Here is a 56410-nt window from a genome sequence, read left to right as displayed (position 1 = left end):
GAGTTCGCCGTGAACCGCGTCGTCGCCCGGGTCAACGATCCCCGCAACGAGTGGCTGTTCGACGAGGACTGGGGTGTGGACACCGCGGTGTCCACACCGCGGATGTTGGCCTCACTCGTCGAGGAGGCAGTCAGCGTCGGCGACCTGGTGCGGTTGATGACCTTCCGTCAGGGACAGGCCAACCTCGTCGAGATGACGCTGCCCGACAACACGCCGTTGGCGGGGCGGCCGGTGCGCAAACTCGCACTCCCCCGCGATGTCGCGCTGGTGGCCATTTTGCGCGGCAACCGGGTGATCGCGCCGCAGAGCGACGATTCGGTGGAGGGCGGCGACGAACTCGTCTTTGTCGCGCCCGAAGAGGTCGAACCCGATCTCAAGGACGCGATGCACCTGGGTTGAGCCCGTCGTCGACGCGGGTCTCCCCGTCCGTCGCCGGCCGCTCGGCCTTCTCGGCTTGCTCTTCGGCCCGACCGGCCCGGCGGACCAACAGCACCGTCGCGCCGACGGCGGCGATCGTCAGCGGCCACCCCATCGCGATCCGCGCGGTGGCGAGAAAACCGGTCTGACCGCTGTCGTAGAAGTGGTGCTGCACGGCGTAGCGGGCGATGAAGACCGCGGCCCACACCGCGGTGGCCAAGTCGTAGGCGAGCAGGGTCGCCCGGTGGGCGCGCCACTGCATCCCGGCGCCGTTGACGAGGTTCCACACGACCCCGACCAGCGGCCAGCGCACAACGATCGACACGACGAGGAGCGCCGAGTACGCCAGCATCGTCCAGATCCCGAACAGGAAGTAGCCCTTGGCGTCGCCGGTCCGATGGGCGATGAAGGCGCAGATCGCCACGCCGATGAAGCCCGACACCGCCGGGGTGACGTCTTCGCGGCGGATCAAGCGGAAGACCAGGATTGCCGCGGCGACCGCGACCGCCGCGGCAATGGCCCCGCGCAGGCCGAACCACGCGTTTGCCGGCACGAAGACCAAGATCGGCAGCGTCGAATAGATCAGGCCGGAGACCCCGCCCATCTGCTCGAGCAGTGTGCGATCGGGTTCAGTCACCGGCGAGGTCGTAGTACGGGTTGAAAATCACCTTGGTGCCGTCGTGCTCGCCGACGCGGCCGGTGACCCACAGCTTGCGGCCCGGTTCGATCCCGGGGATCCGGTTGCGACCCAACCACTTGAGGGTGACGGTGTCGGTGCCGTCGAAGAACTCCGCGACCACGCCGGCCTTGGCCGACTTCGAACAGGTCTGGACCGAGCGGAGTTCGCCGAAAATCCGGACCTCCTCGCCGCGGGAGCACTCGGACGCGCACTGCGCCCCTTGGGCTCGCGACTCGTCGGCGATCTCCGCCGCATCCGAGACCTCGAGATCCTCCACGAGCCTGCGCGTCATCCGGCGCAGATAGCCCGCTGTGGCCATCACACCCTCCTGGGCGAGAGAATTCTTACGTTGCGCTACCCAGCGTAGACCGCTCGGAAGGAAACCTCATGCCCAGTCCTCTGGTCGCCATGCCCGGCACCGGATCCGACGCCGATTACGTGCTCCGGGCGTTCGGCCCGGCGGCCGCCGCAACAGGCCGCCAACTGCTGGCACTCGACCCCGGCGACGACCTCGTCGCCGGTTATGAGCGTGCGCTCGACGCGGCGGCCGACGAATACGGTCCGATCGTGGCGGGCGGCGTGTCCATCGGCGCGAGTATCGCGACGCGGTGGGCCGCGCGGGTGGGACCGCGGCGCTGTGCCGGCGTGTGGGCGGCACTGCCGCCGTGGACCGGGTCGCCGACGGGCAGCCCCGCGGCCGCCTCGGCCGTGGCAACCGCCGACGCGCTGGAGCGTGACGGGTTGCCGCGCACGGTGGCAGCCATGGCGGCGGGCAGCCCGGCCTGGTTGGCCGACGAACTCACCCGGTCGTGGACGGCGCTCTACCCCGGGCTCATCGGACAGTTGCGCAGTGCGGCCGCGCTCGTCGGCCCCGGCCCGGCCGAGCTGGGCGCGCTGGCGGTGCCACTCGTCGTCGTGGTCGGTGACGGTGACCCCATCCATCCCGCGGCAGTCGGCGAGGCGTGGGCGTCGTCGGCTCCCCGGTCGGCACTGCGCCGCACCGAACTGGCGGTGTGGGGGAACTCACCGGCCGTGCTGGGCGACCTGGCCGCCCAGGCGTGGGCCGAACTCGGCGGCAGTTGACCGGTCAGCTGCCGCCGCGCTGGCGCCGCAGCCGTTGCATCGCGGTACCGCGCGAGATGCGGTCGGTGGTTCGCTCCGCCGATGGTTCGGGTTGCTCGGCCACCAGCGGATCGGCGGTCGGTGCGGGCGCCGCGGATTCGTCGAAACCCGCCGGCAGGTCGTCGAGTGTCAGCTGACCGTCGTCGACCATCTGCTGCTGGGCCATCCGCACCTGCTGCGCCAGGACGTCGGGCAGGATCAGCGGCAACGGTTCGCGCGGCGGAAAGGGGTTGTTGCCCCGTCGGACCACCGATTCGGCGAGCACCGCCCGGGCCAGCGGTGCCAACTGCGCGGCGAATTCCGGTGGGCCGCTGGCGACGCACCGGACCATCCATCGAGGTCCGTCGACGCCGAGGAACAGGTGGCTTTCGTCGCCGGCGACGTCGGCGACGATCTCACGGCCCCAGTGCCCGTCCTGCAACCGCACCACCGCTCCTTCGGCGCGGACCGAGTCGGCCAGCTCGCGGACCACCTCGCGCCATTGGCCGGGGCTCTTCGGTGCGGCATAGGCGGCCACGGTGATTCGTCCGAACGGGGTCAACAGGTAGACCGACTCCGGTTCATGGTCCACCGACATCTCGACGCTCACCTGACCGCCCTCGACGACCGGGACGAGCACCGACCCGAGGTCGAGGTGCGAGTTCGCCAGTTCCTCGGCCGTCGTCGCCAAGTCGGCAATGTCGTAGGGCCCGGCGGCCTCCCCGACTCGCGCCTGTCCTGCCATTGTCCCAACCTCCGTTACAGCGCCGCGTGGCCGCCGCTCGACCCATAGCCGCCGGCGCCGCGACTGGTGTCGTCGAGCTCGTCGACCTCCTCGAGCGACGGCAGCTCGACCCGCTGAACCAGCAGCTGGGCGATCCGGTCGCCGCGCTTGATGAGTATCGGTTCCTCCGGGTCGAGATTAATCAAGCAAACCTTGATCTCCCCGCGATATCCGGCATCGATGGTGCCCGGCGTGTTGACGATGGACAGACCGGCCCGCGCCGCCAGTCCCGACCGCGGGTGGATCAGGCCGACCGTGCCGTGCGGCAGGGCGATCGCGACACCGGTGCCGACGAGTTGACGGCGCCCGGGGCGCAGTTGGGCGTCGGTGGTCGAGTAGAGGTCGACGCCGGCGTCGCCGGGGTGCGCCCGGGCGGGTAGCGGCAAGTCCTTGTCGAGCCGGACGATGCGCAGGGCCAATGGGTTCTCGGATGACGGAATTCGGTCGGTCACACCCGCAGACTACGCTGAGCCACGTGAGTGACGACGCCCGGACGGATCGGTACAACGAGCGCCTGTGGGTGCCCATCTGGTGGTGGGTGGCCGCTGCGGTGCTCACCCTGGTGCTCGGCTACGAGATCCGGCTGGGCGTCCATCGCGCCAGCTGGGCATGGGTGGCCTATCCCATCATCGGGGTCCTGCTGGCCGCGGTCCTGGTCTCGGTGGGCCGCCGTCGGGTGCGGGTCACCGCGGACGGAGAACTGCACGCCGGCGGCGCGCGGCTGCCGCGCGACGTCGTGAGTCGGGGCGCGGTTGTGCCGCCGAGCGCGAAGAGCGCCGCCATGGGCCGCCAGCTCGACCCGGCCGCCTTCCTGGTGCACCACAGCTGGGCGCATTCGATGGTTCTGCTGGTCCTCGACGACCCCGACGACCCCACCCCCTACTGGCTGGTCTCCACGCGCCACCCCGAGAAGGTGCTCGCGGCCATGGGCATCGCCGACGCCCGGCTCGCCGGCACCCCGGAGTCCCCGGTCGCGGTGGAGCCGGACCGGCCTCGCATCGCCACTGCCCTGAACGCGGTGTTCTACGCCCCCCTGCTGTGGCTGATGTTCCGCCTTCCCGCCGAAACCGTCCACGGGCTCGTCTCCCGCGTCATCCGCGTCGTCGGTGCCGTGCCGGGATTGGGGCGTCTGGTGGGTGGCGTGCTCGTCGCCGACGACCCGATCCTGCGCCAGGACGTCCTGGGCACGACGTTCCCGGCCCCGATGGGGCTGGCCGCCGGCTTCGACAAGAGCGCCGCGGCGGCCCGATCCTGGGGTCCGCTCGGATTCGGCTATGCCGAGGTCGGGACGATTACCGGACAGGCGCAGCCCGGCAATCCGAAGCCCCGACTGTTCCGCCTGCCCGCCGACCACGCGCTCATCAACCGGATGGGCTTCAACAACCCCGGCGCCCAGGCCGCCGCGAAGCGACTGGGGCGCGCCCGGCGGCGATCCCGCGCCTATCCGGTGCCGATCGGCGCGAACATCGGCAAGACCAAAGTGGTCGAATTGTCGGTGGCGGCGGGTGACTACACCCACAGCGCGCAACTGCTCGGCCCGCTGGCCGATTTCGTCGTCGTCAATGTGAGCTCGCCCAACACCCCGGGGCTGCGCGATCTGCAGAGCGTCGAAGCCCTGCGACCGATTCTCACCGCGGTCCGCGGCGCCACCGACCGGCCGGTGCTGGTGAAGATTGCGCCGGACCTCGCCGACGAGGATGTCGACATCGTCGCCGACCTGGCCGTCGAAGCCGGGCTGGCCGGGATCGTCGCCACCAACACGACGATCGCGCGCGACGGACTGCGGTCGTCGGGGGCCGACGTCTCCCGCGCCGGGGACGGCGGCCTCTCCGGTCCGCCCGTCGCCGCCCGCTCCCTCGAGGTGCTGCGCCGGCTCTACGCCCGGGTCGGCGACCGCCTCGTGCTGGTCAGCGCCGGTGGGATCGAGGACGCCGACGACGCGTGGGAGCGGATCTGCGCCGGCGCGACGCTGCTGCAGGGCTACACCGGGTTCATCTACGGCGGGCCGCTCTACGCCAACCGGATCCACGCCGGGTTGGCCGCACGGGTCCGCGGCTCCGGTTTTGCGTCACTCGGCGAGGCGGTCGGCTCGGCGCACCGGACGAACGCGGCCTCCGACTAGCGCCGACTGGGCCCTCATTTCCGCCGACTGGGCCCGACTTCTCATCGACTGGGCCCCACTTTTCATCGACTGGGCCCTCCTTTTCATCGACTGGGCCCTCGTCGGCCACAGCTGCGAGCGGCGCCTTTGCGGGCTGACGAGATCGAGGGCCCACTCGACACGATTCAGGGCCCACTCGACACGATTCAGGGCCCACTCGACAGGATTCAGGGCCCAGTCGGCGAATCGGGGCGACCGTCAGGCGGTCTCCTCGTAGGTACCGGTGAGCACCGCGCGGCCGATCGCGTGGAAGAACAAATTGAAGCCGAGGTAAGCCGGCGTGGCACCGTCGGGCAACTCCAGCGATTCGACGTCGACGGCGTGCACGACGACGAAGTAGCGGTGCGGTCCATGACCGGCCGGCGGCGCCGCCCCGACGAACCGCTTGCTGGAGGCGTCATTGGCCAGCGTCACCGCGCCGGCGGGCAGCGAGCCCGGCTCACCGTCGCCCGCGCCGGAGTCGAGGGAGGTCACCGAAGCCGGGATGTCCGCGACGGCCCAGTGCCAGAACCCCGACCCCGTCGGCGCATCGGGGTCGTAGACGGTCACCGCGAAGCTGCGCGTCTCCGCCGGGAATCCCGACCAGGACAGTTGCGGAGAAACGTCGTCGCCGCCGGCCCCCATGATCCCGCTCACCTGCGCCTTGGCCAGGGGTGCGCCGTTGGTGATATCGGTCGAGGTGAGCTCGAATCCGGGCAACTGCGGCAGCGCGGCATACGGGTCGTAGGAGTGGTCTGGCATGGAATCACCTCTCGTTCGGGCTGGCATCGGAGTCCGGTGCCGGCGCACTGTGCAACAGGAAATGCTCGAAAACCTTGGTACCGAACAACACTGAGTCCACCGGTACGCGTTCGTCAACCCCGTGGAAAAGGGCGGCGAAGTCCAACTCCGGTGGCAGCTGCAGCGGCGCGAACCCGAAGCAGCGGATGCCCAGCTTGGCGAAGGCCTTCGCATCGGTGCCGCCGGAGAGCATGTAGGGCACGGTCCGCCCCTGGGGGTCGTGGGCCAGGATGGCCGCGTTCATGGCGTCGACGAGATGCCCGTCGAAGGTGGTCTCGTACGGGTCGAGATGGGTGATCCACTCCCGCTCGACATTCGGCCCCAGCAGCTCGTCGATCTCGGCCTCGAAGGCGGCCTGCCGTCCCGGCAGGACACGGCAGTCGATGACGGCCTCGGCGGTCTGCGGGATCACGTTGGCCTTGTAGCCGGCGCTCAGCATGGTCGGATTGGCCGTGTCGCGCAGGGTGGCGCCGATGATCCGGGCCAGTCCGCCGAGTTTGAAGAGAGCCGTCTCCAGGTCGGGGGTGTCGGCACCCAACGACAGGCCGGTCTCCTCCTCGGCGACGCCGAGGAACTCCGCGACCGCGTCGGTCAGCACCAGCGGGAACGTGTGCGCACCGATGCGGGCCACCGCCGCGGCTACCTCGGTCACCGCGTTGTCCTCGTGCAGGAACGAGCCGTGACCGGCCTTGCCGGTGGCACGCAGCCGCATCCAGGACAGCCCCTTCTCCGCTGTCTCCACCAGGTAGAGGCGTCGCTGCTCCCCGTCGGGACGGTCGACGGTGAGCGAGAACCCGCCGACCTCGCCGACCGCCTCGGTGATGCCGGCGAACAGGTCCGGCCGGTTTTCGACGAGCCACTGGGAGCCCCAGGTGCCGCCGGCCTCCTCGTCGGCGAGGAAGGCGAAGACGAGGTCGCGCGGCGGCACCGTCCCCTCCCTCGCGAACTGGCGGGCCAACGCCAGAGCCATCCCGGCCATGTCCTTCATGTCGACGGCCCCGCGCCCCCAGATGTAGCCGTCGGCGACCGAACCTGAGAACGGGTGGACCGACCAGTCCGCCGCCTCGGCCGGGACGACGTCAAGGTGGCTGTGCACCAACAGGGCGCCCGCACTGCTCGCCGGGTCCCCGGGCAGCCGCGCGAAGACGTTGCCGCGCCCCGGTCGGCCGGACTCGACGTAGGTGGTCTCATAGCCCGCCTCGGCCAGGCGATCGGCCACCCATTTGGCGCAATCCTCCTCGCCCTTGGTGGTCTCCGGTTCACCGGTGTTGGAGGTGTCGAAGCGGATCAGTTCGGCGATCAGATCGACGACTTCGTCGAGGGCGCGTGGTGTGCTCACCCCTCCATTATGGGGATTTGGGTATTGGCGCCATCCTCGGTTAGGGTTATCCGGCACTGAGTCCGAGTGGCGGAATGGCAGACGCGCTAGCTTGAGGTGCTAGTGCCCTATTAACGGGCGTGGGGGTTCAAGTCCCCCCTCGGACACAACGGTTTCGGGCCGCGACCCCCAACGGGGGCCGTGGCCCGATTCGTTTCCGCGGGTGGGCGCGGTAGGGTCCATCCGTGCTGCCGACGCCACTGTTCCTCGACTGCGATACCGGCATCGACGACTCGCTCGCGCTGCTCTACCTGCTCACCCGACCCGACGTCGAGATCACCGGGATCGCGAGCACGGCGGGCAACGTCGCGACCGACACGGTGGTGGAAAACAACCTGGCCTGGTTGGAACTCTGCGGCCGCACCGACATCCCGGTGCATCCGGGCTCCCCGGTCCCTCTCGTCACGCCGCTGCGCACCGCCGAGGACACCCACGGCCCCCACGGCACCGGCTATGCCCGGTTGGCCACCGCCGTCACCGCGCCCTCCCCCGTCGACGCGGCGCACGCCTGGTGTCGGGCGGCGTCGACCCACGCCGACAGGCTCGTCGGCCTGGCGATCGGCCCGCTGACCAATCTGGCGCTGGCGCTGCGACTCGACCCCGACCTGCCGACCAGACTGGACCGGCTGGTGATCATGGGCGGGGCCTTCGGGGTTCCCGGGAACACCACCCCGGTCGCCGAGTGGAACATGGTCGTCGACCCGGAGGCCGCCGCGGAGGTGTTCGCCGCTTTCGACCGGCCCGATGCGCCCGACCCACTGGTATGCGGCCTCGATGTCACCGAGCAAATGTCCTTCACCCCGGCACACGCGCAGAGGTTGGCTGACGCCGCACCGGGTACCCGGGTGGCCGGGTACCTGACCGACGCCTTGCGCTTCTATTTCGAGTTCCACGACGCCCAGGGCGAGGGCTACCAGGCATTCGTCCACGACCCGTTGGCCGCGATGGTGGCGCTGGACCCCGACCGGGCCTCGACGACACCCGCCCACCTCGCCGTGGAGTTGGAGGGGGCACTCACCCGGGCGATGACGGTGGCCGATCGGCGCGGCATGCTCGGAGCGCCCAACGTCCGGCTGGTGACCGGCGCCGACGTCGACGCCATGCTCGACGAGTTGGTCGACGCGCTCGCGCGGCTCGGCGTCGCGATCGGCTGAGTCAGGCCCGGTCGAAGGCCGCCAGGATCTCGGCGGCGCCCAGCGCCGGGGTGAGCTCGCCCGCGCCGATCCGTTGCTCGACGGCGGCGCGGACCTCCCTCACCCCGGTGTCGGCGCCGAGGCGGGCCAACAGTTCGTCGTGCACCATCGTCCACATCCAGTCGACCTGCTGGCGACTGCGGTGCGCCTCGAAACGGCCGTCGTCGATCATCGCCTGCCGGTGCCGCCCCACGGCCGCCCAGAACTCGTCCACCCCGGTGTTCTCCAGGGCGCTCATGGTCAACACCGGCGGCGTCCAGAACGCGTCGTGCGGGTAGATGAGGCTCAATGCGCCCCGCAACTCGCGCGCCGCGGCCCGCGCCTCGTTGACGTGCTTCCCGTCGGCCTTGTTCACGACGACGACGTCGGCGAGTTCGAGCACCCCCTTCTTGATCCCCTGCAGGGAGTCGCCGGTGCGCGCCAGCGTGAGGAAGGTGAACGTGTCGACCATGTTGGCCACGGTCACCTCGGACTGGCCCACGCCCACCGTCTCCACCAGCACCACGTCGTAGCCCGCCGCCTCGACGAGCACGATCGTCTCGCGGGTGGCCTTGGCGACGCCGCCGAGGGTGCCCGCGGTGGGTGAGGGTCGGATGTAGGCGTCAGGGTGGGCGGCGAGGCGGCCCATCCGGGTCTTGTCGCCGAGGATCGAACCGCCGGTGCGCGTCGACGACGGGTCGACGGCGAGCACGGCCACCCGGTGGCCCTGGTCGATCAGGTGCATGCCGAGGGTTTCGATCGTCGTCGACTTGCCCACGCCCGGCACACCGGTGATCCCCACCCGGAACGACTTGCCGGCGTGGGGGGTCAGCGCCAGCAGCATCTCCTGCGCCCGCGCCCGGTGCTCGGGATGGGTGGATTCGACGAGGGTGATCGCACGGGCCAGGTCCGCGCGCCGCCCGGCGAGCACGCCGTCGCCGAGCCGCGCCGGATCGGTGCGGTCCGAAACTCCCGACACCCCTATCCCGCGCCCGACAGTTCCAGACCGAGGTTGTCGGCCAGCTTGGTGATGAGTTCGACGGCCGAATCCGCGATGACGGTGCCCGGCGGGAAGATCGCCGCCGCTCCCGCCTGGTACAGCTCGTCGAAGTCGCCGGGCGGGATGACACCGCCGACGACGATCATGATGTCGGACCGCCCCACCTCGGCGAGGGCGTCGCGCAGCGCCGGCACCAGGGTGAGGTGCCCGGCGGCCAGCGACGACACGCCGACGACGTGGACGTCGTTGTCGGCGGCCTGGGCGGCCACCTCCTCCGGCGTCGAGAACAGCGGGCCCACGTCGACATCGAAGCCGAGGTCGGCGAACGCGGTCGCGATCACCTTCTGGCCGCGGTCGTGCCCGTCCTGGCCCATCTTGGCGACCAGGACGCGGGGCCGACGACCCTCGGCCGCGGCGAACTGTTCCACGAGCGCCGTCGCGGCGTCGATGTTGCCCGATTGGCCCGCCTCGTGCCGATACACACCGCTGATCGTACGGATCTCGGCCTGGTGGCGTCCGAAGACCTTCTCCATCGCATCGGAGATCTCGCCCCCCGTGGCACCGTGGCGCGCCGCGTCGATGGCCAAGGCCATCAGGTTGGTGTCCATCGAACCGCCGGGCTGGCCGGAGGCGCGGGTGAGCGCAGCCAGGGCCGCCTCGACCTCGCCCGAATCGCGTTCGGCGCGCAGCTTCTCGAGTTTGGCGAGCTGCTCGGCGCGCACCTTGGAGTTCTCGACCTTGAGGACTTCGATCTCCTCGTCGTCGTCGACGCGGTACTTGTTCACGCCGATCACCGGCTGGTGGCCGGAGTCGATGCGCGCCTGGGTCCGCGCCGCGGACTCTTCGATGCGCAACTTGGGCAGCCCCTCGTTGATCGCCTTCGCCATGCCGCCGGCCTCCTCGACCTCGGCGATGTGGGCGCGGGCGCGGGCGGCCAACTGCGCGGTGAGCCATTCGACGTAATTCGAACCGGCCCACGGATCGATCGGCCGCGTGGTGCCCGACTCCTGCTGCAGCAGCAGCTGGGTGTTGCGGGCGATGCGGGCAGAGAAATCGGTCGGCAGGGCCAATGCCTCATCGAGCGCGTTGGTGTGCAGCGACTGGGTGTGGCCCTGCGTGGCGGCCATGGCCTCCACCGCGGTGCGGGCGACGTTGTTGTAGACGTCCTGGGCCGTCAGCGACCAGCCCGACGTCTGGGAGTGGGTGCGCAGCGACAGAGACTTGGCGCTGCGGGGGTTGAACTGGGCGACCAGTTCACTCCACAGCAGTCGGGCGGCGCGCAGTTTGGCGACCTCCATGAAGAAGTTCATCCCGATGCCCCAGAAGAACGACAGGCGCGGGGCGAACTTGTCGATGTCGAGCCCGGCGTCGAGCCCGGCCCGGATGTACTCCACGCCGTCGGCCAGGGTGTAGGCCAGCTCCAAGTCGGCCGTCGCACCCGCCTCTTGGATGTGGTAGCCGGAAATCGAGATGGAGTTGAACTTCGGCATCTTGGCGCTGGTGTAGCCGAAGATGTCGGAGATGATCCGCATCGACGGCGCCGGCGGATAGATGTAGGTGTTGCGGACCATGAACTCTTTGAGGATGTCGTTCTGGATGGTCCCGGCCAGCTTCTCCGGCGGCACCCCCTGCTCCTCGGCCGCGACGACGTAGAGCGCGAGGATCGGGAGCACGGCTCCGTTCATCGTCATCGACACCGACACGTTGCCCAGGTCGATGCCGTCGAACAGCTGGCGCATGTCGAGGATGGAGTCGATCGCCACACCGGCCATGCCGACGTCGCCGGCCACCCGCGGGTGGTCGGAGTCGTAGCCGCGGTGGGTGGCGAGGTCGAACGCCACCGACAACCCCTTCTGTCCCGACGCGAGGTTGCGGCGGTAGAAGGCGTTGGACTCCGCCGCCGTCGAGAAGCCCGCGTACTGGCGGATCGTCCACGGCTGGTTGACATACATCGTCGGGTACGGGCCGCGGATGAACGGCGCGGCGCCGGGGACGGTGTCGAGGGGATAGTCCGGGGCCACCGCGTCGCGGTCGGCGCGGGTGTAGATCGGCTTGACGTCGATCTGTTCCGGCGTCTGCCAGACCACCTGTTCGGTGGTGTAGCCGTGGGTCTTCGCCGCGGCTTCGATGCGTTCGGTCGCGTGTGCGACGGTCACCGGCGGCTCCGGTGAATCGGAGCGCAGGGGCACCCCGGCGAAGGGCGGTACGGCGGTCATGCGTGGGCTCCCGTGGTCGGGGCTGACCCGGCGATCAGGTCCAGCAGGTCGGTCAGGACGGCGACGGCGTCGAGGCCGGCGCGCAAGGATCCGTCCGGCGCCGCGTCGGCCGCCGGCCACTCCTTGTCGGGGCCGGCCAGCAGCACCCGCTCGATTCCGGCGGCACGGGCCGCGGCGAGCACGGCCGGCCCCTCGTCGGCGTAGCGCGCCTTGGTGCCGCACAGCACCGCCACCGTCGGCGAATGCTCCGCGACGAGTCCGGCCACCTGTTCGGCCGTCGTCGGTCCCGGGTTGACCGCGGCGATGCCGCCGGCGGCCAGCAGGTTGGCGATGAAGGTGGTCCGCCCGTTGTGCTCGGCGATCGGCCCGAGCGGGATCAGCAGCGCACTGGGCCGCTCGCCGGCCGCCGCTGCCGCGTCGGCGCGGTCGCGCAGCGCCTCGAAGTGCCGGGCGACGCGGGCGAGGTTCGGCGCCGCCGTCGGCAGGTCGGTATCGGTGGCCGACCCGGCCGTCAGGGCCGGCTCGCCGAGATTGGGGAACTCGCTGACCCCGGTGACCGGGGTCTTCCGGGTCGCGACGTCGGCGTCTCGCTGCTCGAGCGACTCGGCCACCCGCCGCGCGATGGAACCGTCGGCGAGTGCGGCGCCGTAGCCGCCGGCCTCCTCGATCTCGGTGAACACCGCCCAGGCGGCCTCGGCGAGATCGTCGGTGAGCGACTCGATGAACCAGGACCCGCCGCCGGGATCCAACACCCGCCCGACGTTGGACTCCTCGAGGAGCAACAGCTGGGTGTTGCGGGCGATGCGCCGGGTGAAGGCGGGTTTGGCGGTGCGCTCATCGGTCGGAATCGCCGCGTCGAAGGCGTGCACGGTGACCTGGTCGGCGCCGCCGACTCCCGCGCCGAAGGCAGCGACGGTGCTGCGCAGCATGTTCACCCACGGGTCGCGCTGGGAGAACATCGCCAAGTCGGTGACCGCGTGGGTCACCGCCGCCCCCGCATCGGGCACACCGAGGACTTCGGCCACCCGGGCCCACATCAGCCGCAACGCCCGCAGTTTCGCGATCGCACCGAACTGGTCGTCGGTGACGCTGACCCCAAAGGTCAGCTGGCGCAGCGCCTGCGCCGGGGACAGTCCCGCCGCGACGAGCTCGCGCACGTGCGCGACGCCGGCCGCGACGATGAGCCCGAGTTCGGTGACCGGGTCGGCACCGCCGCCGGCGAAATCCAACCCGTCGACGCGCAGGGTGCGCACCTTGTCGGCGTGGGCGCCGCCGGCGATCTCGACGGCCAGCGCCGTCGCCTCGGCGGCGTCGACACTCGGACGCCCGGAGAACGCCGCGGTGAGCGGTGATAGACCGACCGACGCGACGGTGGCCGCGGTGGGCGCCACCTCCTGCGGCGGGGCGGGCGCATCGTCGAGTAGGCGCAGCAGGGCTCGTCCGGCGGTGATCCCGTCGGCCCCCGCATCCAGCGTCAGCGGCAACAGGTCGAGATAGACACCGGCCAGCGCGGTGGTCAGGTCGTCCGTCCCGAGACCGGCCCCCACCCGCAGCCACAGCCCGCTCGTGCCGTTTTGGCAGGCGTCGAGGATCTGCTCGTTCAGGGCCGCCGCAGCGGTGTCGTCGTCGCCGAACCGCTCGGTGACCCGCCACCCCATCACGGCGTCGCGGACCCGGTCGGCGCCGCGGACGAAGGGGAATTCGCCGGGCAGCCCGGGTTCGGCCGTTTCGTCGAGTCGGGTGTAGAGCGGGCGGACCGTCAGCCCGCCGGGAATCGGTGTGGAGAGCAGTTCGGTCGGACTCGCCGGGAGGTCGGCCACTTCCACGCGCCGGGACTTGGCCAAGACCGCCGCCGCGGATTCCGACCACTCCTCATAGGTCTCCGAGAGAGACATCACACCGCCTTCCATCGTGTAGCACTGACCATAGACGATCGCTCGGTCGCTTCCGTCGCGGAGTCCGGCCCGCCGAAGCCAGTAGAGTCGCGCAGGTGAGCGATCACCCAGAACACCCGCACACCGGGGACGAACTCCTCGACGCGGATATCCGCGGCACGGTGATCCGGCGGATCGTCGTGGTAGGGCTCGTCGTCGCGGTGATCATGATCACGTCGTACGTGGTGCCGACCAAGGGCATCGTCGAGGCCATCGAGTCGTGGCGGGCGGGGCTGGGACCGGGTTTCCCGATCGCCTTCTTCGTCAGCTATGCGGTGATCACGATGTTCCCCATCCCGCGCTCGGCGTTCACCTTCTCCTCCGGCGTGCTGTTTCCCGCCGCACTGGGCCTGTCCGGAGCGATGGCGGCGACCATGTTCGCGGCCGTGGTGTCCTTCGTGGCGATCCGAGTCATCGGTCGGGACAAGGTCCGGCCCTATCTGAAGCAGCCGGTGGTGCGCGCCATCGACGCCCGGCTCGAGCGACGCGGGTGGTTGGCCGTCGGGTCGTTGCGGCTCATCGCCGCTTGCCCGTTCTCCTTGGCCAACTACTGCTCGGCGCTCTCCTCGGTGCGCACGCTCCCCTATTCGATCGCGACCCTCGTCGGGGTGTTCCCCGGCACCGCCGCGGTGGTCCTGCTGGGCCATTCGGTCACCAGCGGACCCAATCCCTGGTTGATCGCCAGCACGGTGTTCTTCTTCGGGTTGGGCATCTTCGGCCTGGTCTTCGACGCGAAGCTCCCCGTCGACTGACGCCGACTGGGCCCTGTTTCCCGCCGACTGGGCCCCGCAGACTCAAGCGATCGCCGCAACGGCCGACGAGTTTGCGGAGGTCAGCATGGGTGATGGTGGTTCGAGACGACGGTTGGGGAAGTTGGGGGTCGCTGATCGACCGCCGTTAACCCAGCGGCGTGAGTTGTTTTGGCAGGGCCTGTCTACGGGGATGACGATCAAGGCTGCGGCGCGCGCTGCTGGTGTGTCGCGCAACTCCGGGGCCCTGTGGTTGGCCCAGGCTGGCGGAATGAAACCAACAGCAACGGCACTGGAAAGCCGGATCAGCGCCGGCACGGGCCGGTTGACCTTCGCTGATCGGTGCTGCATCGAGGAACTGGTGGGCAAAGGGTCGCAGCCGGCGCGGATCGCGCGTCTGTTGGGTCGTTCCCGCTCGACCATCAGCCGGGAACTGGTGCGGGGCCGGCCCGCCGGTGACGGTGAATACCGGTATCGGGCGATCGTGGCGCAGACGACGGTCGACCAAGGCCGGCGGCGACCCAAACCGCGCAAACTCCAACCCGACACCGCGCTTTACGCTGAAGTCGTCGACATGCTGGGGAAACGGCTCAGTCCTGAGCAGATCGCCCACCGGTTACGGCACGACTATCCCGACGATCCGGAGATGCGGGTGTCCCACGAAACGATCTACCAGTCGATGTATGTTCAAGCCCGCGGTGGTTTGCGCGCCGAGGTTGCCAAAGCACTACGCACCGGGCGGATACGACGCAAACCCGCAGGCCGAGACACATCCGGTCGAGGCCGGATCAAAGACATGGTGATGATCAGCGATCGTCCCGCCGAAGTCGAGGACCGCTCGGTCCCCGGCCACTGGGAGGGTGACTTGATCATGGGAGCCGGTAACCGCTCGGCGATCGGCACCCTGGTCGAACGCACCACCGGCTTTCTGATGCTGGTGCACCTGCCCGGCGATCACACCGCCGCCACCGTTGCCGCGGCCATGACCCGAACCATCCCGACCATCCCCGAAATCCTGCGTCGATCGTTGACCTGGGATCAAGGAGTGGAAATGGCCCACCACACCGCCATCACCAACGCCACCGGCCTACCGATCTACTTCTGCGATCCCCACAGCCCCTGGCAGCGCGCCACCAACGAAAACACCAACGGCCTACTCCGCCAGTACTTCCCCAAAGGGGCCGACCTATCGTTCTTCGGCCCCGGCATGCTCGACCAAGTCGCCGCCGAACTCAACGACCGACCCCGAAAACGCCTCAACTGGATGACCCCCGCCGAAAAGCTCGAAGAACTCCTACAATCCAAACCGACAGATTCCGTTGCACCGACCACTTGAATCCGCCCCCTGTTTCCCGCCGAGTGGGCCCTAGTCGCTCGGCTCTGTGACGAAATCGATGAGTTCCTCGACGGCCCGCAACAGCGGCACCTCGATATCGCGATAGTCCCGGACGCCCGACAGCACCCGGCGCCACCCGTCGGTCGGCGCCCCCCAGCCCAGTTCCGCGCAGACGCCGGTCTTCCAATCGGTGCCCCGCGGAATCCGGGGCCACCCGACAATCCCGACCGACGCCGGTTTCACCGCCTCCCAGACATCGATGTACGGGTGTCCGCAGACCAACACGTGCTGCCCGACCGATTCGGTGAGGCGCGCCTCTTTCGAGCCGGCGACGAGGTGGTCGACGAGGACCCCGGCTCGACGACCCGGGCCGGGTTCGAAGTCATCCAGCGCCGCGTCGAGGTGGTCCAACCCGTTCAGACTCTCCACCACCACGCCCTCGGCGCGCAGATCGTCGCCCCACACGCGCTCGACGAGTGTCGCGTCATGGATTCCCTCGACGAACAGCCGGCTCGCCCGCGCCACCCGGGCCCGCTGCTGCGCCGCTTTGCGCGAACCAGAGGCCGTGCGCTGGGCGGTTGGCGCCGGTGCCGCGGCCCGCGGGCGGACCAGCGTGACCGTTTTACCGTCGATGAGGAAGGCCGACGGCCGCATCGCAAAGATCCTGGTCGCACCGTGACGGTCTTCGAGCCGGACGAACAACCCGTCATACGACTTCTCGAAACCGACGACAGCGCCGCAATAGCCACTCGCCGCGTCTTCGACGACGAGCCCCTTCGCGGCCTCGACCTCGGGGACTTGCGGCCCGCGCCGCCGGGGTGCCGCAAGAATGTCGCGGCCGTAAGGATCATCCGTCACGATCGCCCAGGGTAGGACAGTCCCGCCCGGCGTTTGGCGACCGACGCGCGGATGGCCACGACGACCACCGCGACGAGGCCCAACGCGATCCCACCGCCGACCAGCAGGAACAGGTATCCCACTCCCCAGAGTCCGGTCGAGTCGTGGGTACCGGCGTCGACGGCCCACACCGTCGAGAACCCGAGCACCACCCCTATCGCCGCAACGAGCGGCCCGGAGAGCCGCCACCGGGTGAACCACCCGAGGATCCCAGTGACCGCGCCGACGCTGAGCGCGCACGCCACCACCTGCCACGGACGATACGGCCCTTGCGTTTGACCGCTCGCATCGGTGTAGTAGCCACCCCAGGTCAACCAGGCGAACCACAGCGCCACGCCGGCCAGGACCGACACCGCGGCGGCCGTCCACGTCCCCAACCCGCGTTCGGGCGCCACCGCCGGCGACGACCGCTCCACCGACCGCAGCCAGTACACGACGCCAGCCGCCACGAGAGCGGGGATACCGCCGAACAGTGCGACGACGACGATGATTCCGATGCCCGCGCCCCCAAGACCCATGGGGTTCACGTTAGCGCCCCGGCGCGAACTAGGCTGGTCCGATCATGCCCGCCGTCCTCCGACCAGATGGTCCGCCACCGCAACAGGTCCACGTGTTGACCACCGTCGCCCCGTGGGCGGCGGCCTTCGGCGTCGGCCGCAGCGCCGGCGACGACCTCCTCGACGAACTGCGTGCGCTGAACATGCCGGCGACGATCACCGACTCGGCGGGCGGCGCCCCGATGACCTGGCTCGAGTTGGCCCGAACCGCCGACGACTGGTCGCTTCGCCTGCCCGCGGCCGGCGATCCGGACGGGTTGGGTCCGGGCGCGGCCGGCCGCGCCGCCACCGAGGCGGGCGAGGCGCTGGTCGTCGTCGCGGATGAGACCCGGGTGATCGTGCCCTCACGCGACCCCGACCGGGCGCCGACCTGGACGGCCCACCGCGTCGACGGGCCGATTGGGGCGACCCGCACTCTCGGACTCGGCGAGGCGCGTCTGATCCTGCTCGACGCGATCGGCGATGCCACGGCGGCCCTGACCGGTTTGGCCGGTACCTCCGCGGGTGCGGCCGACACGTTGCGAGCCGACTTGGCCGAGCACGTCAGCCGCTTCGCCCCGGTCTTTCCACCCGGTGCCGACGGGCGCGCCACCGAGGTCGCCGGACTGTCCGCCCAGGTGTTGGGCACCTTGTCGTTGGCCGCCGACCGGCGCGTCGGGTTCGGGGTCGCGCTGGCCCATGCCGACGAGGGAGACCGCCGTCTCGGCGAGGTCGCGGCTGCGGCCCGCACGGCATTGGCAGCGGCGGTCAACCACGTGATCGGGGACTTCGCCCACCGGTGAGCGCCGCTCGACGGGGCGTCACGCGTCGCCGCAGCACCCCGCCCGGCACCCGGCGCCGTTGTCGCCGCATCCCGGCGCGTCCAGGTCACCACCGCCGTCGGCATAGCGCTGCACGAGGTCGGCTATGAGTCCGGTGAAGCGGGGGTCGGTGCCGACGGTGGCGGCCCGCGAGTAACCCAGGTCCAGTTCACCGGCCAGCTCGGCCAGTTCGCTGTCCAGGTCCCAGATCACCTCGAGGTGGTCGGAGACGAATCCGATCGGCGCGACGACGACCTGCTCGACGCCGTCGTCGGCGAGCGCCCTCAGATGGTCGGCGATGTCGGGTTCGAGCCACGGAACCTCGGGCGGACCCGACCGCGACTGCCAGACCTGGTCATAGTCGCGCCCGGCACCAAGGGTCCCGTCGGCGGTCAACCGCTGTGCAACCTGGGCGCAGGCGGCGTCGACCTGGCGCGAATAGAGGCCGTCGCCGATGGCCCGGTCGGCGCGCACCGGGATGGAATGCGCGGTGAACACGAGTCGGAACGGCCCGGTCGGGTCGGGCAGGGCCGCGACGGCACGCCGCACCGCATCGGCCTGCGACTCGAGGAAGGCCGCTTCCGCCCAGTACTGCGGCAGTTTGCGCAACAACACCGGGTCCGCAGTGCTCTCGGGCACCCGCTCGGCGAGCGCGGCGACCGCGCGTGCGATGTCCTCGTGGTACTGCTTGCACCCGGAATAGCCGCCCCAGGCCGACGTGGTGAACACGAGGATGCGGCGGTGCCCGTCGCGATACATCGTTTCGACGGCATCCTCAACATACGGGTCCCAGTTCCGGTTGCCGAAGTACACCGGCAGGTCGGCCCCGCGCTGCGCAAGGCCGCTCCGCAGGGCGGCCATCATGTCGCGGTTGAGCCCGTTGATCGGCGATGCCCCACCGAAGTGGTGGTAATGCTCGGCGACCTCGGCGAGGCGGTCGGCTGGCACGCCGCGCCCCCGGGTGACGTTCTCCAGGAACGGCATGACCTCCTCGGGCCGCTCGGGCCCGCCGAAGGACAGGAAGAGTACCGCCGTGAACGGCTCGCTCACCTCGCGTGCCTCACTTGCCCGCGATGAGTTCCTCCGGGAACCAGGTGTTGTGGCTGGCACCGCCGTCGACGTAGACGATCGAGGCGGTCGTGGCCGGCAGGAAGTCCGACAGCAGTGCGCAGACGCTGGTCCCGACGACGCTCGGGTCGTCGACGTCCCAACCGATCGGCGACGCACCGTTCCAGTAGTCGTTGAGCATGGTGAGCTTCTTGGCGTCGTCGGTGGCGGTGCCCGAGATCGCCTTGGCGGCCAGGGTCTTGATCGGACCGGCGGCGACCAGGTTGGAGCGGATCTTCTTGGCGTAGCCGACCTCGCGGGCGACGTAGCGGTTCACCGACTCCAGCGCGGCCTTCGCCACACCCATCCAGTTGTAGTCCGGCATGGCGGTGCGCGGGTCGAAGTCCATGCCGACGATCGAGCCGCCCTCGTTCATGACCGGCAGCGCGGCACGCGCCAACGAGGCGTAGCTCCACGCCGAGATCTCGAAGGACTTGGCGACGTCGGGGCCGGGGCCCTCCAGGAACGGCAGCGCGTCGGGCCCCATCAGCGTGCGGGGCGCGAAGGCGATCGAGTGGACCAGTCCGTCGATGCCCTGCGGGGCGAGTTCGCGCACCTTGTCGGCGAGTTGGCCCAGGGACTCCTCGTCGGTGACGTCGAGCGGGATCGCCGGCGGCACCTCCTGCGGGAGCCGCTTGGCGATGCGGTCGATCAGGCGCAGGCGCTCGGGGATGCCGGTGATGATCACCGTGGCCCCCTGCTCCTGCGCCACCTTCGCGGTCGAGAATGCGATCGATGCGTCGGTGATGATGCCGGTGACGAGGATGGTCTTGCCGTCGAGGATGCCCATGATGCTCCTTGGAGATTCGGTGGTGGCTGGCTGTCGGTGCGTGCTCGGACCGGGCCTAGTGGCCCATGCCCAAACCGCCGTCGACGTTGATCACGTTGCCCGTGACGTAGGACGAGTCGTCGGAGGCGAGGAAGGACACGACGGCGGCCACGTCTTCGGGCTGTCCCATGCGCTTGGCGGGGATCGCCTGGTCGACGGCAGTCTTCGTGTACTCCTCGGGCAGCGCGCGGGTCATGTCGGTGTCGATGAGGCCGGGGGCGACGACGTTGGCGGTGATGTTGCGGCCGCCGAGCTCACGGGTCACCGAGCGGGCCAGGCCGATGACACCGGCCTTGCTCGAGGCGTAGTTCGCCTGGCCCGGGGTGCCCATCAGCGCCACGACCGAACCGAGGTAGATGAACCGGCCCCAGCGCTTCTTGAGCATGTCGCGGGTGGCGGCCTTGGTGACGCGGAAGGCGCCGGTGAGGTTGGCGTTGACGACGCGCTCGAACGAATCGACGTCCATGCGCATGAGCAGGGTGTCTTCGGTGATGCCGGCGTTGGCGACGACGACCTCGACCGGTCCCTGGTGCTCGGCGACCTCGGCGAAGGCGCGGGTCACCGACTCGGTGTCGGTGACGTCGCACTGGACGCCGAACAGGCCCTCGGGGGCACCGGAGCCGCGGTGGGTCACGGCCACCTTGTGGCCGTCGGCGGCGAGGCGCTGGGCGACGGCCAGACCGATGCCGCGGTTACCGCCGGTGACAAGTACAGAGCGCGAGGTAGTCATGGATATCAAACCTATCGTGTCGGTCGTCGTCGGTGAAACGGCGGGTCCGCCGGAATCAGTGGACCTTGCCGCTGGTCATGTTGAAGTTGCCCGAGTACCGCGCGATGGGGTTGCGCCCATGTTTGACGGTCGTCGTCAGACCGGTGCCGCCGGTCTCGGTGGATATGACCGTGAGCTGGTACTCCTTCGCCGCCGGGGTAACGGTCCGCGACAACGGGATGGTGCCCGACCAGGAGTGATTCCGGTCACCGTCCAGGTAGATCGACACGAACACCGACGCCCCCTCGGGTCCGGCCACCTCGACGGTCAGACTGTCCGCGGGGGTGCCATCGGTCGGGGTCGTCGGGCTCGCTCGGCGATTGTCGCGATGGTCGTCGCCGCGGTCGACGACCACCGCTACCGCCAGGGCGCCGGCCGGCAGGACCACCACCGCCGCGGCGAGCGCGATCCACCACCCCTTCCGAGTCGGCCCCTTAGGATTCGGCGCTATCGGCCCGGCGACAGGTCTGGACATGGGTCGATTCTCACTTACGGCAATCGTTGGTTCAGCACCAGTGCTCCGACGGCGCCGAGCAATGCGAGGATCGTGCCCGCCAGGACCCACGGGTGCGAGTTCTCGCCGCGCGTCGTCTCATAGCCGATCTGCTCCTGCAACGAGCTGTACACCGCGTTGAGCTCCTCCAGGCTCGAGGCCGTGAAGAACCGACCGCCGGGCGCGGCGAGTTGGGAGATCTTCTTGAGCGACGCGTCGTCGACCGGAACCGGGATCCGCTCGCCCTCGATCTCCACGGCCCCGGACTGGGTGCCGAAAGAAATCGTGGACACCGGGACGCCGCGCTCCTTCGCCTTGCGCGCCGCCGAGAACGCCCCGCGCGGTGCGTCTTGGCTCTCCGGCACGGTCTGCTTGCCGTCCGACAGCAGCACGATGTGCGCCGGCGGTGCGCCCTTGTCCCCGCCGAGCAGCGAGTTCAGCGTCCGGATCTGGTCGAGCGCGGCGAAGATTCCCTCGCCAGTCGCCGTCTTGTCGTCGAGTTGGAGCTTGTCGACCGCGTCCTTGGTCGCGTTGTGGTCGGGCGTGGGGCTCACCAGCGTCGTCGGCGTACCGGCGAAGGAGATGAGGCCCAGATTGATGCCCTCGGTCAGTTCGGTGGCGAACTTCTTCGCCGCCGCCTGCGCCGCCTTGATCCGGCTCGGTGCGACGTCGGTCGCGTTCATCGAGCGGGACACGTCCATCACCAGCATCACGGTGGCGCGGTTGCGGGGCACCTTGCGGTCGGCCTGGGGTCCGGCCAGGGCGACCGTCAGCAGGATCAACCCGACAGCCAAGAGGGCGAACGGGACGTGCCGGAACCGATCCGTGCGCTTGGGCGTGACCGTTTTCAGGATCTCCAGGTTGGCGAATTTCATCGCCCGCGAGGTCCGTTTGCGCTGGATGTAGACGTACAGGCCGATCAGGCCGGCAACGACGAGCAGGCCCAGCAACCACCAGGGGTTCGCCAGCAGCATCAGTGCACCCCCACCGCGAGTCCGCGACGACGGCCGCCGATGAAGCGGACGGTGTCGGCGAGCCAGTCGCGGTCGGTGCGCAGGGTCATCACCGGTCCACCGCACGCACGGATCGTCCGGTGGACCTTCTCCTGGTGCGCGCGGGCGGCGACGGCGAAGTCGTCGCGGACCTGCTCGGTGATCACCACGTCGTGGATCTCCCCCGTCTCGGCGTCGGCCAGACGCACGTCGCCGATGGCCGGCAACTCCAGGTCGCGCGGATCGAGCACCTCGATCGCCAACAACTCGTGGTGTCCGCCGATGGCGCGCAACGGCCGATCCCAGTCGATCGGTCCGAGGAAGTCGCTGATCACGACCGCCAGCCCCCGACGGCGTTCCGGCCGGCGGAGCGCCTCGATACCGTCGCGCAGGTCGCCGCGCACCGTCGGCGAACTGCGGTGGGTCGTCGCGATCTGCTTCAGCAGGTTCTGCGCGTGGGCCCGGCCCCCGCGCGCCGGGATGCGGACGATCTCGTCACCGGTGACGATGACGGCCCCGATGCGGTTGCCGCCGCCTGCGGTGAGGTGGACGATGACCGCGGCTGCGGCCACCGCCAGGTCGCGTTTGGTGTGGTCGACGGTGCCGAAATCCAGGCTGCCCGAGACGTCGACGACCAGCCAGGTCTCCAATTCGCGGTCGGCGATCATCTGGCGCACATGCGGCACGGTGGTCCGGGCGGTGACCGCCCATTCCATCCGCCGGATGTCGTCGCCGGGCTGATAGGCGCGCGCCTCCCCCGGCTCGGACCCCGGTCCCGGGATCAACCCGAGGTGGTCGCCCTGCAGGACGCCGTCGAGCTTGCGCCGGACGGTGAGTTCGAGGTTGCGCAGCGCGGCCGTCAACGCCGGGTCTTTGAGCAACCCGTCGTCGAAGGACGGCAGCGGGGTGTTACTGGCCGGCATGCCGGACATTGCTCGGCTGCGGCGGAACCGGGATCTGTCCGGCCGGCGGTGCCGGTGCGACCGGCGCCGAGGCCGGAATCGACGGGATCTGGCCCGGGGCGGCCGACCCGGCGACCGTTCCGCCGCCGTTGACCGGCGCCGCAACCACCTGCGGCAACCCGACGGTCTGTAGGACCCGCTCGATGACGTCGTCGGCGTCGACGGAGTCGGCCAGCGCGTCGTAGGTGAGGACCAATCGGTGCCGGAGGACGTCGGGGGCGATCTCGACGATGTCGTTGGGCACGACGTAGTCACGGCCGCGGACCAGCGCGAGGGCGCGGGCGGCGGCGATGATGCCGAGCGTCGCGCGCGGGGAGGCACCGTAGGCCAGCCACGACGCGACCTCGGTCATGCCGAGATCGGCCGGTCGGCGCGTCGCGTTGATCAGGCGAACCACATAGTCGACGAGGGCGTGGTGCACGAAGACGTTGGCCGAGGCGTCCTGCAGGCGGATCATCGCCTCCGGGTCCAGGACCTGGCTCGCCGTCGGCGGCACGTTGCCCATGCGGTAGACGATCTCGCGCTCTTCTTCGACCGACGGGTAGTCCACCATCACCTTGAACAGGAAGCGGTCGCGCTGCGCCTCGGGCAGCGGGTAGACACCCTCGTTCTCGATCGGGTTCTGGGTGGCCATCACCAGGAAGGGCTTGGGCATCGGGTAGGTCACGCCGCCGATGGAGACCTGGCGCTCGGCCATGACCTCGAGCAGCGCGGACTGGACCTTGGCCGGGGCGCGGTTGATCTCGTCGGCGAGGAGGAAGTTCGCGACCACCGGTCCGAGCTCGGTGTCGAATTCCTCGCGGCCCTGACGGTAGATGCGCGTACCGATGAGGTCGGTGGGCACCAGGTCGGGGGTGAACTGCACGCGCGAGAAGCTCCCGCCGACAACGGTCGCGAAGGTCTCGACGGCCAGCGTCTTGGCGACACCGGGGACACCCTCGAGCAGGATGTGGCCGCGGGCGAGCAGACCCACGAGAATGCGTTCGACGAGTTGGTCCTGGCCGACGATGACCCGCTTGACCTCGTAGATGGCCTTCTCGATCAGCTTGGAATCTGCCTCGGTGAGCGTGGCCTGCGATTGCTGGCCGGTGGCGGGCTGCGACGTCAAAGCCCAACTCCTGTCGTCGGTGTCCGCGCACCCGGATCTGTCTCGGGAAGCACGGTGTTGTGAAACGGTCGGTCCCAGCCTAGCCGCGCCGACGGCTTCAGGCGATCACGACGTGCCCGCGCGTCCACCGGTGGATCGACGCGACGGTCGGTCTCACCAGAGGCGGACGACCATCGGCATGGCCCCACCCATGCGGACCGGCGAGACTTTGACGACATCGCCGGACTGCGGAGCCTCGATCATCTTCCCGTCGCCGAGGTACAGCGCGACGTGCTGGCTGGCATTGGCGCCCCAGAAGATCATGTCGCCGCGCGCCATCTGCGAGATCGGCACCTGCGGGCCCGAGGTGTACTGGTAGCCGGTGTAGTGCGGCAGGTCGTAGCCGATGCCAGCAAAGGCGTAGATCATCAGGCCTGAGCAGTCGAAGCCCACCTTGTTGTAGTCGCCGTGGGCGTCGGCGACGCCGCCGTCGCGGATCCCCTTCGTCGGGCCGTTGGCATCGCCGCCGCCCCAGGCGTAGGGCAGGTTCAGCTGCGACATCGCCCGGTTCACGACGACTTCGACGGCCTGCGGTCCCCGCAAACCGGGTCGGACCTGGCCGCCACCGCCAAAACTGCCGGTGCTGCCGAACAGCGCGCCCAGCGAACCGGTCGACAGCCGCGACAGCGAACCGTTGGCCCCGGTGCTGGTCAGGTCGCTGCCGGACAGGCCGAGCTCGTCGAACAGCTTGGATTGCGGGACCTGCTGCGAGCCGATCACGCTGGCGAGGACCTTCTGCGCGACGTCCATGGCGATCTTCGCTGCCGCCGCCGCGGCATCCATGGCCGCCTTGGAGGCGTCCGGGCCGTCGGTCAGCGCGGGCAGGCCCGGGATCACCGGGGCGGACACCCGGGTGGACACACCGCGCAGCTTGTTCAGCTTGTTCTGCGCCTCGGCCCGCTTGGCCAGCAGGACCGCCTTGTTGCGCTGTTGATCGGCCATGGCCTGCTGGGCCGTCTTGACCGCGCCGATGGCCTCGGTCCGCCGACCGGCCGCGGTGCGGACGGCCGAGGTGGCCTGGCGGCGCGACGCCTCGGCCGCGGCCGCCCGGTTCGCCTTCTGGTTCCGGGCGATCTTCAGCTTCTCGATGTTGCGGCGCTGCTGGGCGCTCACGCGGTCGAGGACCGACACCTGGTCGAGGACCTTTTGCGGGTCGTCGGACGAAACGTAGTCGCGCATCGATCCGGCCGGGCCTCGACGGTAGGCACGCGCAGCGTAGGCGTTGAACGACTTCTGGGCGGTGGCCAGATTGCGGTCGGCATCGACCAACGACTTGCGCGCCCCCTGCGCGGCGACCGCCGCCAACCGCTCGGCCACCAGGGAGTTCTGGAAGTCCACCAGCGCGCGGTTGACCGCCTCCCGCTTCACCGCGAGGTTGTTGTCGAGGTCGGTGAGATTCTGGTCCGCGGTGGCGATCTGGTTGACCAGCCGGGAAATCGATGCGGCCTTCTGCCCGCCCGGCGCGGCCCCGACGGTGCCGGCGACCAGTGTCGTCAGGGCGACGCCGGTGACCACGACGCCGCCGCGCAGCAGCGCAGCGAGCCGGGCGCCCGTCCGGGTGGCTCTGGTGTCCTGGGTTCGCCTCACGCCAGTGCTCCTCAAATCCGCGAGGTGTACATCAAACGTCACAGGAACCTCACCTGCGACATCTGCACCGTACGTCACATCAGTGAGCATGGGAAACACCCGAAACAGAATTACAAAGGTGGGATTACCTGCGGCTATGGCTGTGATCAGCGCAAAGAACGCCTAACCGGTCGATGTCTCACTTTGGCAACATCGATGAGGGCGGTCGATCAGTCCTCGTCCGCGGCCTTGTCGGCGCCGACGTCCGGCTCCCCGGGCGTGGCCTGCGCAACCTCTGGAGCAACGGCACCGGTGGCGTGCACGGCCGGGCGGCGCTTGCTGAACCAACGCGCACCGACGGCGGCGGCGAGCACCGCCAGGGTCAACAGGATGGTGATCACCGACCAGTTCGTCTGCGGTGCGGTCAGCTGCTCCACCATCTGCCGAGCGGCGCCCGGCGGGTCGGTGAGCGTGAGGTTCTGCGCGGCCTCTTCTTGGACGACCCGGGCGAACTCCGGCCCCGAGCTGCCCACCGAGTCGGGCCCGAGAACGATCACCGTGCCGCCGGTCTTCGGCTGCAGGGTCAGTGCGACGTCGCGGTAATAGGTGAACTTGGGTTGCTTCTGGGTCAGTACGACGACTTTGATGTCGTGCCCCTTGGCCTTGGCGTCGGCCACCACGGCCTTGAGCGCCGGCACCTGCTCGGCGGGTCCGTGGACCCCCTGCGTCTGCAGGTCGCGAAGGATCGCATCGATGTCGACGTTCTCGGGCACGCTGGCGCCGTACGGGATCGTCGGGACCACCGAACTGGGCTCGGGACTCATCGCACACACGCCTTTCTCACTACGCCTGCTTGCTGCGCAAGAGTACGACACAATGGAAAGACAGCGGACCAACAGCCCACGACACCCCCGGTCTGGTAACAGTACGCCCGTACTGTTAAGCTGGTGGTGTCGCGCCGAACGGTCGGCGCAGCAGACCCGGACCAACCGACACAGCCCGTCGGATCGTGCTGATGCAAGCCCTCGTCAGCACGCCGAGCACAGATTAAGAGGAGATGTTTTCCAAGTGAGTATTGATTCATTCGGCGCCCGCGGCACTCTCGAGGTGGGCGACAAGTCGTACGAGATCTTCCGCATCAACGCCGTCAAGGGCACCGAGCGCCTTCCGTACTCGCTCAAGGTCCTCGCCGAGAACCTGCTCCGCACCGAGGACGGCGCCAACATCACCACCGAGCACATCGAGGCGCTCGGCAACTGGGATCCCACCGCCGACCCGAGCATCGAGATCCAGTTCACCCCCGCCCGCGTCCTGATGCAGGACTTCACCGGCGTGCCGTGTGTCGTCGACCTCGCCACTATGCGCGAGGCCGTCACCGCCCTCGGCGGCGACCCGAACAAGGTCAACCCGCTCTCCCCCGCCGAGATGGTCATCGACCACTCGGTCATCCTCGACGTCTTCGGCCGGGCCGACGCGTTCGAGCGCAACGTCGAGCTCGAGTACGAGCGCAACGGCGAGCGCTACCAATTCCTGCGTTGGGGCCAGGGCGCCTTCGACGACTTCAAGGTGGTCCCGCCCGGCGTCGGCATCGTCCACCAGGTCAACATCGAGTACCTGGCGCGCGTCGTGATGACCCGCAACGGGCAGGCCTACCCCGACACCTGTGTGGGCACCGACTCGCACACCACGATGGAGAACGGCCTGGGCGTGCTCGGCTGGGGCGTCGGCGGTATCGAGGCCGAGGCCGCCATGCTGGGCCAGCCGGTGTCGATGCTGATCCCGCGCGTCGTCGGCTTCAAGCTGACCGGCGAGATCAAGCCGGGCGTCACCGCCACCGACGTGGTCCTCACCGTGACCGACATGCTGCGCCAGCACGGCGTGGTCGGCAAGTTCGTCGAGTTCTACGGCAAGGGCGTCGCCGAGGTGCCGCTGGCCAACCGCGCCACCCTGGGCAACATGAGCCCGGAGTTCGGTTCCACCTGTGCGATCTTCCCGATCGACGAGGAGACCATCAACTACCTGCGCCTGACCGGCCGCACCGACGAGGAGCTGGCGCTCGTCGAGGCCTACGCCAAGGAGCAGGGCATGTGGCACAACCCCGAGCGCGAGCCGGAGTTCTCCGAGTACCTCGAGCTCGACCTGGGCACCGTGGTGCCGTCGATCGCCGGCCCGAAGCGCCCGCAGGACCGCATCCTGCTGTCGGAGTCCAAGATCGCGTTCCGCAAGGACATCCACAACTACGTCGAGGAGCACCACCCGGCCGAGCACACCAAGCTCGACGAGGCGGTCGAAGAGTCCTTCCCGGCCTCTGACCCGGCGGCTCTGTCCTTCGCCGACGACGGCGCGGTCAACGTCGCGTCCGCGGCCAACGGGGCCGAGGGCCGCCCGTCCAAGCCGGTCACGGTGACCTCCGACGGCAACACCTTCGTGCTCGACCACGGTGCCGTGGCGGTCGCGGGTATCACCTCCTGCACCAACACCTCGAACCCGTCGGTCATGCTCGGCGCCGGCCTGCTGGCCCGCAACGCGGTCGAGAAGGGCCTGACCACCAAGCCGTGGGTCAAGACGAACATGGCCCCCGGTTCGCAGGTCGTCTCCGACTACTACGAGAAGGCCGGACTCTGGCCCTACTTGGAGAAGCTCGGCTTCTACCTGGGCGGTTACGGCTGCACCACCTGTATCGGCAACACCGGGCCGCTGCCCGAGGCCATCAGCCAGGCCGTCAACGACAACGACCTGACGGTCACCGCCGTGCTGTCGGGCAACCGCAACTTCGAGGGCCGCATCTCCCCCGACGTCAAGATGAACTACCTGGCCAGCCCGCCGCTGGTGATCGCCTACGCACTCGCCGGGACGATGGACTTCGACTTCGAGAACGACCCGCTGGGCCAGGACACCGACGGCAACGACGTCTTCCTGAAGGACATCTGGCCGTCGCCCCAGGAGATCGACGACACGATCAAGGGTGCGATCAACGAGAAGATGTTCCGCGACTCCTACGCCACGGTTTTCGATGGCGGCGAGCGCTGGCAGAACCTCGACACCCCCGACGGCGACACCTTCGAGTGGGATGAGAATTCCACCTACGTCCGCAAGGCGCCGTACTTCGACGGCATGCAGATGGAGCCGTCGCCGGTCACCGACATCAAGGGCGCGCGCGTGCTGGCCCTGCTGGGCGACTCGGTCACCACCGACCACATCAGCCCGGCCGGCCCGATCAAGCCGGGTACCCCGGCCGCGCAGTACCTCGATTCGCACGGCGTGCAGCGCAAGGACTACAACTCCCTGGGCAGCCGTCGCGGCAACCACGAGGTGATGATCCGCGGTACCTTCGCGAACATCCGTCTGCAGAACCAGCTGCTCGACGGCGTGTCCGGCGGTTACACCCGCGACTTCACTCAGGAGGGCGGCCCGCAGTCGTTCATCTACGACGCCTCGGTCAACTACCAGGAGGCCGGCATCCCGCTGGTCGTGCTGGGCGGCAAGGAGTACGGCTCCGGTTCGTCGCGCGACTGGGCCGCCAAGGGCACCGTGCTGCTGGGCGTCAAGGCCGTCATCACCGAGTCCTTCGAGCGCATCCACCGCTCGAACCTGATCGGTATGGGCGTCGTCCCGCTGCAGTTCCCGGCCGGCGAGAGCGCCAAGACGCTGGGCCTGGACGGCACCGAGGTCTTCGACATCGAGGGCATCGAGAAGCTGAACGAGGGTGTCACGCCGAAGACCGTGCACGTCACGGCCACCAAGACCGACGGCACCAAGGTCGAGTTCGACGCGGTCGTGCGCATCGACACGCCCGGTGAGGCGGACTACTACCGCAACGGCGGCATCCTGCAGTACGTGCTGCGGAACATGCTGAAGGCTGATGCCTAAGGTCTCCGACGATCACCTTGCCGCGCGTCGTCGGGAGATCCTCGACGGCGCGCGGCGGTGTTTCGCTGAGTTCGGATACGACGGCGCCACCGTCAAGCGGCTGGAAGAGGCGACCGGGTTGTCCCGGGGCGCCATCTTCCACCACTTCCGCGACAAGGAGGCCCTCTTCCTGGCGCTGGCCCGGGAGGACGCCGAGCGGATGGCCGACGTCGCCGCCGAGGAGGGGCTCGTCGCCGTCATGCGCGACATGCTCGAGCGTCCCAAGGACTTCGACTGGCTCGGCACCCGTTTGGAGATCGTCCGCAAGATCCGCTCTGATCCGGCGTTCGCGCAGGCGTGGACGTCGCACAGCGACGACCTGGAGGCCGTCACGCTGGCCCGGTTGAAGCGCAAGCGCGAGGACGGCACCCTGCGCAAAGACGTGCCCACCGAGGTCCTGGTGACCTATCTCGACGTCGTGTTGGACGGGTTGATCACCCGCCTGGCCACCGGGCAGTCCACCGACGACCTGCACGCGGTGCTCGATCTCGTCGAAGCCTCGGTGCGCGCCGGCTCGACCGTCTGAGCGTCGGCGCCAATCCGCCAGGCGCAGTAGGCCAATCGGCCTCGACGCGGCCGGGTGTCCGGTTACGCTCGGGCTCATGTTCCCCGGAGTCCACGCCGCCCGTACCCCCGACAAACCAGCGATCATCGCTCCCGCATCCGGGCAGCAGGTCACCTACCGCGAACTCGACGAGAATTCGACGCGGATCGCGCACTACCTGCGCGACACACTGGGCCTGGTCCCCGGCGACGTCGTCGCGATGGTGACCGACAACGACCTGCGGGCCTTCGACGTCTATTGGGCGGCGCTGCGCAGCGGCTTGTACGTGACCGCGGTCAACCACCACCTGACCGCCGCCGAGACCAACTTCATCCTCGACGACTGCGGCGCGAAGGCGCTGTTCGCCTCGGCCACGGTCGCCGAGACCGTCGCCGACTCCGACCAGATCGAGGTGCTCGCCGCCCCCGGCCACCGGATCGCCTGGGCCGGCACGATCCCCGGATTCGCCGACTACGACGAGGTGCTGGCGGCCGCGTCCGCCGAGCCCCTCACCGATCAGCCCCGCGGGACCGACATGCTCTACTCCTCGGGCACCACCGGACGCCCCAAGGGCATCAAACCGCCCCTGCCGCAGGGGCAGGTCGACGAGGTACCCGACCTGGTGTCGGCCGTCTTCGGCCCGGTCTACGGGTTCGACCCCGACACGGTGTACCTCTCCCCCGCGCCGGTCTACCACGCGGCACCGCTGCGCTACTGCGCCATGGTGAACTCCCTGGGCGGCACGACGATCCTGATGGACCGGTTCGACCCGGAGACCGCGCTGGCCTACATCGACGAGTACCGGGTGACCCACAGCCAGTGGGTGCCGACGATGTTCGTGCGCATGCTCAAACTTCCCGCCGAGGTCCGCGCCCGCTACGACGTGTCGAGCATGAAGGCCGCCATCCACGCCGCCGCCCCCTGTCCGGCCGAGGTGAAGCAGGCGATGATCGACTGGTGGGGGCCGGTGGTCAACGAGTATTACGCGGCCACCGAGGCGGCCGGGGTCTGTTTGATCGGCTCGGCCGATGCCCTGGCCCACCCGGGTTCGGTGGGCCGGGCGGTGCTCGGCATTGTCCACATCTGCGACGAGGACGGCAACGACCTCCCGACCGGCGAGGTCGGGACCATCTACTTCGAGCGCGACGAAGTGCCCTTCGTCTACCACAACGACCCGGAGAAGACTCGCAAGAGCCAACACCCCCGGCATGAAACCTGGGCCACCACAGGCGATCTCGGGTACGTCGACGACGAGGGGTTCGTGTACCTCACCGACCGGGCGGCGTTCATGATCATCTCCGGCGGGGTGAACATCTACCCGCAGGAATCGGAGAACGCCCTCATCAACCATCCTGCCGTCTACGACGTCGCGGTCATCGGCGTGCCCGACGCGGAGATGGGCGAGCAGGTCAAGGCGTGCGTCCAACTCGCCGACGGGTACGAACCGACACCAGAACTGGCCGCCGAGCTCATCGAGTTCGCCAAACAGTCGGTGGCCGCCTACAAGGCGCCGCGGTCGGTGGACTTCTTCGACGATCTGCCCCGCACCCCGACCGGCAAGATGGTCAAGGGCGAACTGCGCAAGCAGTACTCGAACGCCGGGTAACCGGCGCCGGGCCCGACGCTAGGCCAGCTCGATCAGTTCCTGGTACTCGTCGGACCAGTGGTCCTCGGTGCCGTCGGGCAGCAGGATGACCCGCTGCGGGTCGAGGGCCGCGGCGGCGCCCGGGTCGTGGGTCACCAGGACGACGGCCCCGGTGTAGCTGCGCAGCGCATCGAGGACCTGCTCCCGCGACACCGGGTCGAGGTTGTTGGTCGGCTCGTCGAGCAGCAGGACGTTGGCCGCCGAGGACACCAACCCGGCCAGGCTCAACCGGGTCTTCTCACCGCCGGAGAGGGTGCCGGCCGGTTGCTCGAGCTGCGCGCCGGTGAACATGAACGCCCCCAACAGGCCGCGCAGGTCCTGCTCACCCGCGTCGGGTGCGGCGTGGCGAATGTTCTCCCACACCGTCGCCTCGTCGTCGAGGGTGTCGTGCTCCTGCGCAAAGTAGCCGACCTTCAGCCCGTAGCCGGGTTCGAGCGACCCCGCGTCGGGTTTCTCGGCGCCGGCCAACAGGCGCAGCAGGGTGGTCTTACCGGCACCGTTGAGCCCGAGGACGACGACGCGGCTGCCCTTGTCGATCGCCAGGTCCACACCGGTGAAGATCTCCAGCGACCCGTAGGTCTTGGTCAGCCCGGAGGCCATCAGCGGGGTCTTGCCGCACGGCGCGGGTTCGGGGAACCGGATCGTCGCGGTGCGGTCGGCCACCCGCTCTTCGTCGAGCTCGCTCAGCATGCGATCGGCGCGCTTGAGCATGTTCTGTGCCGCGGTGGCCTTGGTGGCCTTCGCGCCGAGCTTGGCCGCCTGCGTCCGCAGTGCCGCGGCCTTCTTCTCGGCATTGGCCCGTTCCCGCCGCCGCCTCGCCTCATCGGTGGCGCGCGCGTCGAGATACTTGTGCCAGCCCATGTTGTAGACGTCGGCCTCGCCCCGCACCGCGTCGAGGAACCACACCTTGTTGACGACGTCGGCAAGCAGGTCGACGTCGTGGCTGATCACGATCAAGCCGCCGTCGTGGTTCTGCAGGAACGCGCGCAGCCAGGTGATGGAGTCCGCATCGAGGTGGTTGGTCGGTTCGTCCAGCAGCAGCGTCGTGGTCGATTTGCCGCCGTCGTCCGACGCCGCGAACAGGATCCGCGCCAATTCGATACGCCGGCGCTGACCGCCGGACAGGGTCGAAAGCTGTTGGGACAACACCCGATCGGGCAGTCCGAGGTTGTGGCAGATCCGCGCCGCATCCGATTCCGCGACATAGCCGCCCAGGGCGGCGAAGCGCTCCTCGAGGCGGCCGTAGGCGCGCACCGCCTTGTCCCGCTCCTTCTCGTCGACGAGCTCGGCCATCAGGAGCTGTTGCTTCTCCATGTCGCGCACGAGGGCGTCGAGGCCGCGGGCGGACAGGACCCGGTCCTTGGCGAGGACGCTGAGGTCGCCCTCCTTGGGGTCCTGCGGCAGATAACCGATCTCGCCGCTGCGGACCACGGTGCCCGCATAGGGCTCGGTCTCCCCGGCGAGGATGCGCAACGACGTCGTCTTGCCGGCGCCGTTGCGGCCGACGAGGCCGATCCGGTCGCCCGGCCCGATGCGCAGGGCGGAGCCGGGCGCCGACAACAGGGTCCGGGCGCCCGCGCGAACCTCGAGGTCGGTAGCGGTGATCATGACCCGTCGAGTCTACGGTCCGCGGTGGTCGGGGCCGAAATCGTCGTCGGGCCGGTCTCGATACGCTGAAGCCCATGTCGCCCACCCCGCGTGACACCGGCCTCGACCTCGTCGTGGTCGGCGCCGGCCCGGCCGGGACCGCTCTCGCCCACCGCGGGGCGGTCGCCGGACTGTCGGTCGCGCTGGTCGACCCGCAACCGCATCGCCCGTGGTCACAGACGTTCGGCGCCTTCGTCGACGAGCTACCCGACTGGTTGCCGCGGTCCTGCCGCGCGTCGACCAGTGACACGGTGGTCGTCTACACGCCGGTCAGGCGGGCACTGCCCCGGCCCTACACCGTGCTCGACAACGCGGCGCTGCGCGACGCACTCGGCCTGGCCGGGGTGAGGATCGTCACCGGCACGGCCGCGGACTTCCGGGCCGACGGGGTGCGGACCGACACGGGCACGGTGCTGTCCGGGCGGGTGGTGGTCGACGCGACCGGGGCACGGCGCAGGTCAAGAGAACACCGGGGCGCCGCGGCCGGCGCCCTGCCCCGCCAACGCGCCTACGGTGTCATCGGCCGGCTCGACGGACCGGCCGAGACCGTCCTGATGGATTGGCGCCCGGCGAGCCCGGGTGCGCCCGCACCGCCGACCTTCGGCTACCGCGTTCCGTTGGGCCGCGGCCGATTCCTCGTGGAGGAGACCTTCCTGGCCGGGACACCGCCCACCGTCGAGCTACTCGCGCAGCGCTGGGCGCAGCGCGGTACCCCGGCGGGCTGGGTCCGCGGCGACGATGCCGAGAGCGGGACGGCCGAGCGTGTCGAGGTGGTCGACTTCCCACTGGTCACCGGTGGCCCGGCGCCCTGGCGCGAGGACGGTCAACCGCTGGCCTTCGGTGCGGCGGGCGGGTTGATGCACCCGGCGACGGGGTACAGCATCGCCGCCTCCCTGGGGTGCGCCGACACTGTCGTCGATGCCGTCGTGCGCCGGGCCGATCCGCGCGCCGCATTGTGGCCGCGGCGCGCCCGGGCCGTCGCGGCGCTGCGGGAAGCCGGGCTGGCGGCGCTGACCGGTCTGGAGCCGGACCGCCTCACGGCCTTCTTCGACGCCTTCTTCAGCCTCGGCGCCGACGACCAGCGCGCCTACCTCAGCTCCCGCGACGACCTCGGCGGAGTGCTGCGGGCGATGCGGGCCACCTTCGGCGCCCTCGATTGGTCGATGCGGCGGCGCATCGCCGCCGGGGCCGGCGCCGCCCTGATGGAACAGATCCGCCGATCCCCGCGTTGAACCCGGCATGGCAACCACAGAACTGACCGCAGCGGCCTTCGACCAGACGATCGCCGACAACGACATCGTGCTCGTCGACTTCTGGGCCTCCTGGTGCGGCCCGTGCCGACAGTTCGCCCCGATCTATGAGCGCGCCTCGGAGAAGCACGGCGACATCGTGTTCGCCAAGGTGGACACCGAGGCCGAGCAGCAGCTCTCCGCGGCCGCCGGAATCCGGTCGATCCCGACGGTGATGGCGTTCAAGAAGGGCTACATGGTCTTCAACCAGCCCGGCTCGCTGCCGCCCGAGGCACTCGACGAGCTCATCGGGCGGATCAAGGACCTCGACATCGAGAAGGCGATCGCCGGGAGCGAGTCCGAGGGCGCCACCGAAGCCTGAGCGGCTACTCCGCTTCGTCGGCCTCGACCGGCTCGGCGGTCGCCGCCGCATCGTCGTCGGTCTTGGGGTCCATCGCGGCCGCCAGTTGCGCGTCGACGTCGATGATGCGGGCGGCGCGGATCTCCGGCTTGTCGATCTCCTCGGCCACCTGTCGCGCGATGACCCGGCGGACCTCGTCGTCGACCTGGGCCAGGTTGCGGACGATCTCCGCACGCATGTTGCGCGACGCGACGTCGACGTGGACGTCGGCCGGCTTCGGCGCCGCGACGTCGAAGTGGATTTCCAGCGGTTCGACGGCGTGCACGGTCAACGGCAGGGTCACCAGGCCGTCCACGTCGTAGCGCAACCGGTCCAGCTTCAGGTCGATGTCGATCTTGATGCGCAGCGGGATCTGCACCGTGAACCGGATGAGGTCCTCGACGGCCCGCTCGATGTTGGGCTCATCGATGTTCACCCGCGCTCGCACCTTGACCATGCCGCCGGGACCGCTCGGGATCGGACCCACGTCGAAGGCCTCGCCGGCGATCGCGGCGAAGGCGTCGCCGACGCGCGACTCGGTCACGGCGAGTTCAAAGAACCGGCGGCCAAATTCCTCATAGGTCATGTATTCGGGCACCGGCATATTCTGCCATTTCACCGCAGGTGCGGCTGCCCAACACGCGCCGAGGGGTACCCGATCGCGCTATCCGGCCGCTTCCGCCGGCGACGTGGCCTGCCCAACCGGCGGCTCCTCGGTGTTGTCGTCCCAGAAGCCGCGCAACTCCAGATCCCGGACCAGCCGTTCCCTCGCATCGATGAACTTGCTGTGGATCTCGGCGCTGATCGCCTCTTTGTCCCGGTTGGCGAGGTGGCTGATCAACCGGCGGTGGCTCTCGATCGCCAACGCCCCCCACTCCTTGTCCTCGGCGTACAGGTTGTACGGCGTGTACTTGGTGGCCGCGACTAGGAACCAGGCCAGCTTCCAGCTGTTCGCCGCCATGTAGATGCGCCGCTGGAATTGGTACTCGTGGTCGAGGATCTTGGCCGAATCACCCTCGTGCACCGCCTTTTCGAACTCGTCGACGATGCGGGTCAGTTCGGCCAGGTGGCCTTCCAAATCCGGGTTGGAGGCGGCGTGGGCGGTGAGCCGGGCCGACAATTGCGACTGCATCCAGAAGATGTCGATGATGTCGCCGCGGGTCAACTCGCTGACGATGAACCCGCGGTGCGGCGACGAGCGGACCAGCCCCTCACCACGGAGCGTGACCAACGCCTCGCGCACCGGAGTGACGCTGCAGCCCAGATCGGCGGCCACCTCGTCGAGACGGATAAACGCGCCGGACCGGATCTGCCCGGTGAGTATGCGCGCCCGCAGTTCGGCGGCCACCTCATCGGTCAGCTGCGTCCGTCGTAGGTTTCCTCTTGGCACGTACGTCCTTCCCTTCCGCGCCCCCGACCGTTGTTCACGATACCGTCGCCGACCGCCCTGCCTCCGTCGTGACTCACCCCTCGAGAGCCTCGCCCAGACCGCCGATCGCCCCCCTGTCGATCCCGCGAAACGCCTTAGATGATGTCTTTCTGGTGCTTGAGCCGCCACCGCAGGTCCTTCATCAAGAACCGCGCGCTGCCGAACCGGATGAACTTGGGCAGGAACTTGTTCACGATCGAGACGAAGGTGAACAGGTGCTGGAACCGCCGCCGGTCGTCCTCGGTCCACTCCAACCCCAACTGGCGGTGGAAGAGCGGTGGCAGGAACCCGATCGTCAGGAACCGCAGGAGGTTGACGAACGGCAACCGGATCAACGGGTTGATCATCTTCAGATCGACCAGTTCGTTGAGGAACTCGCACGTGGTGTCGTCGATGACGACGCGCTGGCACGCGACGTTCCAGTAGTGGTCGAAGTCCTGGCGGGTGGCCGGCCACATGTCCTCGGGGACCTGCAGAGTCGTTCCGAGCGTCTTCGACGACTGGTAGAACTCCTCGGCCTCCGTCTCGTCCATCACGCCGTGGAGGAGCTGGTGGGAGTCCTCCACGCCGATGAACAGGCAGGCCGCCACCCACAGCTGCAGTTCGCGGTTGAAGGCGTTGTACTTGACCGGGCTGCGTTCGTCGGACTTGACGTGGCGGTGGGCGGAGTTGACCGCCTCGCGGAACGCCTCGCGCTCCTCGTCGGTGCCCAGAACGGCGACGGCGAGATATTGCGACGTGGTGCGCGCCCGCTTCCACGGGTGCTTCATCAGCGCCCCGGATTCGACCTTGCTCTCCATGACTCCGTAGCCCACCTCGGGCCAGCCGAGCTGCATGACGACGTTCGCCGCGGCCCCGGCCAGCGACCAGAAGTCGATCGCCTCGGCGATCTGGGCGGGTTTGCGCTTGCTGGTGAGCCGGCGCCGACGCGTGGTGATCTCGATCCGCGTATCGCGCGTGGTCAGTTCGGGCGTCGTCTCGTCCAGATCCGGCGTGTACTTCAGTGCGTGGTTACCCATTGACATTGCCCCATTCCCTCCGATTGATTCCGATTGTCCGCCGCGGTCACACGGTCTGGACGTCATCCACGAGCCAGCGCCCATCGGCGCGGACCAACTTCACGACCATCCGGTACGGCTGGTTCTTGCCGTTCGGCGCGACGACGTTGCGCGCCTTCTGATCGACGAACAGGATCACCGTCGCCTTGTCCCGGCTGATCGACTCGACCGCGGAATAGCTGACCTCCGCGGTGGCGATGCCCTTGCCGTTGGAGACGATCTCGGTGAGCGCCTTGACCATCTCGTCGTACTTCTTGCCGAAGTCGTCGGTCGACATCGCCGTGATGGCGGCGCGGTTCTTGTTCAGGTCGCGGTAGTCGAAGCTCGACAGCTTGACCGCGTAGTCCTTCGCGACGCCCACGACTGCACTGCGCGCGGCGGGCGTATCCGCCCCGCGGGAACCGGTGAAGTAGTGGTAGCCGAAGAAGGCGGTCGAGCCGATGAGCACCGCGACCAGCGGGCCCAACGCGATCAGCCAGCGTCGCCCGCGCCCACCCCTCGAGGTGTCGTGGGCCGTCTCGCGGGGCACCCGTCGGCGCGGTGCCGCGGTGCGCCCGGCGGGGCTGCGCCGCTTCACGGTCACCGTCGACGATTTACCGTCGGCCGTGTCGTCACCGGCGTCGGAATCGGTGTCGGCGCTCAGGTCGTCGATGTCTGCGCTCAGGTCGTCGGTGTCGACGTCGTCAAAAGCGGTGCCGTCGACAGCAGTGTCGTCCGCGATCGTGTTATTTGCCATTTCGGGCCCTTTCCAGGAGGTCGTGCCACATCTGTAGAAGTTCGGCCCCGTTGGGGACCAGCATCGGGTCGGTGACCGACGGCGGACCGGACGGCGCTCCGGGCGACTGCCAGTTCTGCGTGCCGAGTCCGTTGGGACGCGGGGCGTTCACCGCGCCGCGCTGGCCGTAGCCGTCACCGGGCGGGCAGTACCGCACCAGGTTGGGATGGTCGGGCCGCAGGTCGCCGACCGCCCGCCGCGGCTCGTCGTAGAAGAGGCACACCGGCCCCTGCGTGCCGATGAGCGCGAAGTCGGCCCGGTCCCCCTTCACGATCGACCGCAGGTCCAGCAGGCCCTGCGGGATCGCCTTGAGGCCGGTCTGCAGCGACTCGCGCCGATCGCTGATGATCGGCTCCACCGTCACCAGGTTCGCCAGCACGCCGCCGAAGGTGCCGCGGTACTTGTCGAACAGCTTCTGCGCCCGGGTCAGGGCGCGGGGCGAATGGTCCAGGAGGTAGACGAACACCGGCTGGTTGGCGTCGAGCTGACTGGTGAACGAGGCGGCCGAGGCCATGCCCGACTCGAAGGTCCCCGTGGTGTCGTTCATCGCCGAGAGCACGTCCAGCCACTCCGACATCAATCCCCGCAGCATCGGCGCGTTCTTCGCCACCACCCTGGCCAGGGCCGACGAATTCGCGACGAGTTGCGCCATGGAGTCGCCGTTGGCACCGAAGGCCAGGTACAACTCCTTGCTGACGGTCGCCACCGAGCCGCCGCGGAAGGTCTCGAGCATCTTGGCCGCCTGCGCGATGATGGCGTCCATCTGCATCGGCTGCTTGTCGGCCGGGGCGTTGATGTCGTCGCCGTCCCGCAGGTAGGGGCCGTCGGCGGACGAGGGGATGATGTCGACGCTCTGGATGCCGGCCATCGACGCCATGGTCACCTGCAGGATCGAGTCCTTCGGGATCTTCGTGTCCCCCCGCAGGACGAGGGAGACCCGGGCCCCCTTCCCGTCTGGGAGCAGCGTCGAGGACGCCACGGTGCCGACGTCGACGCCGCGCAGCGTGACCCCGGTTCCCGCGGTCAGGCCGAAGGCATCGGCCATCTGCGCATGCAGGCGCAGTTTCGATCCGAACCCTTCCGGGCCGGCGATGTAGTTGATGCCGACCGGGATGATGATCGCCGACAGCACCAGGAAGATGAGGAACTGCAGGGTGCCGGTGGGGAACCTGTCTCTCATCGCGGTGCCTCCGCTCCGTGGACACCGGGCCGCGTCGCGCCCGGCGTCTGCTTCTTCATGCGTTTCGGGGCCCGCGTCTTGTGGTTGGGATCGCGGTAGAGCCCGCCGGACAGGATGTCGGCCAACTCCCCCGGGGTGGGCAACGGCTGTCCCGACCCGAGCAGACCACCGGTGATGATCTTGTCGATACCGCCGGGGATGTCCAGGGCACCGTCGAAGACGAGGTAGTCGCCGCGGATCGCCCGGGAGAAGTTCCGCATGAACGAATTCATGTGCTTCAGCGTGTGTCCCACGTCCTTGTTGAACGCCGAGAGGGAATCGACCAGTGTCGCCGCATCGGGCACCAGCTTGTTGAGCTCGGCCTGGCGGCCGTTGGTGATGGCGTCGAGGTTGCGGGCGAGGCGGGTCGTCTGCGTCATCAGGACGGCGATGCGGTCCCGCTGGGCGGCCAGCACGGTGACCGCCTGGGGCGTCTGGTCGAGGAAGGCCTCGATCTTGGCCTGCTGGGCCGTCATCAGATCGGTGGCCTCGGCCGCCGCCCGCATGGCCGCATTGAAGTCAGCGGTGTGCCGCGACGTGCGGGCCAGCAGCCGGTTGAGCGTGTCGATCAAGTCCCCGACCTTGTCCGACCGGTTCTCGAAGGCGGTGTTCAGACTCGCCATCACCGACTGCAATTGCCGGACCCCGCTGCCGCTGAGGATGTTGCCCATCGCCGCGAGGGTGCCCTCCACCTGGGGGCCGATCGAGGTCTGGTCCACGTCGATCCGCGAGCCCGCGACCAGGGCCCCCTGGGGGTCCGACGGCGCCTGCAGGCGGACGAACGGGGTGCCGAGCGCCGACGGGATCTCCACGGCGGCAGTCACATTCGCCGGGAGTTGGGTGTCCTTGCGCAGCGACAGGGTCAGCTGCGGATGGCCGTCGACCAGTCGCACCTCGGTGACCCGCCCGACGACCTGTTGGCCGTTGATGACGTCGGCGCCGTCGACCACCCCGTCGGCGCTTGTGACGTCCGCGGTGACGTCGAAGGTGTTGCGCACCCCGCCGACCGGCACGTCCTGCAGGCCGACCCCGCAGCCGGCGGTGGCCAGCGCCACTGCCAACGCCCCGGTGCCGACGGCCAGTCGCCGCCGCGCGCTCATCGCGGACCCTGCTTCGGCGGCAGCTGCCCACCGGTGATCGCCGAGACGATCCCCAACGGGTCGGAGCTGGAGATGGGGAACCCGATCGGGTTGGTCAGGCCGGCACCGATGCAGATGGGCATCGGGAAGCGGTCGCACAGCGGTTTGAGGGTCTTGAACTGCGTCAGCGTCGTCGAGACGTTCAAGCGGATGCGTCCCCGGCGGTCCGGCCCGATCGTGCTCGACAGGTTCTGCAGCATGAGCGGGGCGAGGTCCATGAACTCGGCGAAACCGGCGCGGTTCGCGACCAGCACCCGCCCGAGCTCGTCGAGGTTCTCCGCCACCGTCCCCACGTCGTTGCCGTGTTTCATGACGAAGTTGTTGATCTGGTCGAAGACGACGCGCAGGTTCTTGATCGGCGTCGACACGTCCTGGTTGGCCGCCTGCCACTGCGCCGACAGGTCGCCCATCGAGCGCACCAGGCCGTCGAGGGAGACCTGCTTGGCCCGGAACGAGGACATCAGCTGGTCCAGGCTCGTGATCAGTGCACCGATGTCGTCGGCGCGGGCACCGAACACCCCGCTGGCCGCCGACATCTCGGTGAGCGCTTGGTTGAAGTCGGTCCCCTGCCCCTTCCAGGCCTGGGCCGTGCGGTTCAGCAGGCTGCCCACACCGGGCGACCCCGGCTCGTCGCCCGGGCCCAAGATCCGGGTCAGGGTGCTCAGACTCCCGATCAACTGGTCGAAGCTGATCGGCGCCTTCGTCCGTTCCCGGGGAATGGTGCTGCCCGCCACCAACTTCGGCCCCCCGGTGTACGCCGGGGCAAGGTCGAGGTGCCGGTCGCTGATGATCGACGGGTTCTGGACGTACGCGCCGACGTCGGCGGGCAGGTCGATGCTCTTGGGCAGGCTGAGTTCGACGTGGACGTAGTCGCCGCGCGGCTCGAGCTTCTCCACCCGGCCCACCGGGACGCCCAAGATGGTCACCTTCGACCCCTGGTAGAGCCCGTTGACGAAGGTGAAATCGGCGCCGACCGTGCGCACCTGCGGGTCACGGACGAGGAAGTTCCACCCGCCCCACACCAAGGCCGCCACCAAAAGGAGCGCGGTAAAGATCTTGCCACCGTAGCGCTTTCGCACGCGTACTTCGCGGACCTGACGGAATGTCATAAGCCACACCCTTGCATCGTTCCCAGCACGCACAGCAGGCCGTCGGGGATGACCGCCGACGGGGAGACCACATCGGCCCAGTTGCCGTTTCCGGTGGCGTCGGTGATCGTCCGCATCGCCGGCGGCAATGTCTTCAGGACCCGGTCGATGGTCGCCGCGTTGTCCTTGAGGGTCGCGGTGACCGCCATGATGTTCTGCGTCAGCTCGCCCATCGGGATGCGCGGGAAGGTCTGCGCCATCGTGGCGAGGACGATGCGCAGGTTGTCGGCCAACCGGGTCATCACGTGTCGGCGGACGACCAGCGTCTGGACGATCGCCTGCGTATTGCCCATCGCGGTGGAAATCGAGTCCGACTGCGCGGCGCTGGCCTGCGCGAGCCGTTTCGCGATTCCCAGCAACTGGTCGAGCTGGGCCCCGGTCCCGGAGATCGCGACAGCGGCACCGCCGGCCCCGGCCACCGCGGCCGACAGCTTGTTCGGGTCGGGGACCAGCGACTCCATCGTCGTCAGCATCGCCCGCACGACGGTCGGGTTCACCTCCGTCGACGACCGCAGCGCGGCCGCCGACACCTGGTCGAGGGTGTACGAGGGGTCGGTGCGCGCCAGCGGGATGCTGCGCGACCCGGTGTCGCGCCCGGCCGGGATCACCTCGAAGTACCGCTTGCCCAGCACCGTCCGCAGGCGCACGGTGGCCCGCGTCTGGTCGCCGAGCGGCTGCTTACGATCAAGGCGGAATTCGACCTTCACGCGGTCGCCGGCCAGGCGCACGGCGGAGATTCGCCCGGCCGGCACGCCGGCGATCAGCACCGGGTCCGAGCGGGTCAGCCCCGCGGCGTTGCCCAGTTCTGCGGTGTAGGGCTCGGTGCGTGCGTGGTAGCGCCATTGCGGCAAACCGATGGCCAGGCCCATCAGCACCACCAGGGTGATGATTCCGGCGGTGCCGAGCACCGCCGGCGAGGCGCCCTGACCGCGCTTCTCGGACTTGAAGACGAACTCGAGGACGCCGACGAAGACGTCGATCAATCGAACCAGAAACATGTCGCTCCCCCTACCTGCACACCGGCGAATGAAGCGGACCGAAGATGTTCGCCTCGACCGTCCACGCCTTCAGCGTGAAGTTGCAGAGGTAGAGCATCATGAACCCGCCGTAGCGGCCGCTGTGGTTGATGCGGTCGGCCATCACCGGGAACCGTTTGAGGAATGTCTCGAAGGCCGGGGTGTTCGGCAGCCAGGCCTTGGTGACCCCCTGCAGGCCGGTCAACGACCGGGCAAAGCTGTCACCGGAGGTGGTCATCATTTCCGCCAGCGCGGCGACCGCCCGGTCCCCCGAGTTCATCAGGGCAGTGAACTGACCGTTGTCGCCGACCACCGCCGAGGTCAGGGAACCCAGCCCGGCGAACAGTTCGGTCAGTTGCGCGTTGCGCGCATCGGCGGTCGACATGAGCGTGGTCAGGTTGGCCACGAGCCGGGCGAAGACCGCGGAGTTGGCGGACAGGTTGTTGCCCATCGAGGCGATCTGGCGCAGCAGGAGGTGCACCGACTGGGTCCGGCCGGCAAACGTGTCGACAAAGCCCTGGGCCAGGTCGTTGACCTGCTTGGGGTCGAGCGCGGAGAACAGCGGCTCGAACCCGTTCATCAGCGCGGTGAGGTTGACCGGCGCGGTCGTCGCCTCGACCGGGATCTCGTTGCCCTTGCGTGCGGGCGCAGTCGGTCCCCCGTCGGACAGCGCGATGTAGCGGGCACCGAGCATGTCGGCGTAGCGGACGGCGGCGTGCACGTGCTCGGGGATCTTGTGGTTGCGCTCCACGGTGACCCGGACGCGGGCCCGTGCGGTGCCGTTGCCCCGCGGGTCGAGCTCGATGTCGGACACCCGGCCGATCCGGACGCCGGACACCTTGACCGGATTGCCCTCGACCAACCCTTCGGCGTCGGTGAAGTTGAGCACGTAGTCCGTGGTGGCGCCGCGGACCGGTGAGCGCAGCGTATTGCTCATCAAGGAGAACGCGACGACGCCCACCACCAAGAACAGCAGCGCCTTGATGACCGTCACGGCGGACAGCCTGGTCATGAAACCCTCACTTCCGTGCCTCGGACCATCGGGCCGAGCATCATCGTCGTGGCCGGATTCGGGCGGCCGTCCGCGGCCGGCCGGCCGGTGCCGGTGATCACGCCCTCGAGTCCGCTCATCGTGGATGCCTCGGCGCGGCCGTCGATGACCTCCGAGCTGGTGGAGGCCGGCCGGACGCGGGGCTTGGGCGGGTGCAGGATCGTCCCGTTGCGCTGCCCGGGATCGCGGACCGGCCCGGTGCCCCACAGGGAGCGCTTGCCGTGGCACTGGCTGCCGCGCAGGGTGCCGTAGACCGGGCAGTCCGCCGCGGAATAGGGCTGTGGCTGGGAGAAGGTGGGCACCGCGGTGATGTTGAAGCGTCCCGAGGCGAACAGGATGGTGCCCGCCTTGCCGAACTTGTCGGCCTCGCGGACCGTGCGGGTGATGCCGCTCGGGTTCTGTGCGACGGTGCGCAGGATGATCCCGGTCGAATCGACGATCGTGATCAGGTTCTTACGGTTCTTGGCCACGAAGGGCACGACCGAGTCGAGGTAGCCGCTGGCCGCGGTGAAGAACTCGGCGAGATCGTCACCCTTGTCGACGATGCCGCGCGAGATGCTCGCGACCGACGACAGGGTCTCCATCATCGCCGGGGTGGCCCGCTTGAGCGATTCGGTGACGCGGCGGAACTGCGGGGTGGCGTCGATGAAGCGGTTGACGGTCGATTCGAGTTCCTGCGAGGCGGTCCACCAGTCGTCGATCATCATGCCGAGCTCTTTGCCCCGTCCGCCGATCGCCTTGTCCACGGCGGCGAGCGCGACGTTCATCTCATCGGGCCGCACCTCGTCGATGAGTTCGGAGAGCTTGGTGAAGATGTTGTAGAGGTTCACCGTGTCCGGGCCGTCGTCCACCGCGAGTTGCGCGTTGGGCGCAAGATGGGTCGGCGAGGTGTCGGGCGAACCAGGCGTCGGTGTGAGCTGGACATAGATGTCGCCGAAGAAGGTGCGCGGCAAGACGCGCAGCATCACCGTCGACGGGATGGACTTCATCGCGTCCTTCTCGATGGTCAGCCCGACCCGGGAGGATTGTGCCCCCGCGTCGATCGAGCTGATCTCGCCGACCTTGACCCCGTGGAACCGCACCGGCGCCCCGGATTGGATCAGCCCGGCCGCGACCGGCACCTCGGCGTAGACCTTCGGATCCGACGAGAAGGTGTGGGTGCTGCGCGACACCATCCACAGGGAGAACACCAGGATCACCAGCGCCGCCGCGATACCGCGCAACGCGTATCGGCCCCGCGAGACCGTCTTACCCGGAAGCATCACCGTCATCGCTACAGCCCCAATCCCGGGATCTGCGGAACCAGTCCCCAGAGACCGAAGGTGAAGATGACGTCGAAAATTCCGATGGCCAGGATCGACGTGCGCAGCGCCCGGCCCGCCGCCTGGCCGACTCCTTCGGGACCGCCGCTGGCGAAGTAGCCGTAGGAGCATTGCACGAGGGTGACGATGCCGGCGAAGACGACGGCCTTGGTCGCGGAGAAAAGCAGGTCCGTCGGGGTCAGCGCGAGGTGGAAGAAGTAGTCGTAGGTTCCCGACGATTCACCGTTGAACCACACGACCACCGCACGGGTGGAGATGTAGCTGGCGAGGAGGCCGATCATGTAGATCGGCAGCACACACACCATCGCGGCGATCATCCGCGTGGTCGCCAGGAACGGGATCGAGCGGATGGCCATCACGTCGAGGGCGGCGATCTCGTCGGAGATGCGCATCGCGCCGATCTGGGCGGTGAACCCGGTGCCGACCTTGGCCGCCAAGGCAATCGCGACGACCACCGGTGCGAGTTCGCGGGTGTTGGCGATGGCGGCCAGCATTCCCGACATCGACGTCATCCCGACCAGTTGGAGGCCGCGGTAGGTCTCGACGCCGAGCATCATGGCGGCGGCAAGCGACATGGCCAGCACGATGCCCATGGTTCCGCCGCCGGAGAGCAGCGACTTGGTGCCGAACGTCATTTCGGCGATCTGCCGGATCACATGCTTGCGGTAGTAGACCAGGGTGTACGGGATCGCCACGATCGCCCGGAAGATGAAGGTGACGTACTCGCCGAGACGGACCGTCTGGTCGGCGACCGGGACAACCCGTCGGCTGATCCCGCGGTTGCCGCGGACGCGGATGTCGGCTGTCGAGACCATGTCAGTACGCCCCCACTGCCGGGACGATCACCGTGTAGACCTGCGACAGGATCGTGTTGAAGATGAAGACCAGCGCGAAGGCGATGACGACGGCCTCGTTCACCGCGTCGGCGACGCCGCTCGGCCCGCCGCGGGCGTGCAACCCCTTGAAGCAGGCCACGATCGTCGACAGAAGGGCGAACATCGTCGCCTTGACCAACGCCATGGTGAAGTCCGACATCCGCCCGTATTGGCTGAACGTCGACATGAACGCTCCGGCGGGCAGGTGCTGGACGTAGATGTGGTAGAGGTAGCACGCCCCCACGCCCGTCACCGTGACCAGCGAGCACAGCACGAGGGACACGATGATCGCCGCGGCGATCCGCGGGGCGACCAACCGCTCGATGACGTTGAGGCCCATGACCTCCATGGCGTCGATCTCTTCGCGGATCTTGCGGGAGCCCAGATCGGTGCAGATCGCCGACCCCGCCACACCGGCCATCATCAGCGCGCAGACCAGGGCGGCGGCCTGGCCGACGATGACGAAGGCGACGACGGCGCCGGAGTAGCCACCCGCACCGATGCGGCCGGCCAGCTCACCGACCGACACCGCGATGAAGACACCCACCGGGATCATCAGCAACAGCGACGGCCCGGTGCTCACGCGGCCGATGAAGATGATCTGGTTGAGCGTCTCCGACAGCGACAGCCGGAACCGCAGTGTCGCGACGACCAGGGCGCCGATCGACTGGAGCGCGAAGCCGAGCGTGTGGCCCGCCTCGACCGCGAGGTCGCGAACCGGCCCGCGTGCCGCGGGAAGTTCAAACGCCATCGATATCCAACCCCCGAAGTTCGATGAGACGCACCGCAAACCCGGTGGGGCCGCGTGACGTCATGTGGCTGTAGTCACAATCAGGATGACAGTAACATATTTTATATATGGCGCCAGCGGCGTCGTCCGGACCGCGGCTTTCGAGGGCTTAGGTCCCCTCGGTCCGGCCGTCGCGGGTCCGCGGCGCCCGGAAGGCGCCCACCCGCAGCACGTGGCGCAGGACGAACGCGAATACCGGGCGCGTCAGCGGCGCGCCCCACCGCCACGGCAACCAACCGACCCACCGCGGCGTGCCGGCGATGGTCCACCGGACCTCGCTCACGCCGGTCCGCTCGGTCGGGGCGATGGTGAACTCCTCGGCGAACGACGCGATGGTCCACGGCGTGCACACGGCCGTCCCGGAGAGGGCTATCAGCACGTCCTTCTCATACTGAATAACCTTTTCAGAGACCGAATACACGGTTCCCGACATGGTTCGCTTCGACCCCACCCCGCGGGTGGTGTCGACGTCGTCGGCCACCCAGTGGGGACCGTCGAGAAACGGCAGCGTGGACAGGTAGGCCCGGCCCACGAGCCGATCGAAGACCTCCGACGGGGACAGCGGCGTCTGCGCGGACACGGTCACACAGAATCCCGCGCGGCGGGCGAAGTAGTCCCCGAGGTCCGCGGCGGCGATCTGGGCCACCGGGGCCCGATCGGGCGTCCTCGCCCACCGGCGGGCGAGGACCAGCACCATCAAGCCGAGGACCCCCGCGGCGGCGAGGACGCCGACCGCCAGCAAGACCCACATAAACAATGTCATATTTTTGATAGTATTCCGTGTGATGAGCACCACGGGGAGAGCCACCAAGACCATCGCGGCCGGTTCGGCCGCCGCCTTCGCACTCGGGGCGCTGATCGGTGCCGGACCGGTCAACGCGGCACCGGTACCGACCATCGCGGTCGCCGCCGCCGGTGATTCGGACTGGCAGATCACCTACCACCGCGGTTCGGCCACCCGGCGCGACACCCGCTGCCGGGTCTGGATGGACGACCGGATCGTCGCCTCCCCCGAACGCGAACTCGCCGAGCAGCAGAAGGCGCGCCAGCAGCGGGAACAGAAGCCCGAACCGGGCAGTCGTGCACCCGGCGCGGCGGCGAAGCACAAGGCGCCGACGAAGCCCCCGGTGCCGATGCTCATGACGACGACGCTGCGGGGCGAGTCCGTGCCGCCGGGGGCGCACCGCGTCAACGTCCGCTGCGGACGCTCGGTGAGCCCGACGATCTGGCTCATCGCCCCCCGCAACCAGATCTGGGATGGTGTGACCTGGCTGTCCAACGGCACGGCCGGGCTGATCGGCTACTGATCGATCCCGGCGGTGAAACCTCCTCCCGTCGGTGAAACCCGGCCGGGTGGCCACCTCGAGGACGGTCAGCCGTAACACGACGGCAATCAGTGATCCTCACGGCGGAAATACGCGCTGGTGAGGATTCACCTATGACTCCGACCGCACCGCCCACCGGGTCCTCGTTGTCGCCCTCCGGTGCCGCCTTCCGCCACTACCGGGCCGGCCTGCACCAGTCTGCGGTCGACGAGATGTTCCGGCCCGACGGATCGGTCCGCGAGCCCTACCACGGGGTCGCCGACTCGATCGGCGCGATCGAGCCCGCCGATCTGCGCACCAGGTTGACCGCGCTCGGCCGTGCCTTCATCGATCAGGGCGTGACGTTCTCCCACTCCGGGCAGGAACGCCCCTTCCCCCTCGATCCGATTCCGCGCATCATCTCCGCCGCCGAGTGGCGGCAGTTGGAGCGCGGCATCACCCAGCGGGTGCGGGCGCTGGAGATGTTCCTCGACGACGTCTACGGCGAACAGGCGATCCTCGCCGACGGCGTCCTCCCCCGGCGGCTCATCAACTCCTGCGAGCACTTCCACCGCGAGGCCGCCGGGATCCGCCCGCCCAACGGCGTGCGCATCCACGTCGCCGGAATCGATCTGATCCGCGACGAGAAGGGGCAGCTGCGCGTCCTCGAGGACAACGTCCGGGCCCCCTCGGGCGTGTCCTATGTGATGGAGAACCGCCGCACCATGGCGCGGCTCTTCCCCGACTTGTTCGCCACCCACCGGGTGCGCGCGGTGCGGGACTACCCGCGACACCTGCGCCGGGCCCTGCAGGCATCGTCGGGCGTGGCCGACCCGACGGTCGTCCTCCTCACCCCCGGTGTCGCCAACTCCGCCTACTTCGAGCACTCGCTCCTGGCCCGACAGATGGGTGTGGAACTCGTCGAGGGCCGCGACCTCTTCTGCCACGACAACGTCGTCTACATGCGCACCACCGACGGCCAGACCCGCGTCGACGTCATCTACCGGCGCATCGACGACGCCTTCCTCGACCCCCTGCAGTTCCGGCCGGATTCGATGCTCGGTGTGGCCGGCCTGGTCAACGCCGCCCGCGCCGGCAACGTGGTCATCTCCAGCGCGGTCGGCAACGGCGTCGCCGACGACAAACTCGTCTACACCTACGTCCCCGACATCATCCGCTATTACCTCGACGAAGAGCCCCTGCTGGACAACGTCGAAACGCTGCGCTGTTGGCTGCCCGACGAATGCGACGAGGTGTTGCGCCGCCTCGACGAGTTCGTCGTCAAACCGGTCGAGGGCAGCGGCGGCTACGGAATCGTCTTCGGCCCCTTCGCCACCCGCGCCGAACTCGACCGCCTCGCCGACCAGGTCCGGGCCAACCCGCGCGGATGGATCGCCCAGCCGTTGGTGGCCCTCTCGACGACGCCGACCATGTTCGACGACACCCTCAAGCCCCGCCACGTCGACTTGCGCCCGTTCGCGGTCAACGACGGCGAATCGGTGTGGGTACTCCCCGGCGGGCTCACCCGGGTCGCCCTCGAAGAGGGGTCGATGGTGGTCAACTCCTCGCAGGGCGGCGGTTCGAAGGACACCTGGGTCCTGGCCACCTCGGCGCCGGCGGCGCCCGGCGAGGTCAACGACGGCGAGCTCGTCGATGCCGAGATCCCGCCGATGACCCTGTCGACGCCGACCGTCGACCCCCCGATGACACGGGCCGGCGACCAGCAGCAACAGCAACAGCAACAAGGTCGATCGAGGGAAGGTGACGGCGATGCTCGCACGTAACGCCGACTCGCTGTATTGGATCGGCCGCTATGTGGAGCGGGCCGACGACATGGCGCGCATCCTCGACGTCGCCGTCCAGCAGCTACTCGAGGATGCGACCGTCGACACCGACTCGATGGTCCGCCACGTCATGGCGGTGCTGGGCCTGACCGTCGACGACGAGGCCGAGCACACCTTGTGGACCCTCGTCGACGTCGCCGCCTACGACCGGTCGTGCCCCGACTCGATCGTCGGGCTGGTGCGCACCGCCCGCGAGAACGCCCGCGGGGCCCGCGAGGTCATCTCCAGCGAGATGTGGGAATGCCTCAATGCCACTTACATGGGCCTCGACGACGCCCAGCGCCGCGCACGACTGCTCGGTCCGCATGCCTTCCTGACCTACGTCAAAGAGCGCGCCGCCATGTTCGCCGGACTGACCGACGCCACCCTGAGCCACGACGTCGGTTACAGCTACCTCATCCTGGGCCGGTCCATCGAGCGCGTCGACATGACCGTCCGGTTGTTGATGTCGCGGTCGGCCTACCGCCGCGACGCCCTGTCGTGGATGAGTCTGCTCGTCGCGGTCGGCGCCCAGGACACCTATGTCCGCGCCTACCGCGGTGCCCTCGACACCGAGAACGTCGTCGAATTCATGATGCTCGACCGGCTCTTCCCCCGGTCGGTGTTCCACTCGCTGCGGGTCGCCGAACACCACCTCGCCGCCCTCGACAACCGGCCCGACCGGGTCGGCGCCCAATCCACCGCGCTGACCCTGCTGGGCCGCGCGCGCAGTTCGATCGAGTTCATCGGCCGCGCGGAAATGGTCCGCGACCTGCCGGCCTACCTCACCAGCCTGCAGGAGACGTGCCGCACGGTCAGCGAGTCGATCGCCGAGGAACACTTCCACATCGAGCCGTACGTGTCGTGGACCGACACCGGGCTGGCCCACGACTTCGCCGACTACGGAGGGCAGTCATGACACTGCGGCTGCGCATCGTCCACACCACCGGTTTCACCTATTCCGCCCCGGTCGCCTCGTCGTTCAATGAGGCTCGCATCACGCCGCGCACCGATACGCGGCAAACCGTGATCGTCGACCACGTCGACACGGTCCCCGCGGCCCGCCAGTACCGCTACAGCGACTACTGGACGACCGCGGTGACCGTGTTCGACCTGAACACCCCGCACGAACGGCTCGAGGTGGTCGGCACCGCCGTGGTGGAGACCGAGAACGAGGTGCGCGGGCCGGAAGCCCTGTCGGTGGACTGGGTCCGCCTGCGCGACGACCAACTCATCGACGAGTACGACGAGATGCTCCAGCCCACGTCGTACACCCCGCACACCCCGGAGATCACCGCCTTCGCACGGGACACCGCGTCGGGCCTGAGCCCGGTGGCGGCTGCCGAAGCGGTGGTCGCCGGGGTCCACGCGGCCATGACCTATGAGCAGGGCACGACGGAGGTCCACTCGACCGCCGCCGATGCCTGGCGCCACCGCAGCGGCGTCTGCCAGGACTATGCCCACATCTCCTTGGCCATGCTGCGCAGCCTCGGGATTCCGGCCCGATACGTGTCGGGCTACCTGCACCCCCGCGAGGGCGCCGGTGTCGGCGAGGCCGTCGACGGCGAGAGCCATGCCTGGATCGAGGTCTGGACCGGGGGCTGGTGGGGTATCGACCCGACGAACAACAAGTTCATCGACGACCACCACGTCGCGGTCGGGACCGGCCGCGACTACGCCGACCTCACCCCGATCAAGGGGATCTACACCGGTAGCGCCGACTCGGAACTGGATGTGACGGTGCGGATCACCAGGCTGGCGTAGCCGCGACAGTCCGCTACCGGTCCGCGTAGACCGCGGTCTCGAACTCCAGGAAGCCGCCGATCGAGGTCGGATCGGCGAACGGCAGGATCTGCGTGCCCCAGATCCCGGCGACGTCGTTCTGGCGGTCGATCCAGTAGTAGAGATTCGCCAGCCCCGCCCAGCCGAGCGATCCGGCCGGCCGGCCGGTGGGCGCCGTCTCTTCGTTCACCATGAAGCTGTACGACCACCCCTTGCGCTGGCCGGGGAAGAACTCGGCGTCGTGCGACAATGTCGGATCCACTCCGGTCAGCATGGTGACCTGCAGGTTCTCCCCCAAACCGTTCTGTACCGCCTGGGCGACGGTGGAGGCTTGCAGCACCCGGCCGTGCTCGCCCTCGCCGTCGTTCAACCACATCCGCAGGAAGCGGGCGTAGTCCGGCATCGTCGAGTAGAGGCCGTGCCCGCCCATGTGGATCTCCGGCTCCTGGGGCAACACCAACCCGGTCGGGACCAGTGAACCGCCCTCGACCCGCTGGTGGACCTCCGCGCGGCGTGCGGCCATCGACGGGGTCATCGTGAAGGCGGAATCACCCATCCCCAGCGGGGCGAAGACCCGCTCGGCCATGACCTCGCCCAGCCGCTTGCCGCGGATCGACTCCACCACCAGACCGGCCCAGTCCATGTTGGACCCGTAGTTCCACGCGGTGCCCGGCTCGAACAACAGCGGCGAGTTCAGCGACGCGCGCGAGGCGGTGATGACGTTCGGCTGGCCGTCGGCAGCCAGCAACCGGTTATAGGACTCGGAGAAGAACGAGTATCCGAAGCCGGCGGTGTGCAGCATGAGCATCCGCGTCGTGATGGGTGTCCGCGCCGCGCGCACCACCGGCTTCCCGTCGTCGTCGAAGCCGTCGAGCACCCCGATCGCCCCGATCTCGGGGACGTACTCCGCGGCCGGCGCATCGAGGTCGAGCAACCCCTCCTCGACGCATTGCAGCACGGTGGTCCCGGTGATGGCCTTCGTCGTGGAGAAGAGCGCGAACACGGTGTCCGTCGTCATCGGCGCGTCGGCCGCAGTCGAGCGGACGCCGGCCGCACCCTCGTAGACGGTGCCGTCGCCCCGGGTGACGACGGCGACCACGCCCGGGACGCGGTTGCCCTCGTCGGGTGCGGTCGTGATCCCGGTCAACACGGCGTCGAGGGTCGTTGTCAGATCGGTCATGGGTTTCCTCCGGCTCTCGGTGATCTGTGACACAGGAAAGCTAAGCCCACGTCTTCGGGCGAACACGTCGCCGATCGGCACACGGTGTCTGCGACCGGCAGCGGCGTTGCTCAGCCGCCCGGCGCGACGGTCCCGCCACACCCGCGCAGCAGCGTGGCCGACGGCGGTTCGCCGAAACGTCGACGATAGGCACCGGCGAAGACGCCCATGTTCACATAACCCCAAGCCCGCGCTGCTGCGGCGACGGTGGTGGCGCCGCGCGCCAACTCCCGGTAGACACCCTGCAACCGCTGTTCGACGAGGTAGGCGCGCGGGGTCATGCCGAGGTAGGCGCCGAACGCGCCGCTGAGCGTGCGCACGCTGACCCCGGCCGCCGCGGCGACGTCGGCGACGGTGGGGAGTTCGCGCGCATGCTCGTCGATGTAGTGCACCGCGGTCCGCACGTAGCCCGGGGCCGACACCTCCGGCGCCGCCCGCAGGTCGACCCCGGCCCGCCGGGCCCATTCGTCGAGGAGGTGGGCGGCGATCATCTCCTGCAGGTTGCGGCCGATCTGCCCCGAGGCAACCTCCTCGGGTGCGACTGCCGCGGTCTGCGCCGCATAGGACAACAAGGCCAACCACGGGCTCCCCGGTCCGCCGAGCTCGCAGCGGTGCGCCCACAGCCGGTCGTCGGGGACGAAGCCCCACCAACGCAGCGCGAGATCGGCGAGGCACCGGTGCGGAATGGTCAAGTTCAGCTGGAGGTGTTCGGGGTCGGCCACCAGGCGGTAGTCGGTCCTGCTGCAATCGGCGACAAAGGTCTGGCCGGTGCCCAAACAGGCATCCTCGTGCGCCCCGGCCGAGTGGCGGGTCATCCCGCGCAACGTGGTGAGGACCAGGATGTTGCCCGAATCAGAGTCGAAGTCGCGCAGGTCGACCCCGACCCCGTAGCTGAACCGGGTCATGACGATGTCGCCGACCGACACCGAGAACATCGAGGAACTCGGCACCACCGCCCGACCCGTCGGCCGAACGTCGAAATGCATGTACTGTTCGTCGGTCCACGATCGGATCGCATCCCAGTCCGACTCCGGCGCCACCGGGGTGCGCTGGTCGACGGGCCGGGGATCCAGGATGCTCAACACGGGTCGAGCATAAGGGCCCGGCCGTCTCGGGCGAGGGGGTTTCCCGCCCCAACGGCCCGCCACCGACACGCCGCCGCACCATCGGTCACAACCACGCTGAGCGCAATGGTGACGACACCACCCACCCGCCAGCACACTGGTCGACATGACACACCGCTTGTGCGCCCTGATGTGCTGTCGCTAGGTCCGCCACCCGGCCGACCATCCCCCCGCGTTACCGAATCGCCTTGCAAGGAGGCTTCTTTCGTCATGCCTGAAAACCTGACCGAGCGCCAACTCGCCGCCGCGTCCGCACCGTTGCAGTTCGCCTACTGGGTGCCCAACGTGAGCGGCGGCCTGGTGGTCTCGAAGATCGAGCAGCGCACCGACTGGGACTACGACTACAACCGCCGCCTCGCGGTCCTCGCGGAGAACAACGGCTTCGACTACGCCTTGAGCCAGGTCCGCTACGTGGCCTCCTACGGCGCCGCCTACCAGCACGAGTCGACCAGCTTCTCGCTGGCGCTGCTCCTGGCCACCGAACGCCTCAAAGTGATCGCCGCGGTCCACCCTGGACTCTGGCAGCCCGGCGTCTTGGCCAAACTGCTCGCCACCGCCGATCACCTGTCCGGCGGCCGGGCCGCGGTCAACGTGGTCAGCGGTTGGTTCCGCGACGAGTTCACCAAGCTGGGCGAACCGTGGCTCGAGCACGACGAGCGGTACCGCCGCAGCGAGGAGTTCATCGGCTACCTGCGCCAGATCTGGACCTCAGAGCACGCCGAGTTCCACGGCGACTTCTACCGCCTCCACGACTTCGACCTCAAGCCCAAGCCCGTCGACCTCCCCGGCCGGCCGCACCCGGAGATCTTCCAGGGCGGCAACTCGACCGCCGCGCGCGCCATGGCCGGTCGCGTCTCGGATTGGTACTTCAGCAACGGCAAGGACTTCGACGGCATCACCGAACAGGTCATCGACGTCAACACCGAGGCGGCCCTGCACGGGCGCAGCGTGCGATTCGGACTCAACGGCTTCCTCATCGCCCGCGACACCGAGCAGGAGGCGCGCGACGTCCTGCGCGAGATCGTCGACAAGGCCGATCGAGAGGCCGTCGAGGGATTCGGTTCCGCCGTCAAGCAGGCGGGGCCGTCCACCGCCAACGGCAAGGGCATGTGGCAGGACTCCGAGTTCGCCGACCTCGTCCAGTACAACGACGGCTTCCGCACCGGCCTCATCGGCACGCCCGAACAGATCGCCGAGCGCATCGTCGCCTACAAGACGCGCGGCGTGAACCTGCTCCTCCTCGGGTTCTTGCACTACCTCGAGGACGTCGAATACTTCGGCTCGAAGATCCTGCCGCTGGTGCGGGAACTCGAAGCCGACCTGGCCGCCAGCGGCAAGCTCGAGTCCCAACTCGCGGCCAACGGGGTCCTCGTCTGAGGCCTCCGACCCCCATTCGATCGATCAGCAACCACGAAAGGCACCACCCATGACCGCCACCGTCTCCTCCGACGCCGACCAGCAGGCCCGGTTCGCCGATGCCCTGCGCCGCGCCGACCTCGTCGCCGCCGAATTGCGCGCCACCGCGGCCCAGCGCGACCGCGCCAATGCCGACCCGATCGCCGAGATCGACCTGCTCCGCCAGGCCGACCTCCTCCAGGTCGGCGAGCCCGTCGAGTACGGCGGGTCCGGCCTCAACTACGCGCAGAGCCAGCAGATCACCCGCCGGATCGCGCGCGGCGACACCTCGATCGCGCACCTCCTCGGCTACCACTACGCCCAGCAGCGCATCCCACACCTCTTCGGCACCCCGGAGCAGGCCGGCGAGATCTCGCGCGGCAACGCGCAGGAGCGCCGGTTCTGGGGCGGGGTGCAGAACCCGCGCGGCGGCTCGGCCCTGGAACTGACCCGTGACGGCGAGGGCTACCGGCTGAACGGGCGCCGGACCTTCGCCTCGGGCGCCAGTGTCGCCGACTGGCTGTCGGTGACCGCGGTCTTCGACGGCAACCTGGTGTTCCTCGCCCTCCCCCGCGACATCGAGGGATTCCGCGCCCTCGGCGACTGGGACAACATCGGCCAGCGCCTCACCGACTCCGGCGGCGTCGAGTTCGTGAACACCCCGGTTGACGGCGCCCAGATCCTCGGCGGCATCGAGAGCGCCGGCAAGGAACTGTCGGCCTACCAGACCCTGGTCACCCC

General features: G+C 69.1%; 54 protein-coding genes, 1 tRNA gene and 1 pseudogene (2 of these 56 running past the window's edge). 20 read left to right on the top strand and 36 right to left on the bottom strand.

From position 1 onward, the window contains the following. Positions 1-399, top strand: partial view of a potassium channel family protein gene (locus tag nbrcactino_RS09375; RefSeq protein WP_161927109.1) — the 3' portion only. 261 nt of this gene lie to the left of the window's left edge; the window shows 399 of its 660 coding nt (coding positions 262-660); its start codon lies off the left edge, out of view; its stop codon occupies positions 397-399. Here the strand turns inward: nbrcactino_RS09375 and nbrcactino_RS09370 are convergent. Beyond that, on the bottom strand, positions 374-1021 hold the full coding sequence (locus nbrcactino_RS09370) for a DUF3159 domain-containing protein (protein WP_161927686.1): 648 nt from the start codon (positions 1019-1021) through the stop codon (positions 374-376). The two genes, nbrcactino_RS09375 and nbrcactino_RS09370, sit on opposite strands and share 26 nt — an antisense overlap. 25 nt (positions 1022-1046) lie before the next feature. Continuing rightward, the gene (locus nbrcactino_RS09365) at positions 1047-1415 is read right to left on the bottom strand and encodes an OB-fold nucleic acid binding domain-containing protein (RefSeq protein ID WP_161927108.1); all 369 of its coding nucleotides are present in this window, start codon (positions 1413-1415) and stop codon (positions 1047-1049) included. Positions 1416-1483: 68 nt separating this feature from the next. Here nbrcactino_RS09365 and nbrcactino_RS09360 point away from each other — a divergent pair, with 68 nt between their 5' ends. Continuing rightward, positions 1484-2179 carry an alpha/beta hydrolase gene (locus nbrcactino_RS09360; RefSeq protein WP_228460752.1) on the top strand — a complete coding sequence of 232 codons (696 nt, stop codon included), beginning with the start codon at positions 1484-1486 and terminating at the stop codon, positions 2177-2179. Positions 2180-2183: 4 nt separating this feature from the next. Here the strand turns inward: nbrcactino_RS09360 and nbrcactino_RS09355 are convergent, their stop codons facing one another. Both nbrcactino_RS09355 and dut read right to left on the bottom strand, forming a co-directional pair. Beyond that, complete coding sequence (locus tag nbrcactino_RS09355; RefSeq protein WP_161927107.1) at positions 2184-2942, bottom strand: DUF3710 domain-containing protein; 759 nt, start codon at positions 2940-2942, stop codon at positions 2184-2186. Positions 2943-2956: 14 nt separating this feature from the next. Further along, complete coding sequence (gene dut / locus nbrcactino_RS09350; protein ID WP_161927106.1) at positions 2957-3433, bottom strand: dUTP diphosphatase; 477 nt, start codon at positions 3431-3433, stop codon at positions 2957-2959. Here dut and nbrcactino_RS18165 point away from each other — a divergent pair. Continuing rightward, a pseudogene (locus nbrcactino_RS18165) lies at positions 3400-3897 on the top strand (DUF3093 domain-containing protein); the annotation flags it as partial. The gene dut and the pseudogene nbrcactino_RS18165 overlap by 34 nt on opposite strands. 81 nt (positions 3898-3978) lie before the next feature. Next, complete coding sequence (locus tag nbrcactino_RS09345) at positions 3979-5103, top strand: quinone-dependent dihydroorotate dehydrogenase (protein WP_228460830.1); 1125 nt, start codon at positions 3979-3981, stop codon at positions 5101-5103. A 237-nt stretch (positions 5104-5340) separates the two neighbouring features. On the opposite strand, the gene nbrcactino_RS09340 is transcribed toward nbrcactino_RS09345, so the two are convergent. Further along, complete coding sequence (locus nbrcactino_RS09340; protein ID WP_161927104.1) at positions 5341-5883, bottom strand: YbhB/YbcL family Raf kinase inhibitor-like protein; 543 nt, start codon at positions 5881-5883, stop codon at positions 5341-5343. 4 nt (positions 5884-5887) lie between these two features. Further along, positions 5888-7261, bottom strand: coding sequence for a M20/M25/M40 family metallo-hydrolase (locus nbrcactino_RS09335; RefSeq protein ID WP_161927103.1), 1374 nt, complete (start codon positions 7259-7261; stop codon positions 5888-5890). Positions 7262-7321: 60 nt separating this feature from the next. Here nbrcactino_RS09335 and nbrcactino_RS09330 point away from each other — a divergent pair. Next, positions 7322-7407, top strand: a tRNA-Leu gene (locus tag nbrcactino_RS09330). An 81-nt stretch (positions 7408-7488) separates the two neighbouring features. Further along, entirely contained in the window at positions 7489-8454 is a 966-nt protein-coding gene (locus nbrcactino_RS09325; RefSeq protein ID WP_161927684.1) for a nucleoside hydrolase, read from the top strand. Between the two features lies 1 nt (position 8455). Here the strand turns inward: nbrcactino_RS09325 and meaB are convergent, their stop codons facing one another. From meaB to nbrcactino_RS09310, 3 genes are read right to left on the bottom strand one after another with little or no spacing between them, the layout of a single operon-like run. Continuing rightward, positions 8456-9451 carry a methylmalonyl Co-A mutase-associated GTPase MeaB gene (gene meaB, locus nbrcactino_RS09320; protein WP_161927102.1) on the bottom strand — a complete coding sequence of 332 codons (996 nt, stop codon included), beginning with the start codon at positions 9449-9451 and terminating at the stop codon, positions 8456-8458. 2 nt (positions 9452-9453) lie between these two features. After that, entirely contained in the window at positions 9454-11688 is a 2235-nt protein-coding gene (scpA, locus tag nbrcactino_RS09315) for a methylmalonyl-CoA mutase (protein WP_161927101.1), read from the bottom strand. Beyond that, entirely contained in the window at positions 11685-13583 is a 1899-nt protein-coding gene (locus nbrcactino_RS09310) for a methylmalonyl-CoA mutase family protein (protein WP_161927100.1), read from the bottom strand. The genes scpA and nbrcactino_RS09310 overlap by 4 nt, the downstream gene beginning before the upstream one ends. A 95-nt stretch (positions 13584-13678) precedes the next feature. On the opposite strand from nbrcactino_RS09310, the gene nbrcactino_RS09305 reads away from it, so the two are divergent. Next, a complete protein-coding gene (locus tag nbrcactino_RS09305) occupies positions 13679-14374 on the top strand; it encodes a TVP38/TMEM64 family protein (RefSeq protein WP_161927099.1) in 696 nt (231 codons plus the stop codon). A 190-nt stretch (positions 14375-14564) separates the two neighbouring features. After that, a complete protein-coding gene (locus nbrcactino_RS09300) occupies positions 14565-15707 on the top strand; it encodes an IS30 family transposase (RefSeq protein WP_228460624.1) in 1143 nt (380 codons plus the stop codon). 30 nt (positions 15708-15737) lie between these two features. On the opposite strand, the gene nbrcactino_RS09295 is transcribed toward nbrcactino_RS09300, so the two are convergent. Together nbrcactino_RS09295 and nbrcactino_RS09290 are read right to left on the bottom strand one after the other, a co-directional pair. Continuing rightward, positions 15738-16565 (bottom strand): DUF3097 domain-containing protein, encoded by an 828-nt coding sequence (locus tag nbrcactino_RS09295; protein WP_161927098.1) that lies wholly within the window; start codon positions 16563-16565, stop codon positions 15738-15740. Further along, the gene (locus nbrcactino_RS09290) at positions 16562-17122 is read right to left on the bottom strand and encodes a hypothetical protein (RefSeq protein ID WP_161927097.1); all 561 of its coding nucleotides are present in this window, start codon (positions 17120-17122) and stop codon (positions 16562-16564) included. The genes nbrcactino_RS09295 and nbrcactino_RS09290 overlap by 4 nt, the downstream gene beginning before the upstream one ends. A 44-nt stretch (positions 17123-17166) precedes the next feature. Between nbrcactino_RS09290 and nbrcactino_RS09285 the strand changes: the two genes are divergently transcribed. Next, positions 17167-17943 carry an Rv1486c family protein gene (locus nbrcactino_RS09285; protein WP_161927096.1) on the top strand — a complete coding sequence of 259 codons (777 nt, stop codon included), beginning with the start codon at positions 17167-17169 and terminating at the stop codon, positions 17941-17943. Positions 17944-17961: 18 nt separating this feature from the next. Here the strand turns inward: nbrcactino_RS09285 and nbrcactino_RS09280 are convergent, their stop codons facing one another. The 9 genes from nbrcactino_RS09280 to nbrcactino_RS09240 form a co-directional block, all read right to left on the bottom strand. After that, complete coding sequence (locus tag nbrcactino_RS09280) at positions 17962-19011, bottom strand: ferrochelatase (protein WP_161927095.1); 1050 nt, start codon at positions 19009-19011, stop codon at positions 17962-17964. Between the two features lie 10 nt (positions 19012-19021). Beyond that, positions 19022-19861 (bottom strand): NADH-dependent enoyl-ACP reductase InhA, encoded by an 840-nt coding sequence (inhA, locus tag nbrcactino_RS09275; RefSeq protein ID WP_161927683.1) that lies wholly within the window; start codon positions 19859-19861, stop codon positions 19022-19024. A 52-nt stretch (positions 19862-19913) separates the two neighbouring features. Continuing rightward, complete coding sequence (gene fabG1, locus nbrcactino_RS09270; RefSeq protein WP_161927094.1) at positions 19914-20627, bottom strand: 3-oxoacyl-ACP reductase FabG1; 714 nt, start codon at positions 20625-20627, stop codon at positions 19914-19916. Positions 20628-20682: 55 nt separating this feature from the next. Continuing rightward, the gene (locus nbrcactino_RS09265; protein WP_161927093.1) at positions 20683-21141 is read right to left on the bottom strand and encodes a hypothetical protein; all 459 of its coding nucleotides are present in this window, start codon (positions 21139-21141) and stop codon (positions 20683-20685) included. Positions 21142-21155: 14 nt separating this feature from the next. Further along, complete coding sequence (locus tag nbrcactino_RS09260) at positions 21156-22130, bottom strand: VWA domain-containing protein (protein ID WP_161927682.1); 975 nt, start codon at positions 22128-22130, stop codon at positions 21156-21158. A gap of 2 nt (positions 22131-22132) precedes the next feature. Beyond that, positions 22133-23083: a DUF58 domain-containing protein gene (locus tag nbrcactino_RS09255; protein ID WP_186343330.1), complete on the bottom strand. Its 951-nt coding sequence runs from the start codon at positions 23081-23083 to the stop codon at positions 22133-22135. Continuing rightward, positions 23061-24221: an AAA family ATPase gene (locus nbrcactino_RS09250; RefSeq protein ID WP_161927091.1), complete on the bottom strand. Its 1161-nt coding sequence runs from the start codon at positions 24219-24221 to the stop codon at positions 23061-23063. Before nbrcactino_RS09250 ends, nbrcactino_RS09255 begins: the two co-directional genes overlap by 23 nt. 153 nt (positions 24222-24374) lie before the next feature. After that, the gene (locus nbrcactino_RS09245; protein ID WP_371864519.1) at positions 24375-25847 is read right to left on the bottom strand and encodes an NlpC/P60 family protein; all 1473 of its coding nucleotides are present in this window, start codon (positions 25845-25847) and stop codon (positions 24375-24377) included. A gap of 209 nt (positions 25848-26056) precedes the next feature. After that, entirely contained in the window at positions 26057-26650 is a 594-nt protein-coding gene (locus nbrcactino_RS09240) for an Rv1476 family membrane protein (protein ID WP_186343329.1), read from the bottom strand. Positions 26651-26894: 244 nt separating this feature from the next. On the opposite strand from nbrcactino_RS09240, the gene acnA reads away from it, so the two are divergent. From acnA to nbrcactino_RS09225, 3 genes are all read left to right on the top strand, one after another. Further along, entirely contained in the window at positions 26895-29696 is a 2802-nt protein-coding gene (gene acnA / locus nbrcactino_RS09235) for an aconitate hydratase AcnA (protein WP_161927090.1), read from the top strand. After that, complete coding sequence (locus nbrcactino_RS09230; protein WP_161927089.1) at positions 29689-30261, top strand: TetR/AcrR family transcriptional regulator; 573 nt, start codon at positions 29689-29691, stop codon at positions 30259-30261. The genes acnA and nbrcactino_RS09230 overlap by 8 nt, the downstream gene beginning before the upstream one ends. Before the next feature lie 76 nt (positions 30262-30337). Further along, positions 30338-31885 carry an acyl-CoA synthetase gene (locus nbrcactino_RS09225; RefSeq protein WP_161927088.1) on the top strand — a complete coding sequence of 516 codons (1548 nt, stop codon included), beginning with the start codon at positions 30338-30340 and terminating at the stop codon, positions 31883-31885. Between the two features lie 18 nt (positions 31886-31903). Here the strand turns inward: nbrcactino_RS09225 and nbrcactino_RS09220 are convergent, their stop codons facing one another. Next, positions 31904-33532 (bottom strand): ABC-F family ATP-binding cassette domain-containing protein, encoded by a 1629-nt coding sequence (locus nbrcactino_RS09220; protein ID WP_161927087.1) that lies wholly within the window; start codon positions 33530-33532, stop codon positions 31904-31906. 74 nt (positions 33533-33606) lie between these two features. On the opposite strand from nbrcactino_RS09220, the gene nbrcactino_RS09215 reads away from it, so the two are divergent. Both nbrcactino_RS09215 and trxA read left to right on the top strand, forming a co-directional pair. Beyond that, positions 33607-34803, top strand: a complete 1197-nt coding sequence (locus tag nbrcactino_RS09215) for a lycopene cyclase family protein (protein WP_161927086.1) — start codon at positions 33607-33609, stop codon at positions 34801-34803. Between the two features lie 7 nt (positions 34804-34810). Further along, positions 34811-35182, top strand: coding sequence for a thioredoxin (gene trxA / locus nbrcactino_RS09210; RefSeq protein WP_161927085.1), 372 nt, complete (start codon positions 34811-34813; stop codon positions 35180-35182). 4 nt (positions 35183-35186) lie between these two features. Here the strand turns inward: trxA and nbrcactino_RS09205 are convergent, their stop codons facing one another. The 13 genes from nbrcactino_RS09205 to nbrcactino_RS09145 all read right to left on the bottom strand — a co-directional run bounded on the left by nbrcactino_RS09205 (position 35187) and on the right by nbrcactino_RS09145 (position 47785). Then, positions 35187-35804: a hypothetical protein gene (locus nbrcactino_RS09205; protein WP_186343328.1), complete on the bottom strand. Its 618-nt coding sequence runs from the start codon at positions 35802-35804 to the stop codon at positions 35187-35189. 60 nt (positions 35805-35864) lie between these two features. Next, positions 35865-36590, bottom strand: a complete 726-nt coding sequence (locus tag nbrcactino_RS09200) for a GntR family transcriptional regulator (RefSeq protein ID WP_161927084.1) — start codon at positions 36588-36590, stop codon at positions 35865-35867. 134 nt (positions 36591-36724) lie between these two features. Next, complete coding sequence (locus tag nbrcactino_RS09195; RefSeq protein ID WP_371864518.1) at positions 36725-37648, bottom strand: oxygenase MpaB family protein; 924 nt, start codon at positions 37646-37648, stop codon at positions 36725-36727. 46 nt (positions 37649-37694) lie between these two features. Further along, positions 37695-38423: an Rv1363c family protein gene (locus tag nbrcactino_RS18160; protein WP_228460751.1), complete on the bottom strand. Its 729-nt coding sequence runs from the start codon at positions 38421-38423 to the stop codon at positions 37695-37697. Beyond that, positions 38413-39642: an MlaD family protein gene (locus nbrcactino_RS09185; protein ID WP_161927082.1), complete on the bottom strand. Its 1230-nt coding sequence runs from the start codon at positions 39640-39642 to the stop codon at positions 38413-38415. Before nbrcactino_RS09185 ends, nbrcactino_RS18160 begins: the two co-directional genes overlap by 11 nt. Beyond that, a complete protein-coding gene (locus tag nbrcactino_RS09180; protein WP_161927081.1) occupies positions 39639-40781 on the bottom strand; it encodes an MCE family protein in 1143 nt (380 codons plus the stop codon). The genes nbrcactino_RS09185 and nbrcactino_RS09180 overlap by 4 nt, the downstream gene beginning before the upstream one ends. Then, positions 40778-41929: an MCE family protein gene (locus tag nbrcactino_RS09175; RefSeq protein WP_186343327.1), complete on the bottom strand. Its 1152-nt coding sequence runs from the start codon at positions 41927-41929 to the stop codon at positions 40778-40780. The genes nbrcactino_RS09180 and nbrcactino_RS09175 overlap by 4 nt, the downstream gene beginning before the upstream one ends. Continuing rightward, positions 41926-42966 (bottom strand): MlaD family protein, encoded by a 1041-nt coding sequence (locus nbrcactino_RS09170; RefSeq protein ID WP_161927079.1) that lies wholly within the window; start codon positions 42964-42966, stop codon positions 41926-41928. The genes nbrcactino_RS09175 and nbrcactino_RS09170 overlap by 4 nt, the downstream gene beginning before the upstream one ends. A gap of 10 nt (positions 42967-42976) precedes the next feature. After that, positions 42977-43996 carry an MlaD family protein gene (locus nbrcactino_RS09165; RefSeq protein WP_161927078.1) on the bottom strand — a complete coding sequence of 340 codons (1020 nt, stop codon included), beginning with the start codon at positions 43994-43996 and terminating at the stop codon, positions 42977-42979. Continuing rightward, positions 43993-45306, bottom strand: coding sequence for an MCE family protein (locus nbrcactino_RS09160; RefSeq protein ID WP_161927077.1), 1314 nt, complete (start codon positions 45304-45306; stop codon positions 43993-43995). Before nbrcactino_RS09160 ends, nbrcactino_RS09165 begins: the two co-directional genes overlap by 4 nt. Before the next feature lie 2 nt (positions 45307-45308). Continuing rightward, on the bottom strand, positions 45309-46172 hold the full coding sequence (locus nbrcactino_RS09155) for an MlaE family ABC transporter permease (protein ID WP_161927076.1): 864 nt from the start codon (positions 46170-46172) through the stop codon (positions 45309-45311). A 1-nt stretch (position 46173) separates the two neighbouring features. Next, positions 46174-46983, bottom strand: coding sequence for an MlaE family ABC transporter permease (locus tag nbrcactino_RS09150; protein WP_161927075.1), 810 nt, complete (start codon positions 46981-46983; stop codon positions 46174-46176). A 148-nt stretch (positions 46984-47131) separates the two neighbouring features. Then, on the bottom strand, positions 47132-47785 hold the full coding sequence (locus nbrcactino_RS09145; protein WP_161927074.1) for an SRPBCC family protein: 654 nt from the start codon (positions 47783-47785) through the stop codon (positions 47132-47134). Positions 47786-47807: 22 nt separating this feature from the next. On the opposite strand from nbrcactino_RS09145, the gene nbrcactino_RS09140 reads away from it, so the two are divergent. From nbrcactino_RS09140 to nbrcactino_RS09125, 4 genes are all read left to right on the top strand, one after another. Beyond that, the gene (locus nbrcactino_RS09140) at positions 47808-48329 is read left to right on the top strand and encodes a hypothetical protein (protein ID WP_161927073.1); all 522 of its coding nucleotides are present in this window, start codon (positions 47808-47810) and stop codon (positions 48327-48329) included. 131 nt (positions 48330-48460) lie between these two features. Then, positions 48461-50110 (top strand): circularly permuted type 2 ATP-grasp protein, encoded by a 1650-nt coding sequence (locus nbrcactino_RS09135; protein ID WP_186343326.1) that lies wholly within the window; start codon positions 48461-48463, stop codon positions 50108-50110. Beyond that, positions 50097-51068 carry an alpha-E domain-containing protein gene (locus nbrcactino_RS09130; protein WP_161927072.1) on the top strand — a complete coding sequence of 324 codons (972 nt, stop codon included), beginning with the start codon at positions 50097-50099 and terminating at the stop codon, positions 51066-51068. The genes nbrcactino_RS09135 and nbrcactino_RS09130 overlap by 14 nt, the downstream gene beginning before the upstream one ends. Next, positions 51065-51913 carry a transglutaminase family protein gene (locus tag nbrcactino_RS09125; RefSeq protein ID WP_161927071.1) on the top strand — a complete coding sequence of 283 codons (849 nt, stop codon included), beginning with the start codon at positions 51065-51067 and terminating at the stop codon, positions 51911-51913. Before nbrcactino_RS09130 ends, nbrcactino_RS09125 begins: the two co-directional genes overlap by 4 nt. Positions 51914-51926: 13 nt before the next feature. On the opposite strand, the gene acmB is transcribed toward nbrcactino_RS09125, so the two are convergent. Together acmB and nbrcactino_RS09115 are read right to left on the bottom strand one after the other, a co-directional pair. Further along, positions 51927-53111 carry a methyl acetate hydrolase AcmB gene (acmB, locus tag nbrcactino_RS09120; RefSeq protein ID WP_161927070.1) on the bottom strand — a complete coding sequence of 395 codons (1185 nt, stop codon included), beginning with the start codon at positions 53109-53111 and terminating at the stop codon, positions 51927-51929. A 110-nt stretch (positions 53112-53221) separates the two neighbouring features. After that, positions 53222-54232 carry a helix-turn-helix domain-containing protein gene (locus nbrcactino_RS09115; RefSeq protein ID WP_371864565.1) on the bottom strand — a complete coding sequence of 337 codons (1011 nt, stop codon included), beginning with the start codon at positions 54230-54232 and terminating at the stop codon, positions 53222-53224. A gap of 252 nt (positions 54233-54484) precedes the next feature. On the opposite strand from nbrcactino_RS09115, the gene sfnG reads away from it, so the two are divergent. Both sfnG and nbrcactino_RS09105 read left to right on the top strand, forming a co-directional pair. Further along, positions 54485-55651 carry a dimethylsulfone monooxygenase SfnG gene (sfnG, locus tag nbrcactino_RS09110; protein ID WP_161927068.1) on the top strand — a complete coding sequence of 389 codons (1167 nt, stop codon included), beginning with the start codon at positions 54485-54487 and terminating at the stop codon, positions 55649-55651. A 49-nt stretch (positions 55652-55700) separates the two neighbouring features. Continuing rightward, positions 55701-56410, top strand: partial view of an acyl-CoA dehydrogenase family protein gene (locus nbrcactino_RS09105; RefSeq protein ID WP_161927067.1) — the 5' portion only. The gene runs 499 nt beyond the window's last position; 710 of the gene's 1209 nt are visible here — the first part of the coding sequence; its start codon is at positions 55701-55703; its stop codon lies off the right edge, out of view.

The organism is Gordonia crocea (assembly GCF_009932435.1).
GTDB lineage: Bacteria > Actinomycetota > Actinomycetes > Mycobacteriales > Mycobacteriaceae > Gordonia > Gordonia crocea.
Note: the sequence above shows the minus strand (reverse complement) of the source record. Positions and strands in the feature narration are given on the sequence as shown.

Excerpts from the sequence above, each read along its gene's own strand:
- nbrcactino_RS09130 (WP_161927072.1), top strand. The coding sequence starts at position 50,097 with ATGCTCGCACGTAACGCCGACTCGCTGTATTGGATCGGCCGCTATGTG.
- nbrcactino_RS09240 (WP_186343329.1), bottom strand. The coding sequence starts at position 26,650 with ATGAGTCCCGAGCCCAGTTCGGTGGTCCCGACGATCCCGTACGGCGCC.
- nbrcactino_RS09370 (WP_161927686.1), bottom strand. The coding sequence starts at position 1,021 with ATGGGCGGGGTCTCCGGCCTGATCTATTCGACGCTGCCGATCTTGGTC.
- nbrcactino_RS09185 (WP_161927082.1), bottom strand. The coding sequence starts at position 39,642 with ATGAGAGACAGGTTCCCCACCGGCACCCTGCAGTTCCTCATCTTCCTG.
- nbrcactino_RS09300 (WP_228460624.1), top strand. The coding sequence starts at position 14,565 with ATGACGATCAAGGCTGCGGCGCGCGCTGCTGGTGTGTCGCGCAACTCC.
- acmB (WP_161927070.1), bottom strand. The coding sequence starts at position 53,111 with ATGACCGATCTGACAACGACCCTCGACGCCGTGTTGACCGGGATCACG.
- nbrcactino_RS09195 (WP_371864518.1), bottom strand. The coding sequence starts at position 37,648 with ATGGGTAACCACGCACTGAAGTACACGCCGGATCTGGACGAGACGACG.
- nbrcactino_RS09215 (WP_161927086.1), top strand. The coding sequence starts at position 33,607 with ATGTCGCCCACCCCGCGTGACACCGGCCTCGACCTCGTCGTGGTCGGC.
- nbrcactino_RS09365 (WP_161927108.1), bottom strand. The coding sequence starts at position 1,415 with ATGGCCACAGCGGGCTATCTGCGCCGGATGACGCGCAGGCTCGTGGAG.
- nbrcactino_RS09155 (WP_161927076.1), bottom strand. The coding sequence starts at position 46,172 with ATGGTCTCGACAGCCGACATCCGCGTCCGCGGCAACCGCGGGATCAGC.
- nbrcactino_RS09355 (WP_161927107.1), bottom strand. The coding sequence starts at position 2,942 with ATGGCAGGACAGGCGCGAGTCGGGGAGGCCGCCGGGCCCTACGACATT.
- fabG1 (WP_161927094.1), bottom strand. The coding sequence starts at position 20,627 with ATGACTACCTCGCGCTCTGTACTTGTCACCGGCGGTAACCGCGGCATC.
- nbrcactino_RS09220 (WP_161927087.1), bottom strand. The coding sequence starts at position 33,532 with ATGATCACCGCTACCGACCTCGAGGTTCGCGCGGGCGCCCGGACCCTG.
- nbrcactino_RS09170 (WP_161927079.1), bottom strand. The coding sequence starts at position 42,966 with ATGTTTCTGGTTCGATTGATCGACGTCTTCGTCGGCGTCCTCGAGTTC.
- nbrcactino_RS09160 (WP_161927077.1), bottom strand. The coding sequence starts at position 45,306 with ATGACGGTGATGCTTCCGGGTAAGACGGTCTCGCGGGGCCGATACGCG.
- nbrcactino_RS09165 (WP_161927078.1), bottom strand. The coding sequence starts at position 43,996 with ATGACCAGGCTGTCCGCCGTGACGGTCATCAAGGCGCTGCTGTTCTTG.
- nbrcactino_RS09310 (WP_161927100.1), bottom strand. The coding sequence starts at position 13,583 with ATGTCTCTCTCGGAGACCTATGAGGAGTGGTCGGAATCCGCGGCGGCG.
- nbrcactino_RS09145 (WP_161927074.1), bottom strand. The coding sequence starts at position 47,785 with ATGACATTGTTTATGTGGGTCTTGCTGGCGGTCGGCGTCCTCGCCGCC.
- nbrcactino_RS09125 (WP_161927071.1), top strand. The coding sequence starts at position 51,065 with ATGACACTGCGGCTGCGCATCGTCCACACCACCGGTTTCACCTATTCC.
- nbrcactino_RS09230 (WP_161927089.1), top strand. The coding sequence starts at position 29,689 with ATGCCTAAGGTCTCCGACGATCACCTTGCCGCGCGTCGTCGGGAGATC.
- nbrcactino_RS09135 (WP_186343326.1), top strand. The coding sequence starts at position 48,461 with ATGACTCCGACCGCACCGCCCACCGGGTCCTCGTTGTCGCCCTCCGGT.
- nbrcactino_RS09205 (WP_186343328.1), bottom strand. The coding sequence starts at position 35,804 with ATGCCGGTGCCCGAATACATGACCTATGAGGAATTTGGCCGCCGGTTC.
- nbrcactino_RS09225 (WP_161927088.1), top strand. The coding sequence starts at position 30,338 with ATGTTCCCCGGAGTCCACGCCGCCCGTACCCCCGACAAACCAGCGATC.
- nbrcactino_RS09360 (WP_228460752.1), top strand. The coding sequence starts at position 1,484 with ATGCCCAGTCCTCTGGTCGCCATGCCCGGCACCGGATCCGACGCCGAT.
- nbrcactino_RS09140 (WP_161927073.1), top strand. The coding sequence starts at position 47,808 with ATGAGCACCACGGGGAGAGCCACCAAGACCATCGCGGCCGGTTCGGCC.
- nbrcactino_RS09285 (WP_161927096.1), top strand. The coding sequence starts at position 17,167 with ATGCCCGCCGTCCTCCGACCAGATGGTCCGCCACCGCAACAGGTCCAC.
- nbrcactino_RS09265 (WP_161927093.1), bottom strand. The coding sequence starts at position 21,141 with ATGTCCAGACCTGTCGCCGGGCCGATAGCGCCGAATCCTAAGGGGCCG.
- nbrcactino_RS09290 (WP_161927097.1), bottom strand. The coding sequence starts at position 17,122 with ATGGGTCTTGGGGGCGCGGGCATCGGAATCATCGTCGTCGTCGCACTG.
- nbrcactino_RS09180 (WP_161927081.1), bottom strand. The coding sequence starts at position 40,781 with ATGAGCGCGCGGCGGCGACTGGCCGTCGGCACCGGGGCGTTGGCAGTG.
- nbrcactino_RS09340 (WP_161927104.1), bottom strand. The coding sequence starts at position 5,883 with ATGCCAGACCACTCCTACGACCCGTATGCCGCGCTGCCGCAGTTGCCC.
- nbrcactino_RS18160 (WP_228460751.1), bottom strand. The coding sequence starts at position 38,423 with ATGGCAAATAACACGATCGCGGACGACACTGCTGTCGACGGCACCGCT.
- sfnG (WP_161927068.1), top strand. The coding sequence starts at position 54,485 with ATGCCTGAAAACCTGACCGAGCGCCAACTCGCCGCCGCGTCCGCACCG.
- trxA (WP_161927085.1), top strand. The coding sequence starts at position 34,811 with ATGGCAACCACAGAACTGACCGCAGCGGCCTTCGACCAGACGATCGCC.
- nbrcactino_RS09175 (WP_186343327.1), bottom strand. The coding sequence starts at position 41,929 with ATGACATTCCGTCAGGTCCGCGAAGTACGCGTGCGAAAGCGCTACGGT.
- scpA (WP_161927101.1), bottom strand. The coding sequence starts at position 11,688 with ATGACCGCCGTACCGCCCTTCGCCGGGGTGCCCCTGCGCTCCGATTCA.
- nbrcactino_RS09150 (WP_161927075.1), bottom strand. The coding sequence starts at position 46,983 with ATGGCGTTTGAACTTCCCGCGGCACGCGGGCCGGTTCGCGACCTCGCG.
- nbrcactino_RS09255 (WP_186343330.1), bottom strand. The coding sequence starts at position 23,083 with ATGTCCGGCATGCCGGCCAGTAACACCCCGCTGCCGTCCTTCGACGAC.